This is a genomic window from Hymenobacter jeongseonensis, assembly GCF_015694725.1.
GTDB classification, from domain to species: Bacteria; Bacteroidota; Bacteroidia; order Cytophagales; family Hymenobacteraceae; genus Hymenobacter; species Hymenobacter jeongseonensis.
This window is the reverse complement of record NZ_JADQDQ010000011.1, coordinates 57,530-111,220: the sequence shown is the minus strand read 5'-3', so window position 1 is coordinate 111,220 and position 53,691 is coordinate 57,530. Positions and strand designations below refer to the sequence as shown.

General features: G+C 61.6%; 48 protein-coding genes. 28 read left to right on the top strand and 20 right to left on the bottom strand.

Annotation, left to right across the window (positions count from 1 at the left end; all coding sequences use genetic code 11):
• Nucleotides 1-137: 137 nt before the first annotated feature.
• Nucleotides 138-1,490, bottom strand: coding sequence for a sigma-54-dependent transcriptional regulator (locus I2I05_RS18370; RefSeq protein ID WP_196283711.1), 1,353 nt, complete (start codon nucleotides 1,488-1,490; stop codon nucleotides 138-140).
• A 186-nt stretch (nucleotides 1,491-1,676) separates the two neighbouring features.
• On the opposite strand from I2I05_RS18370, the gene I2I05_RS18365 reads away from it, so the two are divergent.
• The 7 genes from I2I05_RS18365 to I2I05_RS18335 all read left to right on the top strand — a co-directional run bounded on the left by I2I05_RS18365 (nucleotide 1,677) and on the right by I2I05_RS18335 (nucleotide 12,069).
• Entirely contained in the window at nucleotides 1,677-3,017 is a 1,341-nt protein-coding gene (locus tag I2I05_RS18365; RefSeq protein ID WP_196283710.1) for a hypothetical protein, read from the top strand.
• A 15-nt stretch (nucleotides 3,018-3,032) separates the two neighbouring features.
• Nucleotides 3,033-3,443 (top strand): hypothetical protein, encoded by a 411-nt coding sequence (locus I2I05_RS18360; RefSeq protein WP_196283709.1) that lies wholly within the window; start codon nucleotides 3,033-3,035, stop codon nucleotides 3,441-3,443.
• A gap of 85 nt (nucleotides 3,444-3,528) precedes the next feature.
• Complete coding sequence (locus I2I05_RS18355) at nucleotides 3,529-5,007, top strand: hypothetical protein (protein WP_196283708.1); 1,479 nt, start codon at nucleotides 3,529-3,531, stop codon at nucleotides 5,005-5,007.
• A 159-nt stretch (nucleotides 5,008-5,166) separates the two neighbouring features.
• On the top strand, nucleotides 5,167-8,574 hold the full coding sequence (locus I2I05_RS18350) for an acetate and sugar kinases/Hsc70/actin family protein (protein WP_196283707.1): 3,408 nt from the start codon (nucleotides 5,167-5,169) through the stop codon (nucleotides 8,572-8,574).
• Nucleotides 8,552-9,598: a hypothetical protein gene (locus I2I05_RS18345; protein ID WP_196283706.1), complete on the top strand. Its 1,047-nt coding sequence runs from the start codon at nucleotides 8,552-8,554 to the stop codon at nucleotides 9,596-9,598. The genes I2I05_RS18350 and I2I05_RS18345 overlap by 23 nt, the downstream gene beginning before the upstream one ends.
• Before the next feature lie 166 nt (nucleotides 9,599-9,764).
• The gene (locus I2I05_RS18340; protein ID WP_196283705.1) at nucleotides 9,765-11,258 is read left to right on the top strand and encodes a hypothetical protein; all 1,494 of its coding nucleotides are present in this window, start codon (nucleotides 9,765-9,767) and stop codon (nucleotides 11,256-11,258) included.
• A gap of 151 nt (nucleotides 11,259-11,409) precedes the next feature.
• Nucleotides 11,410-12,069, top strand: a complete 660-nt coding sequence (locus I2I05_RS18335) for an OmpA family protein (protein ID WP_196283704.1) — start codon at nucleotides 11,410-11,412, stop codon at nucleotides 12,067-12,069.
• Nucleotides 12,070-12,222: 153 nt separating this feature from the next.
• Here I2I05_RS18335 and fbaA read toward each other — a convergent pair whose 3' ends face one another.
• Together fbaA and I2I05_RS18325 are read right to left on the bottom strand one after the other, a co-directional pair.
• The gene (gene fbaA / locus I2I05_RS18330) at nucleotides 12,223-13,305 is read right to left on the bottom strand and encodes a class II fructose-bisphosphate aldolase (protein ID WP_196283703.1); all 1,083 of its coding nucleotides are present in this window, start codon (nucleotides 13,303-13,305) and stop codon (nucleotides 12,223-12,225) included.
• A 253-nt stretch (nucleotides 13,306-13,558) separates the two neighbouring features.
• On the bottom strand, nucleotides 13,559-14,038 hold the full coding sequence (locus I2I05_RS18325) for a T9SS type A sorting domain-containing protein (RefSeq protein WP_196283702.1): 480 nt from the start codon (nucleotides 14,036-14,038) through the stop codon (nucleotides 13,559-13,561).
• Between the two features lie 368 nt (nucleotides 14,039-14,406).
• On the opposite strand from I2I05_RS18325, the gene kaiC reads away from it, so the two are divergent.
• From kaiC to I2I05_RS18290, 7 genes are all read left to right on the top strand, one after another.
• A complete protein-coding gene (gene kaiC / locus I2I05_RS18320) occupies nucleotides 14,407-16,146 on the top strand; it encodes a circadian clock protein KaiC (RefSeq protein ID WP_196283701.1) in 1,740 nt (579 codons plus the stop codon).
• 46 nt (nucleotides 16,147-16,192) lie between these two features.
• Nucleotides 16,193-16,495, top strand: a complete 303-nt coding sequence (gene kaiB / locus I2I05_RS18315; protein ID WP_196283700.1) for a circadian clock protein KaiB — start codon at nucleotides 16,193-16,195, stop codon at nucleotides 16,493-16,495.
• A gap of 8 nt (nucleotides 16,496-16,503) precedes the next feature.
• Nucleotides 16,504-16,836: a circadian clock KaiB family protein gene (locus tag I2I05_RS18310; RefSeq protein ID WP_196283699.1), complete on the top strand. Its 333-nt coding sequence runs from the start codon at nucleotides 16,504-16,506 to the stop codon at nucleotides 16,834-16,836.
• Entirely contained in the window at nucleotides 16,833-18,551 is a 1,719-nt protein-coding gene (locus I2I05_RS18305; RefSeq protein ID WP_196283698.1) for a PAS domain-containing protein, read from the top strand. The genes I2I05_RS18310 and I2I05_RS18305 overlap by 4 nt, the downstream gene beginning before the upstream one ends.
• Before the next feature lie 52 nt (nucleotides 18,552-18,603).
• The gene (locus tag I2I05_RS18300; RefSeq protein WP_196283697.1) at nucleotides 18,604-19,026 is read left to right on the top strand and encodes a response regulator; all 423 of its coding nucleotides are present in this window, start codon (nucleotides 18,604-18,606) and stop codon (nucleotides 19,024-19,026) included.
• Nucleotides 19,027-19,094: 68 nt separating this feature from the next.
• The gene (locus I2I05_RS18295; RefSeq protein WP_196283696.1) at nucleotides 19,095-20,006 is read left to right on the top strand and encodes a LysR substrate-binding domain-containing protein; all 912 of its coding nucleotides are present in this window, start codon (nucleotides 19,095-19,097) and stop codon (nucleotides 20,004-20,006) included.
• Nucleotides 20,007-20,091: 85 nt separating this feature from the next.
• Nucleotides 20,092-21,177, top strand: coding sequence for a YeiH family protein (locus I2I05_RS18290; protein ID WP_230688415.1), 1,086 nt, complete (start codon nucleotides 20,092-20,094; stop codon nucleotides 21,175-21,177).
• A gap of 17 nt (nucleotides 21,178-21,194) precedes the next feature.
• Here I2I05_RS18290 and I2I05_RS18285 read toward each other — a convergent pair whose 3' ends face one another.
• From I2I05_RS18285 to I2I05_RS18270, 4 genes are all read right to left on the bottom strand, one after another.
• On the bottom strand, nucleotides 21,195-22,700 hold the full coding sequence (locus I2I05_RS18285; protein WP_196283695.1) for a T9SS type A sorting domain-containing protein: 1,506 nt from the start codon (nucleotides 22,698-22,700) through the stop codon (nucleotides 21,195-21,197).
• Between the two features lie 340 nt (nucleotides 22,701-23,040).
• Entirely contained in the window at nucleotides 23,041-23,655 is a 615-nt protein-coding gene (locus I2I05_RS18280; protein ID WP_196283694.1) for a hypothetical protein, read from the bottom strand.
• Nucleotides 23,655-24,500, bottom strand: coding sequence for a metallophosphoesterase family protein (locus tag I2I05_RS18275; protein ID WP_196283693.1), 846 nt, complete (start codon nucleotides 24,498-24,500; stop codon nucleotides 23,655-23,657). The genes I2I05_RS18280 and I2I05_RS18275 overlap by 1 nt, the downstream gene beginning before the upstream one ends.
• An 11-nt stretch (nucleotides 24,501-24,511) precedes the next feature.
• Entirely contained in the window at nucleotides 24,512-24,793 is a 282-nt protein-coding gene (locus I2I05_RS18270; protein WP_196283692.1) for an acyl carrier protein, read from the bottom strand.
• Nucleotides 24,794-25,215: 422 nt separating this feature from the next.
• On the opposite strand from I2I05_RS18270, the gene I2I05_RS18265 reads away from it, so the two are divergent.
• Nucleotides 25,216-25,662, top strand: coding sequence for a hypothetical protein (locus I2I05_RS18265; protein WP_196283691.1), 447 nt, complete (start codon nucleotides 25,216-25,218; stop codon nucleotides 25,660-25,662).
• A gap of 40 nt (nucleotides 25,663-25,702) precedes the next feature.
• Here the strand turns inward: I2I05_RS18265 and I2I05_RS18260 are convergent, their stop codons facing one another.
• The 3 genes from I2I05_RS18260 to I2I05_RS18250 all read right to left on the bottom strand — a co-directional run bounded on the left by I2I05_RS18260 (nucleotide 25,703) and on the right by I2I05_RS18250 (nucleotide 29,974).
• Nucleotides 25,703-26,125: a response regulator gene (locus tag I2I05_RS18260; RefSeq protein ID WP_196283690.1), complete on the bottom strand. Its 423-nt coding sequence runs from the start codon at nucleotides 26,123-26,125 to the stop codon at nucleotides 25,703-25,705.
• Nucleotides 26,126-26,182: 57 nt separating this feature from the next.
• Nucleotides 26,183-29,158 carry a PAS domain-containing protein gene (locus I2I05_RS18255; RefSeq protein ID WP_196283689.1) on the bottom strand — a complete coding sequence of 992 codons (2,976 nt, stop codon included), beginning with the start codon at nucleotides 29,156-29,158 and terminating at the stop codon, nucleotides 26,183-26,185.
• Between the two features lie 114 nt (nucleotides 29,159-29,272).
• Nucleotides 29,273-29,974 carry a GAF domain-containing protein gene (locus I2I05_RS18250; RefSeq protein WP_196283688.1) on the bottom strand — a complete coding sequence of 234 codons (702 nt, stop codon included), beginning with the start codon at nucleotides 29,972-29,974 and terminating at the stop codon, nucleotides 29,273-29,275.
• Nucleotides 29,975-30,297: 323 nt separating this feature from the next.
• Here I2I05_RS18250 and I2I05_RS18245 point away from each other — a divergent pair, with 323 nt between their 5' ends.
• A complete protein-coding gene (locus tag I2I05_RS18245) occupies nucleotides 30,298-30,861 on the top strand; it encodes an RNA polymerase sigma factor (RefSeq protein ID WP_196283687.1) in 564 nt (187 codons plus the stop codon).
• Nucleotides 30,862-31,039: 178 nt separating this feature from the next.
• Here I2I05_RS18245 and I2I05_RS18240 read toward each other — a convergent pair whose 3' ends face one another.
• Both I2I05_RS18240 and I2I05_RS18235 read right to left on the bottom strand, forming a co-directional pair.
• Nucleotides 31,040-33,130 carry a glycoside hydrolase family 97 protein gene (locus I2I05_RS18240; RefSeq protein ID WP_196283686.1) on the bottom strand — a complete coding sequence of 697 codons (2,091 nt, stop codon included), beginning with the start codon at nucleotides 33,128-33,130 and terminating at the stop codon, nucleotides 31,040-31,042.
• Nucleotides 33,131-33,652: 522 nt separating this feature from the next.
• The gene (locus I2I05_RS18235) at nucleotides 33,653-34,501 is read right to left on the bottom strand and encodes an AraC family transcriptional regulator (RefSeq protein ID WP_196283685.1); all 849 of its coding nucleotides are present in this window, start codon (nucleotides 34,499-34,501) and stop codon (nucleotides 33,653-33,655) included.
• 369 nt (nucleotides 34,502-34,870) lie between these two features.
• Between I2I05_RS18235 and I2I05_RS18230 the strand changes: the two genes are divergently transcribed.
• Nucleotides 34,871-35,404, top strand: a complete 534-nt coding sequence (locus tag I2I05_RS18230; protein ID WP_262895173.1) for a GNAT family N-acetyltransferase — start codon at nucleotides 34,871-34,873, stop codon at nucleotides 35,402-35,404.
• 11 nt (nucleotides 35,405-35,415) lie between these two features.
• Here I2I05_RS18230 and I2I05_RS18225 read toward each other — a convergent pair whose 3' ends face one another.
• Entirely contained in the window at nucleotides 35,416-37,290 is a 1,875-nt protein-coding gene (locus I2I05_RS18225) for a pyruvate kinase (protein ID WP_196283684.1), read from the bottom strand.
• Nucleotides 37,291-37,427: 137 nt separating this feature from the next.
• Between I2I05_RS18225 and I2I05_RS18220 the strand changes: the two genes are divergently transcribed.
• From I2I05_RS18220 to phoU, 5 genes are read left to right on the top strand one after another with little or no spacing between them, the layout of a single operon-like run.
• Nucleotides 37,428-38,387 (top strand): PstS family phosphate ABC transporter substrate-binding protein, encoded by a 960-nt coding sequence (locus I2I05_RS18220; RefSeq protein WP_196283683.1) that lies wholly within the window; start codon nucleotides 37,428-37,430, stop codon nucleotides 38,385-38,387.
• Between the two features lie 21 nt (nucleotides 38,388-38,408).
• Nucleotides 38,409-39,284 (top strand): phosphate ABC transporter permease subunit PstC, encoded by an 876-nt coding sequence (gene pstC / locus I2I05_RS18215; RefSeq protein ID WP_196283682.1) that lies wholly within the window; start codon nucleotides 38,409-38,411, stop codon nucleotides 39,282-39,284.
• Nucleotides 39,277-40,131, top strand: a complete 855-nt coding sequence (gene pstA / locus I2I05_RS18210; protein ID WP_196283681.1) for a phosphate ABC transporter permease PstA — start codon at nucleotides 39,277-39,279, stop codon at nucleotides 40,129-40,131. The genes pstC and pstA overlap by 8 nt, the downstream gene beginning before the upstream one ends.
• A 21-nt stretch (nucleotides 40,132-40,152) precedes the next feature.
• Nucleotides 40,153-40,905: a phosphate ABC transporter ATP-binding protein PstB gene (pstB, locus tag I2I05_RS18205; RefSeq protein ID WP_196283680.1), complete on the top strand. Its 753-nt coding sequence runs from the start codon at nucleotides 40,153-40,155 to the stop codon at nucleotides 40,903-40,905.
• Nucleotides 40,906-40,953: 48 nt separating this feature from the next.
• A complete protein-coding gene (phoU, locus tag I2I05_RS18200) occupies nucleotides 40,954-41,640 on the top strand; it encodes a phosphate signaling complex protein PhoU (protein WP_196283679.1) in 687 nt (228 codons plus the stop codon).
• 178 nt (nucleotides 41,641-41,818) lie between these two features.
• Here phoU and I2I05_RS18195 read toward each other — a convergent pair whose 3' ends face one another.
• From I2I05_RS18195 to I2I05_RS18165, 7 genes are all read right to left on the bottom strand, one after another.
• A complete protein-coding gene (locus I2I05_RS18195) occupies nucleotides 41,819-42,724 on the bottom strand; it encodes an MFS transporter (protein ID WP_230688414.1) in 906 nt (301 codons plus the stop codon).
• Nucleotides 42,725-42,785: 61 nt separating this feature from the next.
• A complete protein-coding gene (locus I2I05_RS18190; protein ID WP_196283677.1) occupies nucleotides 42,786-43,196 on the bottom strand; it encodes a DUF6691 family protein in 411 nt (136 codons plus the stop codon).
• 9 nt (nucleotides 43,197-43,205) lie between these two features.
• Nucleotides 43,206-43,766: a YeeE/YedE family protein gene (locus I2I05_RS18185; protein ID WP_196283676.1), complete on the bottom strand. Its 561-nt coding sequence runs from the start codon at nucleotides 43,764-43,766 to the stop codon at nucleotides 43,206-43,208.
• 31 nt (nucleotides 43,767-43,797) lie between these two features.
• On the bottom strand, nucleotides 43,798-44,139 hold the full coding sequence (locus I2I05_RS18180) for a rhodanese-like domain-containing protein (protein WP_196283675.1): 342 nt from the start codon (nucleotides 44,137-44,139) through the stop codon (nucleotides 43,798-43,800).
• A 153-nt stretch (nucleotides 44,140-44,292) separates the two neighbouring features.
• Nucleotides 44,293-45,648 (bottom strand): MBL fold metallo-hydrolase, encoded by a 1,356-nt coding sequence (locus tag I2I05_RS18175; protein ID WP_196283674.1) that lies wholly within the window; start codon nucleotides 45,646-45,648, stop codon nucleotides 44,293-44,295.
• 143 nt (nucleotides 45,649-45,791) lie between these two features.
• Entirely contained in the window at nucleotides 45,792-46,604 is an 813-nt protein-coding gene (locus tag I2I05_RS18170; RefSeq protein ID WP_196283673.1) for a sulfite exporter TauE/SafE family protein, read from the bottom strand.
• Between the two features lie 68 nt (nucleotides 46,605-46,672).
• On the bottom strand, nucleotides 46,673-46,993 hold the full coding sequence (locus tag I2I05_RS18165) for an ArsR/SmtB family transcription factor (RefSeq protein WP_230688413.1): 321 nt from the start codon (nucleotides 46,991-46,993) through the stop codon (nucleotides 46,673-46,675).
• Nucleotides 46,994-47,133: 140 nt separating this feature from the next.
• Between I2I05_RS18165 and I2I05_RS18160 the strand changes: the two genes are divergently transcribed.
• From I2I05_RS18160 to ccoN, 6 genes are all read left to right on the top strand, one after another.
• The gene (locus tag I2I05_RS18160) at nucleotides 47,134-47,733 is read left to right on the top strand and encodes a TlpA family protein disulfide reductase (RefSeq protein ID WP_196283672.1); all 600 of its coding nucleotides are present in this window, start codon (nucleotides 47,134-47,136) and stop codon (nucleotides 47,731-47,733) included.
• Between the two features lie 193 nt (nucleotides 47,734-47,926).
• Nucleotides 47,927-48,238, top strand: a complete 312-nt coding sequence (locus I2I05_RS18155; protein ID WP_196283671.1) for a hypothetical protein — start codon at nucleotides 47,927-47,929, stop codon at nucleotides 48,236-48,238.
• A 39-nt stretch (nucleotides 48,239-48,277) separates the two neighbouring features.
• Entirely contained in the window at nucleotides 48,278-48,595 is a 318-nt protein-coding gene (locus I2I05_RS18150) for a cupin domain-containing protein (RefSeq protein WP_196283670.1), read from the top strand.
• A gap of 96 nt (nucleotides 48,596-48,691) precedes the next feature.
• A complete protein-coding gene (locus tag I2I05_RS18145; RefSeq protein ID WP_196283669.1) occupies nucleotides 48,692-51,115 on the top strand; it encodes a heavy metal translocating P-type ATPase in 2,424 nt (807 codons plus the stop codon).
• An 11-nt stretch (nucleotides 51,116-51,126) separates the two neighbouring features.
• On the top strand, nucleotides 51,127-51,282 hold the full coding sequence (gene ccoS / locus I2I05_RS18140) for a cbb3-type cytochrome oxidase assembly protein CcoS (protein WP_196283668.1): 156 nt from the start codon (nucleotides 51,127-51,129) through the stop codon (nucleotides 51,280-51,282).
• A gap of 115 nt (nucleotides 51,283-51,397) precedes the next feature.
• Entirely contained in the window at nucleotides 51,398-53,620 is a 2,223-nt protein-coding gene (gene ccoN, locus I2I05_RS18135; RefSeq protein ID WP_196283667.1) for a cytochrome-c oxidase, cbb3-type subunit I, read from the top strand.
• Nucleotides 53,621-53,691: the final 71 nt, after the last annotated feature.

The window sequence follows — 53,691 nt, the reverse complement described above, 5'->3', positions numbered from 1 at the left end:
CCGCGAAGCATCTCGCGTGCCACCACTAATTACTTATTGCACGCGAGATGCTTCGCGGCGCTCTGCATGACGCTTTGTAGGTAAGTTCTCAGACCTGGGAGCGAAAACTTAACCGCTAAAAGGAGCTACCCAAAATCCTACAACCCATACTCCTCAATCTTGCGGTAGAGCGTTTTTACACCAATTCCAAGCTGCCGGGCGGCCTCGGTTTTGTTGCCGCCGGTTTCCTGCAGCACCAGCCGAATCTGCCGGGCTTCCAAGGCGCGCAGGCTACGGGTATTTGATTCAAGAGCCGTTTCTGAGGCCGCAACTTGGAACTCCGCCGGTAGGTCTTCGGCGGTCAGCCATTCGCCCGGAGCGGCGAGGATAGCGGCGCGCTCGAGGACGTTTTTCAGCTCGCGCACATTGCCGGGCCAGGGGTAGGCGGCCAGGCGGCGCAGGGCGTCGTCGTCGAGGCCGGGCAGGCGCTTGCGCAGCTTGGTGGCAAACACCTGCGTGAAGTGCCGGGCCAGCGGCGCAATGTCGGCCCGGCGCTCAGCCAGGGAAGGCACCGCAATGGTGAACACCGAGAGGCGGTAGTACAAATCGGGCCGAAACCGCCCTTCGCCGGCTTCCTGCTTGAGGTTGCGGTTGGTGGCCGCGATGATGCGCACGTTCACCGTCAGCGGCTTGGTGTCGCCGAGCTTGGTGAATTGCTGGGTTTCGAGCACCCGCAGGAATTTGGCCTGCACGTTGGCTTCCAACTCGCCGATTTCGTCTAAAAACAACGTGCCGCCGTTGGCTTCTTCCAGCAGGCCTTTCTTATCGGCCATGGCCCCGGTGAAGGCGCCTTTGCGGTAGCCAAACAGCTCGGATTCGAGCAAGTCTTTGGGGAAGGCGCTGCAGTTGACGGCCACGAAAGCCTTGCCCCGCCGTCCGCTGGCCTGGTGAATGGCTTGGGCAAACAGCTCCTTGCCGCTGCCGGTGGGCCCTTCGAGCAGCACGGTGGCTTCGGTGGGCGCCACTTGCCGGGCCAGGTGCTGGGCGTGCTGCAAGGCCGGGGAGGCTCCAATCATGGCGTCGAAATCGTACTGCTGGCCTACTTGCTTTTCCAGGTTGGCCACGCGGTGCTGCAGGCGGGCTTTTTCGGCGGCGCGCTCCACTACTACCAGCAACTGGTCGTCGGAATCGCCCTTGGTGAGGTAGTCGAAGGCGCCGCGCTTCATGGCGGCCACGCCGTCGGGAATGGTGCCGTAGGCGGTGAGCAGAATGATTTCGGCCAGTGGCGCGAGCTGCTGGAAGCGGGGAATGAGGTCGGGGCCGTGGCCGTCGGGCAGCTTCACATCGGAGAGCACCACGAGCACCTCGGCGGCATGTTGGGCCAGTAGCTCCAGGCCGCGGCGGGCGTCGGGCGCGGTGAGCACCGCGTAGCCTTCCAGTTCTAGCACGCGGGCCACCACGCGGCGCAGGCCGGGTTCATCGTCGATAAGGAGAAGGGTACCCGTGGGCATGGAGTGTTCAATAAAGGCCGCTGGCCGCGTAAATACCACCGGGGCAACCGGCCCGCCGGGCCCCGGCAAAGGTACATGTACCAATAACCGTCAACCCGACGTTATAAGACCAACGGATTTCGGCCAAGCGGCGATTGGCTGCGTAATGCCTATACTTCGGCCCAAAACCCTCGCTTTTTCCTGCTTATGCCATCATCCGTTTCCGTGGGGCCGCCCGCCTCGCGTCTTTTTCGTTGTTTCCGGTTAGCCGGAGTGCTTTTTGGGTCGATTTCACTGCTGAGCAGCTGCGGTGGCTCCGAACCCGCCGAAACCAAGTCGGGCAGCCCCAGCAAAAGTGCGAAACCGGCCGCTACTGCGCCGGCCACGCCCGAAGCCGCTCCGCTTCGGGTCAGTGTATTTCTGGAGTATTCGGGCGGCATGAAGGGCTTCGTGCCCCGCGGCGGCGCCGATAAACCGGCCACCGAGTTCCAGCAGCGCATCGGCGCGCTCATCACCGAGACCCAGGTGAGCGGAGCCGTGGCCGACCGCAAGTACTACCTCTGCGAAAACGCCGCGCCCCGCGCCGTACCGTTTCAGCAGTTGCGCGACGTGGTGCAGGGTGAGGTGAACCAAGCGGCCCTCGGCACCGAGCTGCCACAGATGCTGGAAGGCATTCTCAACATGCCGCAGGCCACGCAGCAGGTGAGCGTGGTGATTTCCGACTTCATCTATGGCCCAGCGCGCAAGTCCGACTTTTCGCAGCTGCCGAACCTGATTCGCACTTCCATTGCGCCCGTGAGCCAGAAGCAGCTGGCCGTGGCGGTGTTTGGGGAGGCCTCGCGCTTCTACGGCACCTACCACCCGGCCGTGAAAACGCCCGTGGCCAAGCGCACGCTCAACGGCGAAAAGGTGCCTTATTATGTGTGGGTGATTGGGCCGCCCGCGCTGGTGGCGCGCTACACGGCCGAGGTATTTAAGAATGCACCGGCCCAGCAGGCCTTCTTTGGGTTGAAAACCGATACGCCCGCCTTCGCGCCGCTGCTCACCAAGCTCACCGACCCGAAATTAAAGTCGAGCGGCGGCACCGTGTACGCTGAAAACAACGGCCTGACTCTGAACCCTTCCGACGACCCGGTGGACTTTTCGGTCGGTGTAAATTTACGGGAATTGCCGGCGGCGTGGCAGAAACCGGCATTTTTGGCCCAACATATGCGGGTGCGCCTTCCCAACGGCCAAGCTTCGCTGCTGCCCAACTCGGTGCGCCTGCTCACCGAAGAGGAGCAAAGCGGCCAGCCGGTGCTGGCGCCCTACACCCACGTCATGCGCCTGCGGGTGAGCAAATTGGCCGCTCCCACGGCCACGCTCAGCCTGACGCTGCCCGCCCCGGAAACGCCGGAATGGGTAGCCGCCTGGTCGACCACCAACGACAATACGCCCGCGCCTCGCACGTTTGGCCTCGACCAAATCCTGGCCGGTGTCCGGCAATCGTATCCTAGCCCGCTGCCCGCCGTATTTACGGTTCAGCTTCCCCTCAAAAACGACAAATAATCCGCCTTCTTTTTCATGCAAACATTCTTCACCAGCCTGTATTCGGCCCTGATTTCCATCTTCCAAAGCCAGCGGCCCGCCGACTACGGCTTGTACAAAACCGACTTATTTTCGCTCGTAGGCTGGAGCACTTTGGGAGTAGCGTTGTTGTTGGTAGTCGCGTTCTATTATGTCTTCAATTCGGCGCTGCGCACGGGAATGTTTCGCACCACGCACTGGGTTTTGACCCTGGCGCTGGCCGCCGGCCTCGGCACGTTGCTGGCCAATACCCTGAGCAAAAGCCACGGCGCGGAAGTCAGCAGCTACCTCGGCTATTTCATGGTGGTGAACATGCTGGTGGCCGCGCTGTGGTTCCTGCTGTTTTCGGTCCTGCTGAAGCGTTGGAGCACGTATGCGCGCACCACGCCGTTTGTGGGGCCGTTTTAATTACTTTTTGTTCCACCTGTCATCCTGAGCGGAGCGAAGGATGACAGACGATAGAAACATCCGTTTCTCTATTAGCTAGAAAACAATGCCTAAACTCTTCATCTTCGCCGTGGGCGGCACTGGGGCCCGCGTGCTGCGCTCCCTCACCATGCTGCTGGCTGCTGGCGTGCGCATCCCGAACTGCGACCAGGTGGTGCCCGTCCTCATCGACCCGGACACCCAGAACGGCGACGTGACGCGCACCGTGGCCCTGCTTAAGCGCTACGCCCGCATTCACGAAGCGCTGTATGGCGACGGCCAAAAGGAAAAAGAGGGCTTTTTCAGCCAGCCCATGAACACGCTGGCCCACCTCAACACCGGGGGCTCGGAGGAACTGCGCGACTCGTTCGTGTACGATTTCGGCGGCATCAGCCAGCCCTTCCGGGATTACCTGAAATACAACGACCTCTCCGTGGAAAGCCAGGGATTGGTCGATTTGCTGTTTACGCAGGACAGCCTCGCGGCCAACCTCGACGTGGGCTTCCGCGGCTCGCCCAACGTGGGCTCGGTGGTGCTGAACGCGGTGGTGCAATCCAAGGAGATGCGCTACCTCGCCCAGAGCCTGCAGGACGGCGACCGCGCCTTTTTCATCAGCTCGATTTTTGGCGGTACCGGCGCGGCCGGCTTCCCGCTACTGGTGAAGAACCTGCGCGACTCCAACTCCGCCCTGGCCCACCCCGAAGTGCGCCGCCGTATGAAAGCTGGCGCGCTGGTGATGCTGCCCTACTTTAAACTACAGGAGCCTTCGCAGGATGAAAAGGCTGCGGGGCAGGACTTCATCGACTCCAATACCTTCATCACGAAGACCAAAACGGCCCTTTCGTACTACGCCGACAACCTGCAGGGTCTGGAGGCGCTGTATTACCTCGGCGACCAGCCCGGCCAGCCGCTGGCCAACCACCCCGGCCGGGCCGAGCAGCGCAACCAAGCCCACTTGCTCGAAATGCTGGGCGCGCTGTCGGTGACGCACTTCATGGAGGTGCCCGATAACCAGCTTGATGCCGGCCAGCCGCTGCACCACGAGTACGGTTTGAAGTCGGATGCGGCCGAGGTGGATTTTGGCCAACTGCCCACCGACATGCGCCAGGAAGTAGCCCGCCCGCTGATTCAGTTGCACTACTTTGCCCGCTACTTCCTCAAGCACACACCCGACGACGCCAAAGCGCCTTATTTCGAAGCCGGTGACTTGGCCGCGCAGCTGCGGAACAACCGCTCGTTGCGCGAATTGACCGACTTTTTTGGCGAGTACAACGAATGGATTCGCGAGTTGGGCGTGAACCAGCGCCGCTACACGGCCATCCGCGCCGAGGAGATGGACTTCAACAAAATGGTAGCCGACAAAACGGTGGAAACCGGCATCTTCAGTAAAGGCATCACGCCGGGCTATTTCCGCGACGAGCTGACGAAAGCCGTGGGCAAAGACACCTTGAAGAACCCGACGGAAAACGAGGCCCTTCGCTGGGTCGTGAAGGCCTTTGAAGAGGCCACGGGCGAGATTCTGGACAAGAAGCTGCAGTACTCGTAACGCCGGAATCAACTTTAATTAAACAACAATAACAGCGTCATGCTGAGCGCAGCCGAAGCATCTCTACCGCTTCGTTACATTCCGCATTGATTACTAATGCGGGAGAGATGCTTCGGCTGCGCTCAGCATGACGTTCTAGTTCGTTTGCAATTACAAAAAATGGCTAAAATCCTGCGTTTGCACGATACCGGCTCCAGCACCCACGAGGGGTGGGGCCCGACTGGTAAAATCGGCCCCCACGAAGTGGAGCGGCTGATGGACCCACAAGGCGGCCGCGCCGCCAAGGTGGCGGTGTCTATTCCGTCGCCTTTTGCCCGAATGCACTTGGTAGAAACCGCCCTGCGCTTTGTGGGGCAGGGTGGAGGCCACCAAGACTCGGTGTACCACCAGCTGGTGAGCCACTTCTGGGACGTGTGGGAAATGGTGTTCAACTACCACCAGCGCAAGCTGGCCAGCCAGCGCCTCCAAATCCGGGCCTGGCGCAAAGACGAAGAGTTGGCCAAACTGCGGGCCAACCCCGGCACCCGGCCCCTGGCCGATGTGCTGAGCCTGTACCTCGACGGCCGCTTTGCGAAGCTGACCGAGATGCACCTCATCTACTTCCCCGGCGCCAACGGCGTGCCGCAGCTCATCGGCGGCACTTCGCCGCTCACGCTGTTTTTCCCGGCGCCGAATGTGAAGCCACTGCCAGTGCAGCGGCCCCAGGGCGGCGGGTATTACTTCGATAGCCACTACGTGTCGCTGGCCAACCGCGAGGCGGCGTTCCGCGACTTCGTGTACCAGCAGTTTGTGGGCGACCCCGCCCTGATGGCGCTGGCCCCGCTGGTGCGCGACACCCTCGACCGCGGCATTCTGCAGAAGTGGGCCATGGATGGTAGCGCCAACCTGAGCAACTTCCCGGTGCTTACCGATGGCTCGAACAACCAGATTGACGTGGCTGGCGTGCTGCTGCGCGTGCGCCCCGACGAGGGCACGGTGCGCAATTCCGACCTGTTCATCCGGCCCAGCAAGCCGGGCGTGGCGGGCCCGTTGCCCATCGTGCTGCGCCCCGGCCTGAAAGCGGTGGGCAAGCGCTATTTCAACGAAACGATGTTTGCCGACAGCGGCGCCATCATTCCCGCGGCTGACCCGCGACCCCTGAAGGAGCGCACGCTGCCCGGCCCGGAGCTGTCGTACCCGTACCTGACGGTGAACGACTTGCTGGAAGAAACCCTGCTCACCGTGCCCTACGAGGTGGATGAAGCCCGTTTCTACTGCGGCAATTTGAAAGTTGCGCCGGGCTTCAAGCCCAGCACCTGGCCGCTGCTGCCCATCAAGCCGGCCTACTTCGATTACTTCACTTCCCACGACCTAGCCGAGCATCTGAGCCTGGAGCTGGACCCCGCCTGCGTGCGAGTAAAGCTGCGCGTGCCGGTGAGCGGCGGCGATTACGTGGATTTTGAGCGCGCCTATTACTCCAACCCGCAGGGCGACAACGTGGGCCGCCTGCTGGTGACCAACATTGCGCTGTCGGTGTTTCCCTTCGTGAAGGTGATTGACGCGCAGCAGTACAACGACTTCTACAAAGTCATGCTGGTGGATGCCAACAACATCGACCCGAGCATGGTGACCAAGAAGGTGGACCTCAAATTTTGGGTCGATGGCCGCCCGCTGGGCGAAACCGGCACCGGCCAATCGGCCACGCGCTACGAGCGCACCCACAAAACCGGCCAGGACGAAGGCAGCACTTACTTTGAGGTGCGCGGCACCCATTTCGATTACCTCGAAGTGCTGAACCCCGCTCCGGCCGCCGGCGCCGCGTTGGTTATTCCGCGCTGGCCCGAGGTGCGCCAGGGCACCAAGGAGTACCGTTTTGCCATCGACTTTGGCACCACGAACACCCACGTGGCCATGCAGGACAGCCCCGGCCAGGAGCCCAAGCCGTTCAGCTTCGGCCTGACCGATACGCCCGTGGTTCTGCTCAAAAAGAGCACTGCTGAGCCCGACCGCACCGCTTACGAGCGCCTGTACCGCGGCATCGACGACGACCCGGCCAACTTCGTGCAAATCAAGCGTTGGCAGCAGTACCAGGAGCGCGAGTTTGTGCCGCCCATCATCGGGCAGGACGCCTCGCCGTATGCTTTCCCGGCCCGCACCGCGACCTATGAAGCCGCCAACTACGCCACTCAGGAACTGAGCGTGCTGGGCAACATCAACGTGGCTTTCGGTATCATCACCGAAGAGCAGCGCCGGCCCAACTACCACACTAACCTGAAGTGGGACAACAGCCTGAACCAGGCCAGCACCAACCGCGTGCGGGCCTTCTTCCAGGAAATTCTGCTGCTGTGCCGCGCCAAAGTGGCCCAGAATGGCGGCAACCTGGCGGCCACGCAAATCACCTGGTTTGCCCCGCTCAGCTTCTCGACCTACCAGCGCAACCTGTACCAGCGCGAGTGGGATACGCTGTTCCATAGCATCTTCCACACCACCAACTCCATGCCCTGCATGGTGGAATCGACGGCCCCTTACTACTACCTCACCCGGCGCAACATCGTGACGCTGGGCCCGGGCGAAAACGCGGCCTTCATCGACATCGGCGGTGGCACCACTGACGTGCTGCTCTACGCCGACCGCAAGCCGGTGCTCAGCACCTCGTTCCGCTTTGCCGGCAACGACCTGTGGGGCGACGGCGGCGCCGAGGTGCGCGGCTCGAAAGACAACGGCCTTGTGCGTTTCGGCGTGGCCGGGGTGCAAAGCGCGGTGCTCTCGCCGGCCGCTCGCCGGGCCCGCGAATACGTGCTGGTGGCCGAAGGAACCGACAATTTTGGCTCCGAGGACGTGGCCAGCTTCCTCTTCAACTACGACCAATTGTTGGGCTTCAGCGAGCGTCTGCTGCGGGCCGAGCACCTGCGCGTGCTGTTTTACCTGCACTTTGGGGCGCTGATTTACCACGTGGCCCAGGTGACAGTGGCCAACGGCCAACAGCTGCCGCGCTACCTGTGCTTCACAGGCCGCGGCAGCCTCTACGTGCGCCTGCTGGCCGCCGGCTCCAATCTACAGCCAGTGGAGCGGCTGGCCCGCCTCATCATGGAAAAAGCCACCGGCCAGACCGTACCGACGGACTTCCGCATCAAGCTGGCCGACGACCCCAAGCAGACCACAGCCAACGGCGGCGTACTCGCCACCGGCCAGATGCCGCAGGACCCGCCGCTGGTGCGTCCGGTGGGCGTGCTGCCCGATGCGGAGGTGCCGCAAGCCGACAAAGGCGAGCACCACTTGGAAGCCTCGGCCGTGACCGACGAAATCAAGCAAGCCGTGCTGGCCAACGTGCGGGCCTGCTTGCAGCTGCTGCTCGAAGACCCCGAAGTAAAGCGTCTGCAAGCCGATTTGGGCGTGAAAAACGACCCCGGTTTGGTGATGAGCACGCTGGACCGTCACCTCGGCGATTCGTTCAACCTGTATCGCCAGCAGTACGCCGACGTGCTGCGCGACGGCGACACCATTCCCGAAACGCTGTTCTTCCTGCCGTTCAAAAACGCCCTGTATGAGCTATCCAAGGTGCTTCATGACGCGCAGCCGCTTAATTAACCGAATGGGCCAGGGCGCCTTGCTCGTGCTGCTGACTTTCGGCAGCGAACAGGGCGCCCTGGCCCAGCCCCGGGCCGATTCGGTGCGGGAAGCACCCATTGCGTCGGTTCCGGCCGACTCGACAACGGCGCCGGTAGCGAGCAGCCCGGCACCTGCGCCGTCCTCCAATTGGCCCCTGATATTGGGGGTGCTGGGTGGCATTGCGTTGGGGGTGCTGGGCGCGCGCATGTGGTCGCACAAGTCGCAGCCTACGCGCCAAGATGACCGGGACATGAGGCCAGCGCCCAGTGCCGAAGCGGAGCCCGAGCGAAAAAAGCCGGCCGAAAACGTGCCGCGCGGCCCGGTAGTGCAGTCGCTGCGCGGCGTGCAGGGCGCGCCGAATGCGTCAGCACCCATGCCGAAGCCTGCAGCAAAGCCGCCGGTGCCAAGCGGCAAACCCAAGAATAAACCCAAGCAAAATCAGCCATCGGGCCGTGCTCCGGCCTGGCCGGCTGTTCCTCCCCGTCCTGCTATCATGAATCCAACCCAGCCCCCGGTGCCTCCCTCCTCCGGCGACCAGCCCCTGGAAACCGGGCAGACCATCGAATGGTCGGCCCCCACCTCGACGCCGCCCGCTATTCAGGAGTTGATTGATGCCTCGGCCTCTGACGGTCAAGCAAGTGCTCCGGTGCAGGAGGCCGCGCCCGTGCCAGCTGCCTCAAATGGCCCGACGCACTACTACGCGCCGGCCCCCGACGTGCCCAGCATTGAGCACCGTAAGCTCAGCCCCAATCCATTGCCCCAAATGCCGCTGCTCATTACCTTGGCGCATACCGAGGCGACTACGGCGCAGTATTCCTTCAGTCCGCAGGCAGACCAGTCGCGCATCATCGGCAACGGCGTGCGGGAATTGAAAGAGTTTTTTGCGTTTGAATTGCCCCCCACGGAGCAGTTCACGACCATTCAAAACCTGTCGGCCGGCAAGCTGGAGAAGCGCGAAGATACCTGGCACGTGGTTGAAAAAGCCAGTATTGCCCTGAGCTAAATAAATGGTGTAGAGACGCAATATTTTGCGTCTGGGCACCCAGGCTTCTCCGTTTTTACTGGACGACTAGAACTGGCCCACTCTCTTCAAAAACGCGGCGTAATTCTCCGTCTCAACATCGCAAAAGACGCCGCAGTACCTTCGGCAATTATTTGACGAAGCAGCTATGCTCTTAATTGAAATTGTATTAGTTCTGGCGCTGGTGGCCTGGCAGGGCTTCGTGTTCTGGCGCAACCGCCAGCTCACCGACCGGGTGCAGGCCATGTACCCAGCGGCAGGCGCGGTGGCGGTGCAGCCCATCACCTACACGGCCGCGAACCCGGAGAAGAACTTCGCGGTGCATTACGATGCCCTCATCACCCGCGATGCTTCGCCGGAGTTCGCCCAAATCATTGCCGATACCAACGAGTATCTGCAAAACAACCGCGGTGCGGCAGCTGATTTTGGCATTCTAAAAGACATTTCCGAGCGCCACGCCGAAGCGCTGGACGAGGAAATTCAGGCCCAGATTGCCACGCCACTCTACTTGGGTTTGCTAGGCACCTTCACCGGGGCCATTCTGGGACTGGTCTCTTTGGTAGGCAATCCGTTTGCTGATGCGGTAGCCGACCCGGCGTTGGATACGTCTTTTAGCAACAATGACGTGCAGCATTTCCTCGGGGGCGTGCTCATTGCCATGATTGGTAGCTTGTTCGGCCTGGCCTTCACGCTGGCCGGCAACCAGTTGCTGAAACAGGCCCGCGCCCTGCGCGACCGCAACAAAAACGCCTACTACACCTACCTGCAAAAGGCCCTGTTACCCAAGCTGAATTCCGACATGCAGGCGGGCATGAGCAACCTGAAATCGGTGCTCGATACCTTCAACGCCGAGTTCTTTAGCCAGATTCAGAACGACTTTTTCAGCAAAATCCACGAGTTTACGCCACTCATTGCCAGCATCACGGAGAACGTAAGCGTGCAGAAGCGCTTCCTGGAACAGTTGGAGAAAATTGGCTATTCGGAGCTGGCCAACGCCACCATTAAGGTGTTCGATAGGGTGGATGAAAGCGCCCATACATTTGAGAAATTCCTGGGCTACCAGCAGGCGCTGAACACCACCGTCACGCACAGCAACGAAGCCGCCCAGACCATTGGCGCGCTGCTCAACCGCCTCACAGCCCTGGAGCAAGGCCTAGCCAGCGTGCCGCAATACCTGCAGCAGCACGACGATGCTTTGCGCCAACAAGTGGCTTTCTTCAGCCAGCACGGCAAACTCCTGGCCGATATCGGTTCGCAAATCCGCCAAGGCGTGAGCGAAGGTGTGCACCGCATGGACCAGGAACTCGACGGCCGCCTGCAGGAATTGCAGCAGGAAGCCACCCAGGCCCACGAGCAATGGCAGCGCCACTTCCGCGAGCTAAACAGCAACAACGTCTACCAGAAAATCACGGAGTACCTCAATCCTTTCACGCAGCTCCCGGCCCAACAGCAGCAGCTCAACGTGCTGCAGGAGCGCCAGGCCGCTTTGGCTGCGCAAGCCATGCAGCGCATGGAAGCCCGTCTGCTGGCCGACGCGCAGCTGCAGCAGCAACTGTTGCAGCAAGTGGACCGCACCAACAAAGTGCTGGAGGAAATTACCCGGCCCAACTGGTTCCAGCGCACGGTGCTGGGCAAGAAGTAAAATCACCTGAGCAAAAAAACGGTCATGCTGAGCGCAGTCGAAGCATCTCGCGTGCCACCACTAACCCAATCGTGCAACGATGCGAGCGAGATGCTTCGGCTGCGCTCAGCATGACGCTCTTTATAAATCCTAGCAATACCAGCCCACCTCCATGAAAGAGAGCAAAGACTTCTTCTGGCCCAGCTACGTGGACCTCATGACGGCTTTGTTCCTGACCATGCTCGTCATGTTCGTGCTCAGCTACAAGCTTTTCAAGGACAAGCAGCGCGACAACGACAAGCTCATTTACGACCTCAAGGTGCAGGTGCAAGAAAAGCGCAAGCTCGACGAGATAAAGGCCGCACTCAAGCGGCTGGAAAGCGACTATTTTACTTACAACCAGCGCTACAAGCGCTACGAGCTGAACTTCCCGGTCACGTTTGCCCCGCAGAGCGCTGCACTGCCGGCCAATGCCCAAGCGCCCCTAATTAAAGCCGGCCGGTTCCTGCTCAATCAAATGAAAGCACTGGAAACCGACGACAACGTGCAGTACCTCATTGTGGTGGAAGGCCGCGCCGCCAAAGACCTGCGCTACCCCGCCTCCGACCCGCGCAACCTCGACGGCCCCGCCGTGCGCCAGCTCAGCTACAGCCGCGCCCTGGCCGTGATTCGGCTTTGGGAGCAGGCGGGCCTGCGCTTCCCTAGCAACCTGGAAGTGGTGGCGGCCGGCAGCGGCTTCCGCGGCGCGGGCCGCTACACCGGCTCCCAGGAAGGGCTGAATAAGCGCTTCATCATTCAGGTCCAGCCCAAAATTGGCTCGATAGGGAAGTAGGGTGGAATTAAGAAACAGGAGGGGATAAAAAGAACGTCATGCTGGGCTGGCCGAAGCGTCTCTCCCGCAGCACTAAATCAAATTAGTTGTGCGGGAGTGATGCTTCGGCCAGCCCAGCATGACGTTCCTCAAGCAGTGCCTAAATCTTCCGGTTTAGTACCGGCGGTTGATGCAGTTCAAATCCTCAAACGCCTGCTTCAAGCGCGCTACGAAGGTTTCTTCGCCCTTGCGCAGCCACACGCGCGGGTCGTAGTACTTCTTGTTGGGCGAGTCGGCGCCGTTGGGATTGCCGATTTGGCCCTGCAGGAAAGCCTCGTTCTTCACGTAGTAGTCCTTGATACCTTCCCACAGCGCCCACTGCATGTCGGTGTCGATGTTCATCTTGATGGCACCGTAGCTCAGGGCCTCGCGGATTTCCTCTTGGCTGGAGCCCGAACCGCCGTGAAACACGAAGTCGATGGGCTGGGGGCCGGTGCCGAAATGCTCCTGCACGTACTGCTGCGAGTTCAGCAGGATTTTGGGCTCCAGCTTCACGTTGCCGGGCTTGTATACGCCGTGTACGTTGCCGAACGCGGCCGCGATGGTGAAGCGCGGGCTCACCTCGCTCAGCTCCTTGTAGGCATAAGCCACTTCCGAAGGCTGAGTGTAGAGCTTGCTCGAATCCACGTCGGAGTTGTCCACGCCGTCTTCTTCGCCGCCGGTCACGCCGAGCTCAATTTCGAGCGTCATGCCGATTTTGGCCATGCGCTCCAGGTAGCGCTTGCAGATTTCGATGTTCTCCTCAATCGGCTCTTCTGACAAGTCGAGCATGTGCGAGCTGTAGAGCGGCTGGCCGTGCTGGGCGTAGTATTTCTCGCCGGCGGCAAGCAAGCCGTCAATCCAAGGCAGGAGCTTCTTGGCAGCGTGGTCGGTGTGCAGCACCACGGGCACGTCGTAAAGCTCAGCCATGAGGTGCACATGGTGGGCGCCCGAAATGGCCCCGGCAATGCTGGCGCGCTGGCCGTCGTTGCTCGCCGACTTGCCGGCGTAGAACTGGGCCCCACCGTTCGAAAATTGAATCATTACCGGTGAGTTTACCGCCTTGGCGGTCTCCAGTACGGCGTTCACGGTGTTGGTGCCCGTCACGTTCACGGCCGGCAGGGCGAAGGCGTTGGCCTTGGCAAATTGGAACAAGCTCTGGACTTCGTCGCCGTGCAGGACGCCCGCCCGCAGGCCGGTAAGGGTTTGGTCAGCCATAAAAACTAGTTGTGCGGCAGCGCCGCGGTGGGAGGTAAAATCAATGAGCAAGAGGCCACCCAAGCCGGGCGCCCGAACAGCAAAGTACGGTCGGCGGTGCCTAACCTGAAAATTCTGGGGCCAGGCGCAAGAAAATCAGCGCCCTACTGGGCCTTTCGTTCTCGTGCTGTACGGAAATAACGGGCAAAAAGAAGAGGCTGACCGTTGCAGCGGTCAGCCTCACACTTCACTCACCTTCACACTCCCATTATCTTTAGCCGGCGGTCATCATCTTTGACTGCCGGTACACGCCGTGGCTGTTGGTTACTTGCAATTGGTATAGGTAGTCGCCGGAGGGAAGGCCCAGGCCACTCAAATTTAAGCTAATGGTTTGGGCGCCCGCCGTCATGCCTTTGCGGCTAATGCCCGCCATCTTACGGCCCGCTACGTCGAACAGGTCCAACCGGACGTCGCCGCCGTGGGTCAGGGTAAACGGCACGGTGGTTTCCCCAATGTAGGGATTGGGGTAGTTTTGGCCCAGGGTGAACTGCCCGCCGGTTTCCCGGTCCAGCCCGCGCGGAAACTTTCCGGTGTGGGAAACAACGACATCGGGCGTTACGAAACAACCCGTTGCGGCCTCCGTCATGAACTGAGCATGGTGGTGCGCCATTAAGCCCGCGTCGGCAACTGCCAATTGCTGACTGGTTCCGGCCGTTGCACTCCGAATATCACTTAAAACAGTGGGGGTGGTCACAAGCAAATTGAGTTGGGAAAGTCTGCCTCTTCTGAATTGCAACGGCTTGTGCAGCAGCGGCAGTAAATAAGAAGGCAGGAAGTGCAAAACAGAATGAACCCGGCCCGGGAGCCGATTATATTTCAAATATCAATATTCTAGTGTTGGAAACCTACTCATATTCGGTGATTTGCTTGAAAAACTCGGCAAGCGGTAACGCAGCCACCACCAAGGCTCAATTGAGCCGCTGAAGTTGGTTTAGTTTGTGTACACGGCGGAACCCAACGGTGCCAAAAGCCATTATCACGCCACGTTGCCGGCCGGCCGGATTGCCATCAAGCAATGTGCCGGTTGTGCGTTTAACTTTGCCCAATTACAATTTCCGCTACATGCAAGAGTATCGCTCGTCTGTTGACTCTGAATTACCCCGGCTGCCCAAATCGCCTACGGGCATTGAAGGCCTCGATGAAATCACCGAAGGAGGCCTGCCAGAGGGGCGCCCTACGCTGATTTGCGGCAGCGCCGGCTGTGGCAAAACCCTGATGGGCATCGAGTTTCTGGTGCGCGGCATCCAGAATTACAACGAGCCGGGCGTACTCATGGCCTTTGAGGAAACAGCGCCGGAGCTGGCCGCCAACGTGGCTTCGCTGGGCTTTGACCTCGTGGACCTGCAAGCCCGCAAGATGCTGCGCGTCGACCACGTGCACGTCGACCGGTCGGAGATTGAAGAAACCGGCGAGTACGACCTGGAAGGCTTGTTCATTCGTCTGGGCCACGCCATCGATTCCATTGGCGCCAAGCGGGTGGTGCTCGATACCATTGAGGCACTGTTCTCGGGGTTTCCCAACCAGGGCGTGCTGCGCTCCGAAATCCGCCGCTTGTTTCGCTGGTTGAAGGACAAGGGCGTGACCACCATCATCACGGCCGAGCGCGGCGACGGCACGCTGACCCGCCAAGGCTTGGAGGAGTACGTGTCGGACTGCGTGATTTTGCTCGATAACCGGGTTATTGACCAGATTACCACCCGGCGCCTGCGCATTGTGAAGTACCGCGGCAGCACCCACGGCACCAACGAATACCCTTACCTCATCACGCAGGACGGTATTTCGGTGCTGCCCGTGACGTCGCTGAAGCTTGACCATCCCATTTCGAATAACATCATGTCTTCCGGCATCCCGGCGCTGGACGAGATGTTTGGCATGCGCGGCTTCTACCAGGGCAGCAGCGTGCTGATAACCGGCACGGCCGGCACGGCCAAAACCACGCTGGCCGCTGCCTTTGCCGAAGAAGTCTGCCAGCAAGGTCAGCGGTGCCTGCTGTTTGCTTTCGAAGAATCGCCGCAGCAACTGCTGCGCAACATGAAATCGGTCGAAATCGACCTGGCCTCCCACGTCGCCTCGGGCTTGCTGCGCATCGAAGCCTCCCGGCCCACCATCAACGGCTTGGAGCAGCACCTCGTCACGCTGCACCGGCTGGTGAAGGAATTCAAGCCGGATGCCGTCGTTATTGACCCCATCACCAACCTCATCACCGTTGGCAATATTGCCGAGGTGCGCAGCATGCTCACCCGCCTCATCGATTTCCTAAAGGTGAGCGGCATCACGGGGCTGTTTACGGCGCTGGTGAGCGGCCGGGGCCAGCAGCAGGAAATGACCGACGAAGGCGTGTCTTCGTTGGTAGATACCTGGATTAGCGTGCGCGACCTGGAAGGCATTGGCGAGCGTAATCGTGGCCTGAGCATCCTGAAATCGCGCGGCATGGCGCATTCCAACCAGGTGCGCGAATTTGTGGTGACCGAACACGGCATCGAGCTGCTCGACGTGGTGGTGGGTCCCACCGGGATTGTGACCGGGGCCAGCCGCCTCACCCAGCAGCTGCAGGAGCATGCCCAGACCCTAGCGGCTCAGCAGGAAACCGACCGCCGCGACCGCGAGTTGGAGCGCCGCCGCCGCGTACTCGAAGCCAACATTGCCAACCTGCGCACCGAGTTCGAATCGGTGGAGGAGGAGCTGCGGCAAATCAATACCGACGCCCAAAACCGCCAAGAAACCCTAACGAGCGGCCACCAGCGCATTGCAGCTGCCAATCCGCCCCGGCGTGATGCGCCCGCGTCCGGCGAAAAGAATTAGATGCCCGTATACCAGAGTTGCCTCTGGCATTTGCCCCACCCTTTCCATGGCTGAAGAAAACGACGAAGAAACCTGGGAATTGCGCCTGTACGTAGCCGGCCAAACGCCCAAATCTGTTACGGCCCTGGCCAACCTAAGAAAACACTGCGAGCAGCACCTCAAAGGCCGCTACAAGATTGAAGTCATCGACCTGTTGGTGAACCCCCAACTGGCCGAAGGCGACCAGATTTTGGCCATTCCGACGCTGGTTCGCAAGGTACCCGAGCCCATCCGTAAAATCATCGGCGACCTCTCGAATGAGGAGCGGGTGTTGGTGGGCTTGGATGTGCGCCCCCTTACCAGCAAATAACCCGGCCCATGGACCCATTATTGGACCCGGCGGAATTTCCGGAGGAGCCCACGGGCCCCGAATACTTGCTGCACCTGTACATCACGGGTGCTACGCCCAACTCGACGCGCGCCGTGCGCAACATCAAAGACATTTGCGAGGAGCACCTGAAAGGGCGCTACGAATTATTGATTGTGGACGTGTACCAGCAGCCCGAGCTGGCCCAGGAAAAAGACCTCATTGGAGTGCCCACGCTCATCAAGATGCGTCCGGGGTTGGTGCGCCGCATGGTGGGCGACTTCTCGGACCGCGAGCGGGTACTCAAAGCCTTGGGCGTAACCCCGCCCACTAGCTTACTATGAGTACCACGCCGCCTGTTGCAGTCGACCTAGCTCGCGAAAACGAGGAGCTGCGCTCCCAGCTGGAGGAGGCGCAAGACCTGATTCACGCCATTCGAACCGGGGCCGTGGATGCGCTAGCTGTGCAAAGCTCCGAGGGGCCGCGCATCTACACGCTGCAGGGCGCCGACCAAGGCTACCGCACCTTGATTGAGCAAATGAACGAAGGCGCCCTGCTGCTCACCGAGGACGCCACCGTGATGTACTGCAACGCCTGCATGGCCGACCTGCTGGGCCGGCCCCTGGCCGAGGTAATGGGCAGCGCCTTCAACGATTTCGTGCCCCCCACAAGCAGAGATTATTGGGCGAGCATTCTGCTGCGGGGTTGGGGTGGCAAAAGCAAAGGCGAGTTGCCCTTGCAAACCAAAGCCGGGGCCTTGGTGCCGTTTTTGGTGTCGATGAATGTGCTGTTGTTCAACGATACTCCGGCCCTGGCCGTGATTGTAACCGACTTGTCGGCGCAGCGCGAAATCACGGCCATTCGTGCGCAGGTGGCCGAGCAGAACACCTTGCTCGACCGCAAGACCGAAGAGCTAAAACGCGAGGAAGCTGCTCGCTTGGTAGGCGAGCGCGCCGCCGCCGAGGCCAGCCGCATGCTGGAGGGCATCTCGCAAATTGCCTGGACCACCAACGCCCTGGGCGAGCACACCTACCGCAACCGGCGCTGGTACGACTACATCGGGCAGCAGCAACACCAGGGCAACGCCTCGGGCCGCTCCTGGCGCGAGCGGCTGCACCCCGATGATGCCGTGGCCACGCTGGCGCGCTGGCAGCAGAGCTTGAATACCGGCCAGCCCTACGAGGTGGAATGCCGCATTCGCAACGGCGGCGGGGATTACCGCTGGATGCTGGGCCGCGCGCAGGCTTCGTGCAACGAGCAAGGCGAGGTTATCCAGTGGATTGGCACCTACACCGACATCCACGAGCACAAACTGGCCCTCGAACGCATCGACCACGGCCAGCGCCAGCTGCGCGACAACAACGAGCAGCTTACCCGCGTGAACGTGGACTTGGACAACTTCATCTACACCGCCTCGCACGACCTCAAGGCCCCCATCAGCAACATTGAGGGCCTGCTGCACGCCCTGTTGGTGGAGCTGCCCGTCGCCACCGTGCAGACCGAACCCGTGCAGCCCATTCTGCACTTGATGCAAGACTCCGTAAACCGCTTTAAGCGAACCATTGAGCAGCTTACCGACGTGAGCAAGCTGCAGAAGGAGCACGGCATTCCGGCGCAGTACGTCGATTTGACGGCTGTTATTCGGGACGTTCGCCTCGATTTGGAGCCGCTTATTCAGCTGTCGGGGGCCTCGGTCGACGTGGCGGTAGATACAGGGACTACCGTTTTATTTTCTGAGAAGAACCTGCGCTCGGTGGTCTTCAACCTGCTTAGCAATGCCCTCAAGTACCGCGACCCGGCTCGCCTTCCGCGCGTGCAGGTGCGGGCCCGGACGGAGCAGGAGTTCGTGGTGTTTGAGGTGGAAGACAACGGCTTGGGCCTTGGCGATGCCAGTGAGCAAAAGCTGTTTGGGATGTTTCAGCGTTTTCACGACCACGTAGAAGGCTCAGGGATTGGCCTTTACATGGTGAAAAAGATGATTGAAAATGCCGGAGGGCACATCGCCGTCCAATCTAAGCTCGGCGTTGGCTCGACATTCTGCGTATATTTTGCTCAATAACCCGTGCGCAGCCGTTCTCCATTCCGGGGCATGGCCGGCGGCTTGATGTTCCATGCAAAAACTCACCTGTGCCCTGTTGGTCGACGACGACCAGACCACCAACTACCTCAACCAGTTGCTTCTGAAGCGGCTGGCAGTGACGAATAAGTTGTTAGTGGCCCTCAACGGCCAGGAGGCACTCGAGCTGTTGCAGATTCATTGCCGGGAAGCCACGCAGGACTGTCCGGCCCTTATCCTGCTGGATGTGAAAATGCCCGTGATGGACGGTTTCGCTTTCCTCGAAGCCTACTATAAATTGCCTTTTCTTCAAAAAGAAGCCATTATTATTGTGATGCTCACCACTTCCCTGCATCCGCAGGATGTGGACCGGGTGCAAAAACTCAACATCGCCGGGTTTTTGAACAAGCCGCTCACCGAGGATAAGATAAACGCGGTGCTGGAAAACCATTTCAACCGCCACCTGCCAAACCACTAGTCTTGACCAGCAGCTGGAACTGTGCCGGCAAGTCGGGACGCTAACCAGCCAGCCCTTTTTTTGGCGCCATGTCCGACTTTCGCCTTCGTGTGTTTCAGGCCGTGGCGCAGCACCTGAGCTTTACCAAAGCCGCCCAAGCGCTGTTCATCACGCAGCCGGCCGTAACCAAGCACATTCACGAACTGGAACGGCAATACGAGCAGCGGTTGCTGGAGCGCCGCGGCAACCGCGTGGCCCTCACCGAAGCTGGCCGGTTGCTCCTGGCCCACGCCGAAGCCGTGGCCGCCTCGCACCAGCAGCTGGAAGACCAGTTGCACGCCCTGCGTGACCCCGAGGAAGCCGCCGGCCGTCTGCGCCTGGGGGCCAGCACCACACTGGCGCAATACGTGCTGCCCGGCATATTGCCTGCCTTCCAGGCGCGTTACCCCAAGGTGCAGCTCACCTTGCTCAACGCCAATTCTGAACACATTGCCGAAGCTCTGCTGCGCGGCGAGTTGGATTTAGGCTTTGTGGAAGGCCGCTCGAAAAGCCGCGACTTGCACTACGAACTGCTGCTGGACGACGAACTGGTGGCCGTGCGCGGGGCCACGGCCGCCGGCCCGCCCCCGCATCCCATGCCGCTGGCCGAGGCACTGGCTCGGCCTTTGGTGCTGCGCGAGCGGGGGTCGGGCACGCTGGAGGTATTGGAATTTGCCTTGCGCACCCTCAAAATCAAGCTCAGCAGCCTGCCAGTAGGGTTTTATTTCGATAATACCGAAGCCATTAAGGCGTATCTCGAAGCCGCGCCGGAAGCGTTGGGAGTGGTGTCGCGCCGGGCGTTGGCTCGGGAACTGACTGGGGGGCTGTTGGAAATCGTGCCCATCGAAGGTCTGTATCTGCCCCGGCAATTTGAATCGGTTTGGGTGCAGGGGCAGCCGTTGCCCCGGCCCGCCCAACGGTTTCTGGCCTTCGCCCAGGACCAGTTTAAATCGTTATCATAACCAAAGGTTATTTCGAATAACATTTTGGTATTACCCAAAGGGAGACAGGCAGCGTAATTTTGGAACAGCAATAAAGTTCTGTTCCATGGCGCTACTCGTTTCCGCATCGCCCAAGCCCTTGGCTGCCGGCAGCCAGCCGCCTGCAACTCGTCAACTGTCACAAGCAGAAGCAGCCCCCGGCCCGGCAGGCGGCGAACCCCGCGGCTTCATGCGGCACTTTCACGCGCCTCGGGTGGTGTTCGGCCGGGTCGTAACGCTGCGTCAGGTCGTTTTCGCCTTGTTGCTGATTTATTGCCTTACGCCGTGGGCGTCGCCGCCCATTGCGCTGGCGCTCGGGCTGGTGTTGGCCCAAACGCTCGGCAACCCCTTTGCGGCCCAAACCAAGCGGCTTACGGCCACGCTGCTTCAGTTTTCGGTGGTGGGACTGGGCTTTGGCATGAATGCCCACGCGGCGGCGCAAGCCGGCCGACAAGGCGTGGCCTTCACGGTCGTTTCCATTTTTGGCATATTGATTTTGGGGTACTTCGCGGGGCGCTGGCTAGGCATCACCCGTTCGGTAGCCCACCTGATTTCGTGCGGCACGGCCATCTGCGGCGGCAGCGCCATTGCGGCCGTGGGGCCGGTGCTGCGCGCCAAAGACGAGGAAATGTCGGTAGCGCTGGGCACGGTGTTCGTGCTCAATGCCGTGGCCCTGTTTGCCTTTCCGGCCATCGGCCACGCGCTGGCCCTCACCCAGAACCAGTTTGGCCTGTGGTGCGCCATTGCCATTCACGATACGTCGTCGGTGGTGGGCGCGGCCACCGCGTATGGCGACCACGCCCTGCAGGTCGCCACCACCGTGAAGCTGGCCCGGGCCCTGTGGATTATTCCGGTTTCCATCGCCACGGCCATGGTTTTCAAGCAGAAAGGCGTGAAAATCAAAATTCCGTACTTCATTCTTGGCTTCATTGCCGCCATGCTGCTCAATACGTTTGTGCCCGCTGCCAAGCCGCTGGGGCCGGTGCTGGTGGCCTTGGCCAAAACGGGCCTGACGCTCACGCTCTTTTTCATTGGGGCCGGCTTGTCGGGCCAGGTACTGAAGGCGGTGGGGGCCCGGCCGTTTTTATTGGGCGTGTTGTTGTGGGGCGTTATCGCCTCGGCCTCGCTCTACGTCATCATTCGCACGGTGTAAGGTCCCGTGCGTGTTTGCTATCTGGCCATGCGCTGGCTGTACGTACCGGCTGGCGTGAGGAGCCGCACAATGTAGATGCCGGCGGGCAACTGCTGCACATTCAGGTACCAGCGGCCCGTCTGGGCCGCATCGGAGGTGGCTGCCACTGGCTGTGCGCGCCCGAGGGCATCGAGTAGTTGAATGGAGGTGGCCGCGTGGCCCACTGCCTCGGGTGGCAGGTTGCTGCTCACGGCCCACTCCTGGGTGGTGCGGCCGGGGTACACTTCCAGCATGCCCGGGGCGTTGCCGCGCTTCACGGCCCGCACCGGCGAGTAGCTGCGGGTGCCATCGAAGTCGGTTTGGCGCAGGCGGTAGTAGCTGGTGCCGGGCAGCGGCAGCTCATCAACGGCGGAGTAGGTGCTCAGACTTTGCTTGTTGCCCGCGCCCGCCAGCGTCTGAAGGTCCTGGAACTGCTGGCCATTGGCCGAGCGCTCGATGGTGAAATCTTTGTTGTTTTTCTCGGAAGCCGTGGCCCAGCGCAGGGCCACCTGCTGCCGGGAAACGAGCTCGGCCGTAAACTCAATGAGCTCGACGGGCAATGGCAAACAGGCCGTTGGGTCAGCGGCTGGCAAAGCGCTGGCAGGAACACAAATAGCGTTGGCTATCGGCGCAATGGGGCCTGGGCACAAGTTGTTGTTACGTCTCACGCACATGCTAGGTTTGCCGGCGCCGCACGGATTGGGTTGCGGGTTCAGCAACTGGCTCAATTGGCCCGGGTTGGCAAATACACAGCCCCTGACGGCCATTTTGCCCGTGCCGCAGGCAGTAATGTCGCCCCCCGACAAGTCCAGATTGCCGTTGATAACCATCAATCCTTCTATGTTGGTTAATCCATTAATGACCACCATGTTGCACGCCGTGATGAGAGTGGCGCCACTGGCAATGGTCAGGGTCCCTTTATTAGCCGTGATTTGGTCTAATTCGACAGCTGCCAGCCCGGAGACCCTCAAATTGGTATTTCGCTGCGCCGCGCGGTTATCGCCCAGCATTAGATTGCCGCCCCGGATTGCGCCCCCGTCAGTCACCGCGATGGAGCCGTTGGCTTGCACGCGTACCGCGTTTACGCTGGGGGCAGTACTGGGCAGGATAAGAACACCCCCGTCATTGACAAATAGGTCGGCGTCGTCGCCTATTACCAAGGCCCGGTTTGTAGCCGTCAGCTTCAATATGCCATCCCGTGTGGGATTAGTCGATTTTAACGTAATGGACCCTCCGCGACCTACCGTGTAATCAGCAGCCATCTCGATGCTAACGCCGTCAATAACGATGGTGGCGCCGCTGCCGCTGACCGGGACAGGAGAACAAGAGCCTCCTGATGAAGTTGCCACCCAAGTAGAGGCCGTGAAGAAATTCCGGGGGATTATGTTGCCACTTCCATCAGTCGCATTGGCGACTGCCGTATACGTGCATTGGGCCGCTGCCTGCAATGGAAAAATCATATTGATTTCAACCAGAATCAATACTGTATATAGTAATTTTTTCATGACTCATAAAGGTTAAACAAGATTGATTGTTTGAAAAAAACCATTACTAATATAATTAATAAACGAATAAATTACAAATAATATTAACTTAATTCAAAAATTAAAAGCTGTTTTCAACCGTATGCTATGCCTTATTGAGGATGATAATTTGGCCTGAGGACTCAGTCGGACAAAAAATCAGGTGAAAGTGCTGTCGCTATTGGGGCAGAATGGCGGACGCGCGCAAGGGGCGGAAGCCAGAGTTACCGGCTACCGGACCAGTTGGCTGGACAATAAATCCCGGAATGCTTCAATTAAACGCCTGGGCGTTAATGCCCCGGTAATTCGAGTGTCGGCTTGCTTACCACGCCTGCACGCGCACTCCAAACCCGAGGGTCAAAATGGAGCTTATCGGAAGCTTCCCGCGGCCGTTTACCCAGCTCACCAGGTACAAATCGTTGGTGCCTAATTCGTAGTAGGCCATGGCCGTACGGGCAGTGCCGCGCTTGGTGGGGCGGAACGCGCGGCCGGCGCTCCCGCCAAGAAAGGCGCCCACCCGTGTGCGCGACGACCACCAGTAGTACCCGGCGTCGTACTTGCTGCCCCGGGTCTGGTTGATGCCCCGGCTGGCCGAGTAGCTGACGAAGCCTCCCAGGGCCAAGGGCTGCACGCGCCACGGCGTGCTGCGCACCGCCAGCTGCCAGGGCGTGTAGGTGGCTTTGGCCGTGAAGATGCCGATGGGCGTGATGCTGAATTTCTTGGGCAGGTAGCCCGCCACTGCTTCCAGAGCCAAGTGGTTGTGGTTGGCCGTCCAGCCGGTGCCCACGGCGGCCAGGCCCTGCCCGCCGGCGGTGTGCACCAGCAGGTGCGAGGGCACGTACCACCGCTCCCGGGCAGGGCGCGCCGTATCGGCGGGCGCCAGACTACCGGCGTCCGCAGTGGCCAAATGCAGGAGCAGCAAGGTTGAGAAGGTCATTAGAAATCGACGGTGTCAAGCCGGAATTCGTGGTCGCCCCAGAGCGTGAGCACCACGTAGCGCCGCCGCTCAAAGCTGTAGGAATTGATGAACGTGATGCCGTTGCGGTAAGGCTCGCCGATGCTGAAGCTGTGCCGGTGCCCGTTGAGGGCCAGGACCACGCGGGGGGCGTGCTCCAGCGCCCGCACGTAGGGCTGCTCTAGCTGCGGGTCGAAGTCGCCGTCCATCGGCGGCACGTGGTTGATGATGATTTGCCGGCGCACGCCCGCGGTGTCGGCCAGTTGCCGCTCGAGCCAGCTGATGTTGGGCACCGTGCCATCGAAGCGGTATTCGCGGCTGTTGGTGTTCAGCATGATGAAGCGCGTGCGGGCGTGGGTGAAGCTGTAGTCCAAGGCCCCGAAAACTTCTTGGTAGGCCTTGCGGCCGTTGGCCGCGTGGTCGTGGTTGCCCACTACGGTCAGGTAGGGCACGCGCAGGTGCTTGAGCTTGTCGTGCACCCAGCGCATTTCCCGGCCCAGACCAAAGTCCGAAATGTCGCCGGCCACCAGCAGCAGCGCAATGCCGCGCTGCCGGTTCACGCTGCGCACCAGGTCCTCGGCCTCTTCGTAAAACCGTTGCGAGTCGCCGGTGAATACGAAGCGCAGGGTGTCGCCCGCCGTGGGCACCGGGCGCTGGGCCAGGGCCGCCAGGTTTTTGGCCGTGAGGTCGCTGTAGGCGTCCGGGCTGTGCGTTTGGTTGGGACTGAACTCAATCAGGTCGCACCCCGCCAGCACGGCCAGCCCCGCCCCGAGCAGCAGGCCCCGCCCGCGCACCTTGCTCCAATTGCGTAGAAAGTGCTGTTTCATACGGCCAGCCGTTAGTTTGCCGACGGCGCCGCTCCGCTCGGCAGGTGCGCGGTTACGTACTGCACCAAGTCGCCCACCACGTGCAGCGGCACCTCGTCGGGAATGGTGAGATGGAAGCGCTGCTCAAGCGCCAGAATGACATCGACCACATCCACCGGGTCAAAATGCAGGTCCTGTGTTAAGCTGCTGGTCAGGCGCAGCCGGCCCGCCAGCGCTTTGCGCTGGCGGATTACGCGCAGAATCTGGCTCTGCACCGCAAGCCGGGATGGAGGGAAAGGAGAGGAGGAGACCATGGGAAGAGCCCCGTGAAGGGGTAGTAATAATTTAATGAAATAAACCTGCTTCTACAAGCTGGAGGCCGTTTGCGAATTGATAGCTAATGATTTAAGTCCCGGATATGGGGCTAGTAAAATTCGTTAGGTCACCAGTACAGTCCGTTTATTGCAGGTGTCGCGGTGGCTTCGTGGCGGGCGCACGAGCGGTATCTCAAGGGGAATATCGGAGCCGCTCATGGCCGGTTCGGCGGGTTTTATGGGTTTAATAACTTTGGTTAAACAAAAAGGTTTTTCAAAATTTGATTTGACACAATTAATTTTAGGGCATGCCTTCCGTGCATTTGGGAAACATCATTGTTGCTCTGCTAAGGCTCTTTTTAGAAATGCAATGCCGCCGGCACGCGACTGGCGCACCGCACCGCTTTACTTTTGCGGCCTATATGTCAATTGCCGCTGCCCGCCGTACTGTTCGCCGTAAGTTTGTTCGACGCCGGCTCCTGTTGCGGTTGCGCATGTTCGCGCTGGTTTTTTGCGGCATGAGCGTGGCAGTGGGGTATCAGCTGGTGGCCTTTCACGCTTCGCCGGTTCCGGTGCTGGGGGCGGCTGTGGTGGGTGGCCTGTTGGGGCTGGTGGTGGGGCGCATGTCCAAGGTGGTGTGGCACGAAGAAGCCGCGCAGGTCATTGCCAAAATGGACAAGCTAGGCGGCCTGATGCTGGCGGGCTACTTGCTGCTGGCCGTTTCGCGCTGGTGGATATTGGGCCATTGGTTTGCGGGGCACGAACTGACGGCCGTGGCCCTGGCATTCACGGGCGGCATCATGCTGGGCCGGCTGCTCTCCACCCGGCGCGCAGTCATTCGCATCCTCAAAAGCCAGCAGCGGTACTAGGCGGCCTCAGCACCCCAGAATGGTCGCGCCCCGGCCCGGTTTAATTACCGCCGGGCAGGGCAGTGAAATGCCCGCCGATTATTTCGCTCACCTTCTCCCTGGTCAGGGGTTTGGTTAAAAAACCGGAAACGGGAAGTTGCTGGGCGCGCTCCACATCGCGCGGGTGCAGCGAAGTAGTGAGCATGACCACTACCGTAGCGCCCTGCTGCTCGGCCGGGAGCTGGCGGTAGGCATCCAAAAATTCGAACCCGTTCATCAGGGGCATGTTCACGTCCAGGAAAATGAGGTCCGGACACGTGGCATCGACCTGCTGAAACTTAGCGTTGAGGATGGCCAACGCCTCCTGCCCGTTGAGGGCCGTCAGGACCTCGCCGCTGGCCCCCATGGAGACCAGCAGTTTGCGGTTTAAATAATTGGTGGTGGGGTCGTCATCGACCAATAGAATACAACGCAGCGGGGACATGCAGGGCGAATAGAAACGAAAAATAGGCCTGCACAGGGCCGACAAGCGGTACGGGTGTTAGCGTGGGATGTAAACGGAAAAAGTGGAGCCGTAACCGAGTTTGCTGGCTACTTCAATTTTGCCGCCCACGTTTTCCAGCATCTTTTTCACCATAAATAGGCCCACCCCCGAGCCCTCCACGTGGGTGTGGTAGCGCCGGAACATGGTGAACAGGTATTGGTCGCGCGCGAGGTCCAGGCCGAGGCCGTTGTCCTGCACGTCGATTACGTGGTAGTCGCCGTCCGTCCGGCTGCGGATGCGCACCCGCGCCGGGCGCTCGGGGGCTTGGTACTTGAAGGCGTTGCTGAGCAGGTTGTACACCACCGAGCGCAGGTTTTTCTCCGAAAAGGTGACCAGGGGCGTGGCGCGCACATCCACGTCGAGGAGCCCGCCGGTTTGTTTTAAGAGCGGCGCCAGGTCGAGGCGCACGTCTTCGATAACGGCCGCCAGCGGCACGGTGGCGCTGGGCTGGCCGTGCTCTTTCTGGAGCTTGCTCACGTCGGTCAGGTGTTCGATGGTGCGCGTGAAGCGGTTCACCGAATCCTGCATCAGTTCCATGATGTAGCTCACTTCACCGCCCGGGGGCTGGGGCGGCAGTTCGGTGCGCAGGGCGTGCAGCAGGCCCTCAATGTTGCTGATAGGCGCTTTGAGGTCGTGCGAGGCCGTGTAAATGAAGTTATCCAGGTCCACGTTGGTGCGGGTGAGCTGCGTGTTCGTCTCGCGCAGTTCCTCGGCCAGCATCCGAGCCTGCTCGCCGCTGGCTTCCACCACACGCCGGGCCTGCACCTGGTCCGTGACTTCGTGGGCGAAGGCCAAGATGCCATCGATTGTCCCGTAAGCGTTGCGCCGGGCCTGGTAGATGAAGGTCCAGTAGATTTCTTCCAGCGGCGCGCCTTCGTGGCGGGCTAGCATGAGCGGCAGCTCCTGAGCGGTGTAGGTGGCGCCCGTTTCAAACACCTGCCGGAGCAAATCCGGAATGGGCGTGCCCTGCAGCTCGGGCAAGGCCTCCAGCAGCGGCTTGTTGAGCAGTTCCCGGCCCGGAAAGATGAGCTGATACGCCGGATTGACCAATTGGAATACCAGCTCGGACCCGTCGAGGATAACAATGGGGGCGGGCGCCTGCATGAACAACGTGTGCAGCTGGTTCTGCTGGGCCTCGCGCTCCTGGCGGGCCCGCACCTGGGCCGTCACGTCGTGTGCAAAGATGGAAATGCCCGCGATGGCCCCGTTTTCCCGGTAAGCCTGGTACGTGAACGTGAAGTACACGTCCTGCGTCGACCCATCCGGTTGTTCCAGTCGCAGGGGCAAATCCTGGCCAAAATAGGTTTCGCCGGTGCGGTACACATTATCGAGCAGCGCCACAAAGCCTTGCTTCACGGTTTCGGGCAAGGCCTCGGCCAACGACCGGCCCACCAAGCGGCGGGTCGGAAAAAGCTGCTGATAAGCGGCGTTGACGTACTCAAACCGGTGTTCCGGCTCGCGCAGTAGTGCAATGCAGGCCGGCGTTTGCTCGAATACTTGGTAAAAAGTCTCGCGCTCCGACACGCGGCGCTGGGCTTCTTCCAGCACCGCCTGCTGGCTGTGAGCCAGTTCGTCGTTATTGGCCCGCAGCTCCTCGTTCGAGCATTGCAGCTCTTCGTTCGTATCGGCCAGCTCTTGGTTGAGCCGCTCCACCTGGCGGCGGGCCCGCACTTGTTCGGTCACGTCCGTCGCGATGCACGTAATGGCGCCGATGTTGCCGTTGGCGTCGCGCAGGGGCTGGTACACGAAATCGTAAAAGCCGGTCTCGTCCGGTAGGTGCTGGGCCAGCTGTATGGGCTGCGCCTGGGCCACGAAGGCCTTGCCGCTCGCCCGCACGCCATCGAGTAGGGTGCGCAGGCCCTGGTCCACGAGTTCGGGCAAGGCGGCGAAGAAGGGCTTGCCCTTCAGCCACGCGGGCGGGTAGCCCAGCATCTCGCCCATGGACGCATTCACCACATCCAGCACGTAGTCGGGGCCCCGAAACACGCAAATGGCCACCGGGGCCTGCTCGAAGGCATCGCCCAGCTGCTGTTGCTGCACGGCGCGCTCCTGGCGGGCCTCCACTTGCTCGCTCACGTCGTTGGCAAAAAGCAGAATGCCGTCGATGCGGCCCTGCGCGTCCCGGGTAGCTTGGTAGGTGTAGTCGAAGTAAGCGGTGGTTAACTCGCCGGAGTTATGTCGGTCGAGGTCCGCGGGGATTTCCGTGCCGTAATACGTTTCGCCGGTGCGATACACCGCATCCAACTGGTCAAAAAACGCTTGGTTGGTCAGCTCCGGCAGGGCATCGCGGTAGGGCCGGCCGGTCATCTCCCGGCCGCCGAGCAGCTGCCGAAACCGCTCGTTGGCCAGCTCCACAAAGTGGTTGGGGCCGCGCAGGCGGGCAATGAGGGCCGGGGCTTCGGCAATGAGGGCCTGCAGGCTGTGGCGTTGCGCGTCGGTTTCGGCGCGGGCCGTTTCCAGGGCTTGGGTGCGCACCTGCACCAGTGCCTCGGCATCCGTTAGGGCTTGCCGCTCCCGGCTCTGGCTGTCGCGCAGGGCCAGTTCCACCGCGGTGCGGGGGTGGGCGGCGGTATCGGTGAAGCTCACCACCAGCAGGTCGCCGCTGCGTCGGGCCGCCACGTGGAAGTAGTTGCCGGAGCCGTCGGCCTGGTCGCTTAATTCGTGTTGCCCCGGCTCGCCGGTTTCAAACACGCGCTGGTACAAGTCGAAAACCCCGTTGGTGCGAACGTTCGGAAAATGGCTGCCTATTGTGCCTCCAGGACGCTCCGGCAGCCCCGTCATACGCTGGGCGGCCGGATTGAGGTACTCGAGCGTGAAATCTTGGATGTCACCGCCCGAGCCGTAAATGGGACGCAACAGCTTGATGGCAGTGAGGGAAACGGCCAGCAGGTCTGGCAACAGCGTATCGGCGGAAGCAAACAAACTGGCTGACGCCACCAGGTGGGCTGGGAGCGGGGCCGCAGAGGAAGGCATAGCGTCGAAATTATTTCCTGAACAGGAACTAGCTAAAGGTACAGCAATTCAAATTGTTCGTTGCCAACGCAGGAAGCGGGGCGTGCCGGTGGCAATGCTCGGCCTCTCCACGGCCTACTCAGCCAGCACCACGCGCAGGGCTTGCAGGCGCCGTTGCAACTGGTGCAGCACGGCCGGAGCCACGGGAACTTGGGGGGCGTTTTGTCCAAAGGCATCGCGCAGGAAGGTGCGCAGGGCGTGGACGTCGTGGCGCAGGTGGCGGCAGACGGTTTGCCACTGTTCGGTACCAAGCTCGGGGGTTGCCAGGCAAAGGTGGCGCACGGCAATGCTGAGGCTGGCCACATCGGCGATGGCCACGAGGACTTCCTGCTCCGGGGGGCTGAAGGGCCGGGCGTGGGGACCAATCACGCAGAGCACCCCAATGGTTCGGCCGTCGGGCATGCCCAGCGGGGCGGCCGCGTAGAACCCCAGCCCGAGGGCCAGCGCCGCGCGAATGGCCGGGGCATCGGCACCGGTTTGGGCGGCGGCGGCGAGGTTTTCATAAGCCACGGCGTTCGGGTGCAGAATGGCCGACGAGCATAGCGCCTCAACCCGGGGAATGGGCGGCATGGGCGGCCCGCCGTGCAACACCGGAAAGCGGACCTCGTGCTCATCGACGAGGGCGAGAAAGGCCAGGGGCTGGCTGAAAAGCTGGGCGGTCAGTGCCAGTAGGTCCTGAAAAATATCGTCGGCGGGAACGGGGCGAAAATCGTAGTGGCGGAGTGAGGCCAACCGTTTGGCCTCGTCGGGGGGCAGCAGGGCAGCGGGCGTCAGCATAGAAAGCGGGATAAAGGATACTTGCTGCGCAAAAAAGTGCAAAGCAGGCCGTAACGGTGGCTACTAGTTACAAAAGAAGCAAATGCTGCGCAAGAAATGCGGAATCGGGGGCGGCGGGGCGAAAGAAACCACTGACCTGGCCAGCCTTGTGTGGCCGCACCGAAGGAAGAGTGCCGGTGGGAGTATTGGATACTTCTGTTTTGGATAATTACTTTATTTTCGTGTAGGGCTTCAACTCGCTTTCGGGTTGTTCGTATAGCCGATTCCGTCCAATTAAGCTCTGTGCCGCTTTGCTAGTGGCTTGCTCCTAACCTTTCGCCACTATGAGTTCCATACCGGCATTGCCCACGGCAATGGACGAGACTGAGCTGGTCCAGCGGTTGCTTGCTCGCGACGAGCAAGCCCTGCGGCGGCTGCAGGAACGATACGGGCGCAATTTGCAAGCGGTGATTATGCGGCTGGTGCACAAAGAGGCATTGGCACAAGACCTGCTGCAGGAAGGGCTCCTCAAAATCTGGTTGGGCATTGGCGGTTATGACCCCGCCCGCGGCCGCCTGTTTACTTGGATGGTGCGGGTGTGCTGCAACCACGCCATCGACGTGATGCGCAGCCCCCGGCACCGGTTTCACAACGACAACCAGTCGCTGGAGAGCAGCAGCGTGCAACGGGCGCCTGCCCCCACCACCTTCCACCCGGAACACATCGGCATTCGGGAACTGACGCAGGGCCTGAAGCCCCGGCAGCGCGAAGTCATCGACCTGCTGTATTTCGGCGGCTGCACCCAGGTGGAAACGGCCGAGGAACTGGGAATTCCGCTGGCCACCGTGAAAACCCGGGCGCGGGCCGCCCTGGTGGCGTTGGCGGCACTGGCCCGGTCGGCCAGATAACCCCCGCTGGCTAATGCCTGCTTTGTGAGTTAAACAACGCGGTTGAGTACCGACTTAATACCGTTCATTCGAAAACAAAGAACCCCAGGTAGGCACACCTGGGGTTCTTTGTTTTAACCGTTGTTCAGCCGGCACCTGATAAGTAGCGGGCAGCCCGTATGGGCCGCGCGCGCCGCCTTTAGCGCGCGGCCTCCGTCACGCTGATGGCGTAGCCGCCGCCGGGCGCGCAGTATTGTGCCAGCTTGGACTTGCGGGTCACGTTGACTTTGCGGATGGCGTAGGCCTGCGGGTTTTTCTCGTAGTGCGCGTCCTTGGCATCGGCGTAGATGGTGGCCACGTACTTTTTGCCGGGGTCGAGGAAGTCGAGCTTGATGTTGGACGTGCGGCCGTTTTCATCACACGTGCTGCCGATGAACCAGCTGCTCTTGCCCTTGGCCTTGCGGGCAATGGTGATGTAGTCGCCGGGTTCGGCTTCCAGCACGCGGGTGGCGTCCCAGTCCACGGCCACGTCCTTGATGAACTGGAAGGCGTCGAGGTGCTGGTTGTAGTGTTCGGGCAGGTCGGCGGCCATTTGCAGCGGCGAATACATGGTTACGTACAGCGCCAGCTGGCGGGCCAGCGTGCTGTGCACGAAAGACGTATTGCTGGGGTTGAGGGCACTGACCTTGGTCTGGAAAATGCCGGGCGTGTAGTCCATCGGCCCGCCAATGAGGCGGGTGAAGGGCAGAATGGTGGTGTGGTCGGCGTTGTTGCCGCCGAAAGATTCGTACTCCGTGCCGCGGGCAGCCTCGTTGCCGATGAGGTTGGGATAGGTGCGGGCCAGGCCGGTGGGGCGCACGGCCTCGTGGCCGTTCACCATGATTTTGTGCTCAGCCGCTTTTTCCAGCACGTACTGGTAGTGGTTGTTCACCCACTGGTCGTAGTGATGGTGGCCGAGCGGCACGATGTCGCCCACGTAGCCGGTTTTCACGGCGTTGTAGCCGTACTTGTTCATGAACTGGAAAGCCGAATCCAGGTGCCGCTCGTAGTTGCGCACCGAGCCACTGGTCTCGTGGTGCATCATCATCTTCACGTTCTTGCTGGCGGCGTACTGCTGCAATTCCGGCACGTTGAAATCGGGGTAGGGCGTCACGAAATCGAACACGTAGTCCTTGTGCTTGCCAAACCAGTCTTCCCAGCCGGTGTTCCAGCCTTCCACCAGCACGGCGTCGAAGCCGTGCAGGGCGGCGAAGTCGATGTACTCCTTCACGTGGGCCGTGTTGGCGCCGTGCGTGCCGTTGGGCTTCACCGTCTTGTAGTCAACGGAATCGAGCTTGATGTTGTCCATGTTGGTGTACGACCACGTGCTTTTGCCCGTAATCATCTCCCACCACACGCCCACGTACTTCACTGGCTTAATCCAGCTGGTGTCCTTGAATTTAGTGGGCTCGTTGAGGTTCAGCACCAGCTTCGATTCCAGAATGTCGCCGGCCCGGTCGCTCACAATTACTGTGCGCCAGGGCGACTGGGCCGGCGTCTGAATCAGGCCCTTGTCGCCCACGGCGTCGGGCGTGAGGTGCGATTCCAGCACGAAGTTCTTGTCGTCGAGCTCCAGGTGCATGCAAGAGTAGTCAATCAGCGCCGCTTCGTGGATGTTGATGTAGAGCCCGTCCTGGCTTTTGAGCATGAGCGGCGTTTGCACGCCGGTGGGCGAGAAGGTGGTTTGCGAGGCGTTGCCCGTCACGGCGGCTTTCATCTGGCCGCGCACTTCCGAGAGCTTCGACGTGACGGTGCTGTACTCCTGGGTGTCGTAGTCGCCGGGCAGCCAGAAGGCCTTGTGGTCGCCGGCCAGGGCAAACTGCGTGCGCTCCTCCTTAATGGTGAAGTAGTCGAGCTTGGGCTGGCGCGGAAACTCGTAGCGGAAGCCCAGCCCGTCGTCGAACACCCGGAATCGCACCCGGATGGTCCGGCTGGTGCTGGCCTGGGTGAGCGTCACGGCCAGCTCGTTGTAGTGGTTGCGGATGGTTTTCACCTCGCCCCACACCGGCGTCCAGCTTTCGTCAAACGTGCGCTGCTTGCTCTCGGCCACGGCAAAGCCGCTGGTGAGGGCGGCGGCGTTTTTCAGCTCCAGGCCCAGCTTGCTGGTTTTGATGACCTCGCGGCCTTTGTAGGTGAGGCGGTACGTGGGCACGCCGTCGTTTTGCAGCACGAAGGCCAGCGTCAGCTTGCCGTTGGGCGACTTGATTTCTTCGGCCGCTGCCACCTGCCATAGGAAGCAACAGCAGAGCATGACCAGCGCTTGGCTGGCAGCCTTTAAGGAAAAACAGCTGGTTAAAAAGGGGTGGCAACGCATGTATGGGAGTGAGTGTGTGAGTGAAGTGTATTGCCTGCAAAGAACTGCATTGTTGCATAAAGCCCGTTCCGTGCCGGTAGTAGCAGGCCAATGCAGTGCCAGTAGTGGTCAATGGAGTGGTAGTAGGCCCTTTAGGGCGGCACTACCTTTGTTGTTCATTAGCAGGCGTCTGTTGTGCCCTGCCCGCTGCGCCCCTCGCCCTCCCACCCGCGCCGCAGCCACTTTCTTATTTCCGGGTAGCGCAGTGGAAGGCCCAAGTGGGCTGCCCGAATTCACGTTAACCACTATTTGATATGCATATTCCCTATGTCTGGCAGCTTACTGCCGAAAACGCCGAACGCAGTTTTCGGTACCTGAAAGTGTACCTGCTGCGCCGAATCCCTCACATTCATTTTCATACAAAAGCCTGGTCCTGACACCAGGCTTTTTTGTAGTCCTGGGCCAGTCGCTCCGGGTGGCCTAAGCGGCCGCCTGCCGCCGGTACTCCGACGGCCGCTGGCCGGTGAACTTGCGAAACGTGCGATTGAAATGGGAGAGGTTGTTAAAGCCCGTGGCGAAGCTGGCTTCGGCCACGGGCCGGCCCTGCAGCAGCAGCAGGCTGGCTTGGCTGATGCGGTATTCCTGCAACAGCGCGGTGAGCGTTTGGCCGGTCATTTTTTTGATGTAGCGGCAAAAGGCTGGCACGGTCAGGAAGGTGAGGTCGGCCATTTCCTGCACCGTCACGGGTTCGGCGTAGTGCTGCTCAATGTGCTCGTACACCTGCTTGAGGCGCTGCTGCTCCCGCACTTGCAGCGCCGAAAGGCCCATGTCGGCGTGCAGCTCGGTGGCGTCGGGCGCCTCGGCCAGCTGGTAGAGCAACTGGAGCAGCGTGAGCAGGCGCGTGGGCGCGGGCTGGGCCAGCATGGCCCGCAGCGCGGGGCCCACGGCGGCGCGGGTGCCCGGCCCAAACGCCAGCCCCTGCCGCGAGCGCTGGAACAGGTGCTGCACCGCCGCCAGCTCCGGCTTTTGCAGGAAATGCTCGCCCATAAAATCCTCCCGCAGTTGCAGCACAACCTGCTCAAACGAGCCGTCTTTTTCGTAGCTGAAACTCAGGTGGGGCAGGTTGGGTCCCATAAAAACCAACTCACCGCCCACGTAGCGCGACACGTGCTGCCCGATGTGCCGCCGCCCGCTGCCCGTGGGAATGTACACCAGCTCGTACTCCGGGTGGTAGTGCCAGCTAATGTCCCGGTCCCGCGCCTGGGTGTAGTAGCGCAGGGTGAAGGAGCTGCCCGGTGTGGGCTGAATAGGTTCAAATTCCAGTTTCATGTTGGCGGCACGGAGTGGTTGCCCTCATACGCGAGGCCAGGGCCGGGCGAATGTAAAAGACGCATGCTTGCCGGGCCGCGCAGGGGCAATAGTAAGCAGTGGCGCGAAGATTTGCCCTCGCCACGCCGCTACCGGGTTGCGGGAGCAGCGGTCCGTTTCGAGCGGGACAAAGCTATTACCGAACCATTACCATTGCCGAAATCGAAAGCGCATAAATTAATAATTAAGCAACATCGAGCGGGTAAGACAACCGCTGCATAATCAGAATTTTGCAGGTGAAACAATCTTCTGGCAGTATATCCATTCGGTATTGATTTCCCTTGGGGTTTTCAGGTTCGGAAGCGGCCAATAAACCCTTTCCTCACCCCCTTGGATATCCCCTCAATAAAGCTGCTGGCACTCACGCCCGCCCACTGGCCGCAGATGCGGGCCATCTACGGCGAACGATTTGACAGTGGTAACTCCACCTTCCAAACCGAAGCGCCCGCGTGGGAAGAGTGGGACTGGGGCCACCTGGCCCACAGCCGGCTGGTGGCGGTGGCCGCCGACCACCCCGGTCCGGGGCCGGTATTGGGTTGGGCCGCCCTCACGCCCCGCTCTGCCCGCGGGGTGTACGCCGGTGTGGCCGAAGTGAGCTTGTACGTGGCCGGGGCCGCCCGGGGGCGCGGCGTGGCCCGGCAGCTGCTGGATGCCCTGGTCGCCGAATCCGAAGCGTATGGGGTCTGGACCCTGCTGGCGAGCATCTTTCCCGAAAACACCACCAGCCTGAGCATTTACGCCGGCGCGGGGTTTCGCGAAGTGGGGCGCTGCGAACGAATTGGCCAGTTGCACGGCGTCTGGCGCGACATCGTGCTGCTGGAGCGCCGCAGCGCCAAAGTGGGCCTGCCGGCCACCACCGCCTGATTGCCGGTAGGTCACGGCTCGCCGTTGAGCTCGGGCAGGGCGTGCGCCACATGCAGGCTGCGCAGCAGGGCACTTTTCTTGTGCTGATGGTCGGCCATGCGCTGCAGAATATCATCAAGGATTCGGACGGCTTCCACCACTCGCGGCCCCTTGTTCAGCATCACGCACTCGGCGCGGTCGCCCATGGCGGCGTCCGTGATTTCGGCGCGGGAAGGCATGCCGCCGCGGGCCAGGCTTTCCAGCACCTGCGTGGCCCAGATAACTGGCACGTGGGCCGCCTCGCACAGCCACAGAATTTCCTCCTGCACCTCGGCCAGCCGCTCAAAGCCGCACTCCACAGCCAGGTCGCCGCGGGCAATCATCACGCCGCAGCTGCTGGCTTGCATGGCGCGCAGCAGCAGGGCGGGCAATTGGTCGAACCCCCGGCGGGTTTCAATCTTGAGCAGAATGGGCAGCACGCGGCCCCCCAGCTGAACCATGTGGTCTTGCAGCTGGCTCACATCGTCGGGGCTGCTCACAAAGGAGAGGGCTACCATATCGGCGTGCTGCACCACAAAAGCCAGGTGCTCCCGGTCTTCTGCAGTCAGGGCCCCCAGGGGCAGCTGGCTGTCGGGCAGGTTGATGCCTTTGTCGTTGCGTAGCTTTTCGCCCAGCTCGCGGGCCTGGGTGATGCGCACGTGCACCGCGCCCGGTTCCACCCGCTCCACTATTCCGCCAATTTTCCCGTCATCAAACCAAATCCGTTCGCCCGGCTTCACGTGGTCGAAAACCTCCGGCAAGGTGCAGCCAATCAGAGCCGGCGCAGTGCTGCCCGCCGTTCCGCCGCTGGCGCTGGCGGGTGGCACCGGCGGCGTGGTCAGCCAAAGCGCATCGCCGGGGCGCAGCAGCAGGTAGGATTCCGGACACGGTACCTGGTGAACCGTTGCCGTTGAGGTGGGCCCTTTGAACCGGGTGTGCGGGGTGATATAGGCCGTTTTGAACAGATAAGCCCAGCCGCCTCGCTCACTAGCACCCTGCATAAGCAGCACCCGCCGCGCCCCGCGCGCATCAACGAAGGAAACCACGTCGCCGGGGTGCAGCTTCCGCAGCCACGCCGCGGGGAATTCCAGCGTAGCCGTGGCGGCAGTTGGGGCGTCTTGGGGTTGCTCCCGTGCCGTGAGCCAGAGCCGAGCCGGAGCCAGGACCCGGCCGTAGGCGTCGCGTTCGGGCTGCAATTGCAGCACAGCCGGGCCGGGGGGCAGGCCCGTGGTGCGCAGCTTGGGGCCGGCCAAATCCATGCTCACCCGGCAGGAGAGGCCCAACTCCTGCTCGGCGCGGCGTAGGTGCTGAATCATGCGCCGCCAGGCGGTGGGCTCGTCGTGAGCGCAGTTGATGCGCATGCAGTCCATGCCTTGCCGCAGCAGTTCCCGCACCAGCGGGTAGTCGGTGGCTGCCTGGGAGGGCATTGTCACCATGATGCGTACATCGCGCGCCGGCCGCGGCGGGCCCAGCAACGCATCGCTGTGCTCCGCCAGCAGCCGGGGGCCGCTGCGAAAGTCCGGGGCGGGGTAGGGCGGGAGCAGGCCCACGGGGTCGGTGGGAGGCGCCAGTTCGAGCAAGGCTGCCAGGACGGCATCGACCGTGGCCAGCGCGTGGCCCTCGGCGCGCCCCAGCGAAGACAGGCCCACCGTGGCCAATTGCTGCTGCAGCGGGCGCAGGTCGTGCTGGCGCAGGGCCAGGTAGTGCACCAGGTTGTGGGCGCTAAGCCAAAAATTGGGATGTACCGCTTCCAGCCGGTTCATCGCCTGGGCGGCGGCCCGCACCATATCATGGCGCAAGGCCGCAAGCTGAACCAAAAGCGCGGCGTATTCCGTGTCAACCGAAGGAAGCGAGATAAGCTCAGGCATGGCGCGAAGCAGATGCGGCAGCCTTCGTCCTGACCGAAGACTCCATTGGTAATATAAACTTAATGTATCATGACAATAATAAGTTGTAAATTAACAATAATTATTTGAGCCAATTATTTCCTTGGCTCCCTAGCATTATGTCGGTGCACACGCTTCCAGCCCGGGGCCTTCCACTGCTGCTCCTGCTGGCGCTGGCACTGACCGGCTGTGTGGATGCGGCACCGGAAACGAAGATTCACATCGACGGCTCCAGCACGGTGTTTCCCATCACCGAAGCTGTGGTGGAAGAGTACGCGCGGGCTCATCCCGAAGCGCGCATTACGGTGGGCGTGTCTGGCACGGGCGGGGGCTTTCGCAAGTTTTGCCGGCAGGAGATTGACGTGGCCGATGCCTCCCGGCCCATTAAGGAAAGCGAGCAGCGGGACTGCGCGCAGCGGGGCGTGCGCTACACCGACATCCGGGTGGGCTACGACGGGCTGGCGGTGGTGGTGCACCCGGCCAATACTTGGGTGCAGAGCCTGACGGTGCAGGAGCTGAAGCGTTTGTGGGAGCCAGCCGCGCAGCACCGCGTCACGCGCTGGAAACACCTGCGGCCGGAGTGGCCCGACGCCGAAATCCACCTTTTTGGGGCGGGTACGGCGTCGGGTACCTACGACTATTTCACTCAGGCCATTGTGGGCACCGCCCACGCCAGCCGGGGCGACTACACGGCCAGCGAGGACGACAATGTGCTGGTGCAAGGCATTTCGACGGACCGCCTCGCGCTGGGCTTCTTTGGGTACGCCTACTACGAAGCCAACCGGGCCAAGCTCAAACTCGTGCCCATCGACGACGAAAAACCCGAAAACGGCGCCGGGCCGGTGGCGCCGTCCATCGAGACGGTGAAAAACAACAGCTACGCGCCCCTATCGCGCCCGTTGCTGGTGTACGTGAGCCGCCCGGCCGGCCGCCGCCCGGCGGTGCAGGCCTTCGTCCACTTCTACCTGGAGCAGGCCCCGCGGCTGGCCCGCGAAGTGGGCTACATCCCCATGCCCGCCGAAGAATACCGCCGCGAGCAGGCCAAGTTTGCCGCCTTCGTCAGCCAATCTCACCCCTAAGCTGGTGCTGCCGTCCGTGCCATGAAAACCAACGAACGCCTGATTGAAGCCCTGCTGGCCATGAGCGCGGGCGTCGGCGTGCTGACCACGGCGGGCATCCTGTGGATTTTGGTAGTGGAGGCGGTGCATTTTTTCCAGCAAGTGCCTCTGAGCGCCTTCCTGACCGACACGCAGTGGACGCCGCTCTTTGCCGACAAGCACTTTGGCATTTTGCCGCTGGTGGCGGGCACGCTGCTCACCACCGCGGTGGCCGTGGCCGTGGCGCTGCCCCTAGGCCTCACCATTGCGGTGTACCTGAACGAGTACGTGGCGCCGGCCCTGCGCAATACCCTAAAGCCCTTGCTGGAGGTGCTGGCGGCGGTGCCCACGGTGGTGTACGGCTTCTTTGCCCTGACCCAGGTGACGCCGTTTTTGCAGCGGCTGGTGCCAGGCCTGGCCGGGTTCAACGCCTTGTCGGCGGGCTTGGTGATGGGCATCATGATACTGCCGCTGGTGTCCTCGCTCAGCGAAGATGCGCTGGGGGCCGTGCCCCGCAGCCTGCGGGAAGCCTCTTATGCCATGGGCGCCACGCGCTTGCAAACGGCCTTTCGGGTGGTGGTGCCGGCGGCTTCGTCGGGCGTTACGGTGTCGGTGGTGCTGGCCATTTCGCGGGCCGTGGGCGAAACCATGATTGTGGCCATTGCCGCCGGCCAGGAACCCCGGCTCACGGCCAACCCGCTGGTGCCCATCGAAACCATTACCACCTACATCGTGCAAGTGAGTTCCGGCGACGTGGCCTACGGTACGCTGGAATACAACACCATTTTCGCGGCCGGTATCACGCTGTTCGTGCTCACCCTCGGGCTCAACAACGTGGGGTACTGGTTCCGCAAAAAATACCAGGAGCGGTATGAATAGCATGGCCCGCAACCGCCTGGCGGACCGCATTTTTCGAGTCGTGGGCCTGCTGGCCACGCTGCTGGGGCTGCTGTTGCTGGCTATTTTTCTGTGGGGGCTGCTGCGCACCGGCCTGGGCCGGCTCAGCGGGCAGTTTCTGAGCAGCCTGCCCTCGCGCTTTCCCGAGCGGGCGGGCATCTACACGGCGCTGCTGGGCACGGTGTGGATTATGGTGCTCACGGCCCTGTTGGCCGTGCCGCTGGGCGTGGCCGCGGGCGTGTACCTGGAAGAATACGGCCGCAAACGCCGCTGGGCCGCGCTGCTCGAAATCAACATTACCAACCTAGCCGGGGTGCCGTCCGTGATTTACGGCCTGTTGGGCCTGGAGGTGTTCGTGCGGTTTCTGCGGCTGGGCAGCAGCGTGCTGGCCGCCGCCAGTACCCTGGCTCTGCTGATACTGCCCATCCTCATTGTCGCTACTCGTGAGGCCATCCGGGCGGTGCCGCGCTCCTTGCGCGAGGCCTCGTTGGCCCTGGGCGCCACCCGCTGGCAAACCATTTGGTACCAGGTGCTGCCGGCCTCGGCGGGGGGCATTCTCACGGGCATCATTTTGGCGCTGTCGCGGGCCGTAGGCGAAACGGCGCCGCTGCTCGTGATTGGCGTGCTGGCTTATGTGCCGTTTGCGCCGTCCCAGCCGCTTGACGAGTTTTCGGCGCTGCCGGTGCAGATTTTCAACTGGATTTCGCGGCCGCAACATGAGTTTGGAGTCAATGCCGCGGCGGCCATCATCGTGCTGCTCGTCATCACCTTCGGGCTGAACGGCGTGGCCATTTACCTGCGCAACCGCTGGCGCCAGCAGTTGCCCTGAAGGTGCCTTTTTCACTTGATTATGTCCGAATTGCAGGTGGAGCATGTGAATGTGTACTACGGCACGAACCACGTGCTGAAGGACATTTCCATGGCCATTGCGCCCAACACGGTCACGGCGCTCATTGGCCCGTCGGGCTGCGGCAAGTCCACGTTTCTGCGGCTCTTCAACCGCATGAACGACCTCATCGACGACTTCCGCTACGACGGCCGAATCCTGCTGCAAGGCCAGAATATATACGCCTCCGACGTGGCCGTGGAAGAGCTGCGCAAGCGCGTGGGCATGGTGTTTCAGCGCCCCAATCCATTCCCAAAAAGCATCTACGACAACGTGACGTACGGGCTGCTGCTGCAGGGCGTGCGCGACCGGGCCGTGCTCGACCACGCCGTGGAGCATTCCCTGCGCCAAGCCGCGCTCTGGGATGAAGTGAAGGGCGACTTGCGCAAGTCGGCGCTGGCCTTATCGGGTGGGCAGCAGCAGCGCCTGTGCATTGCGCGGGTGCTGGCCGTGGCCCCGCACATCCTGCTGATGGATGAGCCGGCTTCTGCCCTGGACCCCATTTCCACGGCCAAAATCGAGGAGCTGATTCACGAGCTCAAGCAGCAGTACACCATTCTCATTGTGACGCACAACATGCAGCAGGCCGGGCGGGTGAGCGACAAAACGGGCTTTTTCAACTACGGCCAACTCATTGAGTACGACGACACGCGCACCATTTTCACCCAGCCCCACCACGAGCAAACCCAGAACTACATCACCGGGCGTTTCGGTTGAAGCAACGCCTGCGCCAGCCTGATTTTGCCGCTCTAAATCACCACGGCCATGACCCAATTGGAAACCGAAACCCAGAAACTCAAGAAAGAGGTGCATGCCATGTGGGGGCTGGTGCTGGGGCAGCTCGAACGCAGCCTGCAAGCGCTGCACACCCTCGACAAGCCCCTGGCCAAGGAGGTGATAAAGTTCGATAAGCGCATCAACATCAAGGACCTTAGCATTGAGCGTCATTGCGAAAGCATTATTGCGCTGTACACGCCGGTGGCCATCGATTTGCGCTTCGTGCTGGCCGTGCTCAAAATCAACACTAGCCTGGAGCGCGTGGGCGACGCGGCCAAGGCCATGGCGCAATTCGTGCGCCGGGCCATGGTGGATGAATACGAGGTGTTCGACCAGCACCTCTTGGCAATCAGTGGCCTGCAGGAAATGGGGCAGCACGCCACCAGCCTGCTGGCGCTCGTGCAGGAAGCCTTTGAGCAGGAAGACAGTTCGGTGGCCCGGCGCCTCTTCTTAGAAGTCAAGCTGCTAAGTGACAAGAACGTGAAGGCGCACGCGGCCATTGCCGACTACATCCGCGACCATCCCGCCCGGGTGCAACAAGGGTTGCAAATGCTGCTGCTGGTGCGCAAGCTGGACCGCATCGGCGACGAGGCAAAGAACATTGCCGAGGAAATCATTTTTTACGTCGAGGCTCAGGTCCTGCGCCACCAGTCGGGCAAGCAGCGCCGGGGGTAGGGCCTGGGCAATACTGGAAGGAGTGGGCTAGGGCGTCTGGTAGGACGTCGAATATTTCAATGCCATTTACCATTATGGCGTGCAAAAAGCACCCGTTCCACATGGTTTCAGTTAAGATACAAAATGGCATTAGCCCGCTTTGCCGGCAACGCAAGCCGGCATAGGATACGGCCACTGACTAACCGGCCAAGCCGAGACGGCGGCGGAAAAGAGTGATTGCGCTCCAGTTCGGCGTATAATGCACTGCGGGCATTTTACGAGGGCAGCTTTGCGCGGGACTGGCCTCGGTGGCTGTCACCGGCAGGCAATACATCCGCCGCCGGACAACCAGCGCCGAGAGCAGCGTGAGCCCGCCAATGGCCGCCAGCGCCGCCGCCAGCCCAAAGGCATCGGCCAGGATGCCCGTGAGCAGCGCGCCGATGGCGTAGCCGGCGTCGCGCCAGAACCGGAAAATGCCCACGCTGTGTGCCCGTTGCGCCAGCGGGGCGTACTCGGCCACGGCCGCCAGAAACGTGGGGTACACCAGCGCCGTGCCCGCCCCCAGCAGCGCCGCCAGCAGCAGAAATACCGGGTAGGCATCGGTGAACAGCATGGCCAGCAGCACCGCTCCCTGCAGTAGCATGCCCCAGAAAAGCAGGTCTTTTTTGCAAAGCTGGTCGGCCAGCGGGCCGGTGAGCAACTGGCCCAGGCCCCACACGGCCGGGTACACAGCCGCCACGGTGCCAATTTGGGTGAGCGTGAAGTCCTTGCTGGCCAGCAGCAGGGGCAGCAGGCCCCACACCATGCCGTCGTTGAGGTTATTCACCAGTCCGGCCTGTGTAACCGAGCCCAGGTTTGGGTGCCGCCACGTCACGTCCCAGAAGGAGAGGGCTGGGCCCGTGGGCGTGGCCGGGGCCTGTGCGGCTTCGAGTGCGACGTGGTGGCGCGTATCGCGCACCAGCAACGAGCCCAGCAGTCCGGCCACCGCCAAGCCAATGCCGAGGTAAAAGGGGTAGGGCCGCAAGCCGTATTCCGTAGCCAGCCACCCCGAGGCAAAGGCCGTAGCGGCCACGGCCAAGTAGCCGGCCGACTCGTTTAGGCCCAAGAAGAGGTAACGGAGGTTTAATGGAGCAGCAACGCTTGCCAATTAGCGCATCAACGGGCAATTAGTGGGGCAGCTTTTCGCGCAGGGCGCTGTAGGTCCAAGTGCCGGCCAGGGCGGCCAGAATCAGCACGGCGGCCGAACCGATGCCGCTGCCCAGCTGCGCAAACAGCGGGCCGGGGCAGGCCCCGGTCAGGGCCCAGCCGAGGCCGAAAATAAAGCCGCCAATCCAGACGCCGTGGTTGAATTGTTTGTCGGCGATGACGATGGGCTCGCCCGCAATGGTCTTGAGGCGGTTGCGTTTGATAAGCTGAATGGAAATCATGCCCACCAGAATGGCCGAGCCGATGACGCCGTACATGTGGAAGCTCTGAAACCGGAACATTTCCTGAATCCGAAACCAACTGATGACTTCGCTTTTGGTGAGAATGATGCCAAACAACGTGCCCAGCACCAAGTATTTGAGGTATTTCATAAGAGGAGGTTAAAACATCAGCGGGTAGATAACCCAGGTCATCAGCAGGCCGCCGGCAAAGAAGCCGACGACGGCTACCAGCGACACCCATTGCAGATTCGAAAGCCCCGAAATGGCATGCCCCGAGGTGCAGCCGCCGGCGTAGCGCGTGCCAAAGCCCACCAAAAAGCCGCCCAGCACCAAAAACACCCAGCCTTTCCAGTTGGCTAGGTTTGCCAGGGCGAACAGTTCGCGCGGGAGCAGGCCGGTGAAGTCCGTCAGGTGCATTTCGGCTTTTAGGTCGCGCACCGTGGCGGCCGAAATGGCCACCACGTCGGGGTGGCCCATGAGCCGGTAGCCAATAAAGCCGCCCAGGGCAATGCCGAGCACGAACACCAAATTCCAGGTTTCGGCCCGCCAGTTATAGGTCAGAAACGGGATGCCGGCCGGCACGCAGGCCGCGCACAGGTGGCGTAGCGAGCTGCTGATGCCCAGCGCCTTGTTCCCCACAAGCAGCAGCGCGGGCACGGTGAGGCCAATCAGAGGCCCGGCCACGTACCAGGGCCAGGGTTGTTGCAGGAGTTCAAGCATGAAAACAGAATATCAGAATGATGGCAGCTATTTATTTAGTGGTCAGTGCCTCGCTCCAGTCGAGCACCCCGCCCAGCAGGTTCGAAACCTGCGCGAAGCCGGCGGTGGTGAGCTGGCCGGCGGCGCTGGCCGAGCGGGCCCCGCTGCGGCAATACACGTAAGTTGGCTTGCTTTTATCCAGCGCCGCTACGCGCTGCCCGAAGTCGGGCGCGGTGACTTCGATGTTGACCGCGCCGGGCAGGTGGCCGGCGGCAAATTCGTCGGGCCGGCGCACGTCCAGCAGCACCGCGCCGGGCTGGTGCAGGCCCTCGGCAAATTGCGCGGGCGTCAGGTTTTGGAAAGCGGGAGCAGAAGATTTAGTGAAACCGAACATGGCGGATGAATTTGAATTGGGAGGGAAATTGAAGGATAAACTAAACCGTCATGCTGAGCGCAGCCGAAGCATCTCTACCTCGGAAGTAATTCCATCAGTTCAACGAAGCGGTAGAGATGCTTCGGCTGCGCTCAGCATGACGGGCGTTGAAGCTTAGTGCGCCGCCGTGGCTGGCTGGAAGGACTTCACGGCCTCGCTCAGGTCCAGCACTTCGGTGCCGGGCAGGGCGTCGGCCACGATGCTGCTGCCCGCCGCCGAGCGGTAGCCGCCGGCGCAATGCACCACCACGGGCTTATCGGTGGGGATTTCCCGGGCCCGCTCGCGCAGCTCAGGCAGCGGAATGTGGAGAGAACCGTCGAAAATGGGCTCGTCGCGGTGTTCGGTGGCGTTGCGAATGTCCACGATGGTGTATTGCTCCGGGTGCTGGCGGAAGGCGGCTAGGTCCAGCTGCGGCAGTGTTGCCTCGGTGGCCGGCGTGCCCACCAGCGCGCCTTCAATCAGCGGCTCGTAACCGATTTTGGCCGCTTTCTGAATCAGGTCTTCCCGCGTGGCCTCGTCGGCCGCGATGAGGTAGAACGGCTCCTCCGGCCCCACAATAGTGCCCAGCCAGGTTTCGAACTTGCCGCCCTGCTGAATGTTGATGGCGCCCCGCACGTGGCCCTTTTTGAACTCGGCTTCGGGGCGCGTGTCCACCACCAGCGCGCCGGCTGCCAGCGCCGCGCCGGCAGCCAGGCGCTTCACCTGCTGCACGCTCGGCGCGTAGTTGGGGGCGCCGGCTTTGTTCAGGGCCACGTCGTAGCCGAAGTATTTGGGAATGAACGGCTGGTCGGCCAGTAGCTCCTGCACAAAGGCCTCCTCGCTGAGCGGGCGCAGCATGGGGTTGCCAATTTTCTCGGCCCCGATGGTGCTGCTGTTGGCTCCGCTCAGGGCCTTGCCGCAGAGGCTGCCCGCGCCGTGGGCCGGGTACACCAGCACGTCGGCGGCCAGGGGCATGAGCTTTTCGCGGAGGCTGTGGTACAGTTGGCGGGCCAGTTCCTCGCGTTTGGCGGTTAGGTTGCCGGCTTTTTCGCGCAGGTCGGGGCGGCCCACGTCGCCGATAAACAGGGTGTCGCCGGTGAACACGGCCACGTCTTTGCCCTCGCGCTCCAGCACAATGCTGATGGAATCGGGCGAGTGGCCGGGCGTGTTCAGGGCCCGGAAGGTGAGCTTGCCGACGGTGAAGGCGTCGCCCTCGTCAAAGGCTTCAAAGGCGTAATCGGCCCCCAATAGCCGGCTCACGCGGATAACAGCTCCGATGGTTTGGGCAATTTCCAGGTGCGACGACACGAAGTCGGCGTGGGGGTGGGTTTCGATAACGGCCACGATGTTGGCGTCGTGGGCTTTCGCGTAGTCGTAGTAGGGCTGCGGGTTGCGGGCCGGGTCGATGAGAACAATTTCGCGGGTGCCCTCGCTCAGGATGGCGTAGGAGAAATGGGCCAGGCCCTTGTCTTCAAACTGTTCGATTTTCATGGGAGGCAATGGGGGATTTAGGAGTGAAGTAGAACGGTCGTGCAGAGCGCAGCGAAGCATCTCGCGTGCAATAACTAATTAGTAGCGGCACGCGAGATGCTTCGTTGCGTTCTGCATGACGGGCTGATAAGAGCTTCACCAACTCAATGAAACAGCAGCTCTTTGGTTAGAATAAACGTGCCCATGGCCAGCGTGAACCAGCCAAAGGCCGGCTTCAGCCTAGCCCCCGGAATGAAACGGGACAGGTAGGTGCCCAGCACAATGCCGCCGAGGGCAAAGGCCAAGAAACCCAGCAGAAACGACCAGGCAATGGGCGTGCCCGCGCTGAGGTCGCCGGTGAAGCCGATAAGCGAGTTCAGGGCAATAATGGCCAGCGAAGTGCCCACCGCCAGCTTCATGGGCAGGCGCGCGCCCAGCACCAGCGCCGGAATAATCAGAAAGCCGCCGCCCGCTCCCACAAAGCCGGTGAGCGTGCCCACCACTAGGCCAATGGCGAGAATGAGGGGATAGTTGAAGGCGTGGCGGTGGTGCAGCTCTTCATCGAGCACTTCCTCGGCCTGCTTGCGGCGAATCATCGACGTGGCCGCCACTACCATGAGCGCGGCAAAGGCCACCAGCACCAGCAGGTCTTTGGTGAAGGCGATGCCGCCCATCGTGAACAGCTCGTGCGGAATGGCCGGCATGAGCACCTTGCGCACCCCAAACACCGCCAGCAGCGAAGGAAGCAGGAACACCACGGCCGTTTTCAACGAAACCAGCCCCTTGCGGAAGTAGCCCGAAGCCCCCACCACCGACGTGCTGCCCACCACAAACAGCGAGTAAGCCGTGCTCAGCACCGGGCTCACGCCCATCAGGTACACCAGCACGGGCACCGTGAGGATGGAGCCGCCCCCGCCCATGATGCCGAGCGAAAGGCCAATGAAAATGGCCGCGAAGTAGCCGAAGTAATCGAGCATGATAACCGAATAATGTATGAAATTATGATAATTTGTTCATGTGTTACGGCATAAAAAACGCGCGCCGTTTACAGGAACGTGCACGCGGCCAGGCACTGAATCACGTCGATGACTTCGCGCATTTTCAGGGAGTAGAAGATGTTCTTGCCATCGCGGTGGCTGCTTAGGATGCCCTTGAGCTTCATGCCCGTGAGGTGGTGGGAGAGGAGGCTCTGCTCCACGTTCAGCCGTTCGCTGATGTCCGTCACCGAGAGGCCGTCGTGGGCGGCCAGCAGCTGCACAATGGCAATGCGCGTGGGGTGGGCCGTCGTCTTCAGAATGAAGGCCACCTTCTCCATCTTCTCAATGGAGAGGCCCATGTCAACGGAGGGAGCGGTGGTTGCGGTCATAACTCGTACAAACTTATGAACATTTGTTCATTTATACAAATGTGCTTCCTACATTTGTTCCCTCAAGTCTGTTTTTTTCTGGTTTATACCAGTAGCAGCGCCCCGGCTGCTGCCCCAGGCCGTTCCCCCATTTTCCAACCATGAACCGTAAGAATCTAGTGCAGTGGCTGCCGCTGGCCCTGTTTGCTCTCGTTCTGCTCACGCCGTTGCGCCCCATTGTGCTGGGTGGGGTGCAACGCGGGTTGCTGGCCACGGGGCTGTGGAAGGCCACAGTGCCCGTGCGCTCCGCCACCGCGCCCGCGCGGCCCACCGGAAACCCTTCCTACCCGCACAACTTGCCCCTGGTTACGCTCGAAGGCCGGCCCGTGAACCTGAGCCACCTGAAGGGCAAGGTAGTATTTGTGAACCTGTGGGCCAGCTGGTGCCCGCCCTGCCGCGCCGAGATGCCGGGCATCGAAGCCTTGTATAAGAAGGTCGACCGCTCAAAAGTGGCCTTCGTGATGCTCTCGCTCGACGATGACGTGGCCAAGGCCCGGAAGTTCGTGCAGGGCCAGGGCTACACCTTTCCCGTGTACCTGCGCACCGGCACTTTGCCCGCGCCGTTCGATTCCAATTCCATTCCGTCCACGGTCATCCTCGGCCCCTACGGGCAGGTGGCGGCCCGCCACGACGGCATGGCCGACTACGACACGCCGGAGTTCAAGGCCTCGCTGGAGCAGTTGGCAAAATCGGCCCGCTAGCGTGGCGGATTTTTCTGGTGGCTGCCGGGCAGGAGGGAAGGTGATAATTGTCATCCAATAGGCTGTGCATCGTCAAGTTCCGGGCCTGCGCCGGTCCCCACCTTTGTGCTATGCTCTCCACCTGCGCTCCAACCGGGCCGCATTTCGGGCGGGACCAGTGCCATTTCTCTCCGCTTTTTTATTCCGCCGGACCATGAACCCTGACCTTCAACTCAGCTTGGACGAAAATGCCAGGCAGTGGCAGGCGCTATCGCTGTCGATTTCAACGTCGGAAAAAGCCACATTTGATGCCCTGCACAACGGTTTTTTTGCTGCTTACGGCCCCAATTTCATGGCCCATGTCTACCGGGAATCCATCGAGCAGGTGCTGCAAAACATGCCCACGGTGGAGCGGGACAAGCTCCTGGTGGCCTTCCGGCACGCCCTGGACAGCGCCATTGAAAAGCACGCTTACATGCTGCCCACTGCCGCCGACTGCGCGGCCTGCCACGCCCGGAAGTTTTAAGGCGATTTTGATAACCTGCTTAGTAATAATTTGATTCGCATGAAATTAACGCATCCTCCGCTTAAAAGCGGCAGCCTGCTGGCCGGCCGTCATCCCGCCGCGGGCGAACAAAAGGCCCTCGTGCTACTGGATAAAAGCGGGCAGAAGGTGATTTACAAAACCTTCGCCGCTGGCGAAATCATGCCCACCCACCACGCCAGCGTCGATGTGTTCGTGACGGTACTGGCGGGCCGGCTCATCATCAGGCAGGAAGACGTGCCGACGGAAGCAACGGCGGGCGACTACGTCATCATCCCCAGTGGCGCGCCGCATTCGCTGGAATGCCTGGAGGCGGCCCGCATTCTGATTTTCCGGTAGGGCCAGCTGAAAAGAATCAGCTTCCCGCCTGACTTTTATCAGCGTTTGCCGCTGGGGGAGGCCGGAGCTTTGAGGCTGTCACCAGCCCGTCCGTTCGTGCCCATCACCGCTGCTCCCGAAATCCTCACCCACGTCGCCTGCACCCACTGCGGCGACGCGTGCCCCGACGAACCCATCCTGCTGGCCGACCAGCCGACGCTGCACTTCTGCTGCGCCGGCTGCCGCGCCGTGTACGAGCTGCTGGATGCCAGCAACCTGTGCACCTACTACCGCCTCGATGACCGCGCTGGCCAGAAGGTAAAGGAGGTGGAGTTGCCCTGCCGCTTCGACTACCTGGACCTGGAATCGGTGCAAAGCCAGTTGCTGGCGTTTCGCTCGCCCACCTTGGCTCGGCTCACGCTCAGCATCCCGCAGATGCACTGCGCTTCGTGCATTTGGCTGCTCGAAAACCTGTTCAAGCTGAACGCGGGCATCCGGGAGTCAAGGGTGAATTTCCTGCGCAAGGAGCTAACGGTTAGCTACGAGCCGGCCACCACCAGCCTGAAAGACGTGGTGACTTTGCTGGCCGCCATCAACTACGAGCCGCAGATTACGCTGGCCGAGCTGGGCGCGCAGCCCCACGCCGCCAACCGCACGTTGTACTACCAGCTGGGCGTGGCAGCCTTTGGCTTTGGCAACGTGATGCTGCTGGCCTTTCCCGACTACTTTTCCTTCACCGAAGGGCTACAGGCCACGTTTGGCCGGTTCTTCGGCTGGCTGAGTTTGCTGCTGGCCCTGCCGGTGCTGCTGGTGAGTGCGCGGGGGTTCTATCAGTCGGCTTGGCAGGGGCTGCGGCAGCGCTACATCAACCTCGATTTCCCCATCAGCCTGGGCCTCACGGCGCTGTTTACGACCAGCGTATTCGACGTGCTCACGCAGCGCGGGCCGGGCTACTTCGACTCGTTTACGGGGCTGGTGTTCTTCATGCTCATCGGCAAATGGGTGCAGCAGCACAGCTACGACGCGCTGCGATTCGACCGCGACTTCACCTCCTACTTCCCGGTGGCCGTGACGCGGCTCACTAAAACCGGCGAGCAGTCAGTATCGGTGAAGGAGCTGCAGGCCGGGCAGCGCATCCGGGTGCGGCACCAGGAAATCATTCCGGCCGATGCCGTGCTGCTGCGCGGGGTTGGCCTGATTGATTACAGCTTCGTGTCGGGCGAGAGCGTACCCGTGGCAAAGGCCGTGGGCGAGGTGGTGTATGCCGGCGGGCGGCAGGTGGGCGAAGCCGTGGAGCTGGAGGTGGTGCGCGAGGTATCGCAGGGCTACCTCACGCAACTCTGGAACAACCCCGCGTTTGAGAAAGCCGGCCGGCCCACGCTGGAAACCTACGCTAACCACGTTGGCCGCTACTTCGTGGCCCTGACGCTGACGCTGGCCCTGGGCTCGGTGCTGTATTGGTACCCCAAGGACCCGCAAATGGCCCTGCGCGCCTTCACCTCGGTGCTGATTATTGCCTGTCCCTGCGCGCTGTCGCTGGCCACGCCTTTCGCCATGGGGGCCGCGTTGCGGGTGCTGGGCCGCCGCCAGCTATACCTGAAAAACGCCGCCGTCATCGAAACCCTGAGCCGCGCTGACACGCTGGTGTTCGACAAAACCGGCACGCTCACCGACGCCCAACGCGCCACCGTGCGCTTCGCCGGCCCGACCCTCTCGGCCGACGATGCGCAGCGCGTGGCGGCCCTCGTCCGGCAGTCCACCCACCCGCTCAGCCAGCGCATCGCGGAGCAACTGGGGGCCAGTCCATTCTCAGTAACGAATTGCCAGGAAACGCCTGGGCAGGGCATCCGTGGCTTGGTGGCTGGCGTGAAGGTGTGTGTGGGCGCAGCCAGTTTTATTGGCGCCTCAGCGACTGAGCTGGCGGGGCCGGACCAAGCCACGCGGGTGTACGTGGCGCTGGAGGGCCAACTCGCGGGCTGGTACGAAGTGCAGAGCGAATACCGCGAACACCTCGCCGACCTGCTGGGCGAACTGGGCCAGCGCTACCAGCTGGTACTGCTCACCGGCGACAACAACGCCGATGTAATCCGGCTACGCCAGCTCTTCGGAGCCGGGGCCGAACTGCGGTTTCAGCAGTCGCCGCTCGATAAGCTGGCTTTCGTGGAAAACCTACAGCAGCAGGGCCGCCGCGTGGTGATGGTGGGCGACGGTCTGAACGACGCCGGCGCCCTGCAACGGGCCGACGTCGGCATCGCCCTCACCGAAACGCTCACCAACTTCTCCCCGGCCAGCGACGCCATTCTCGAAGCAGGCAGCTTCGGCCGGCTGGCCACCATCCTGCGTTTCGCCCGAAACTGCCGGCACATCGTGCTGGCCACTTTCGGGCTGTCCTTCTGCTACAACGGCATCGGCCTGGGCCTGGCGGTGCAGGGCCTGCTCACGCCCATTGCCTCGGCCATTCTCATGCCCATCAGCTCGCTCAGCGTGATGGTATTTGCCACGCTGCTGGTGCGCTATGCCGCTCACCGCCGCGGGCTTTAACCTGCTCCGTCATGACCATTATTTTCCTGCTCATCGGCATTAGCCTGATAGTCGCGTTGCTTTTTTTGGGGGCTTTTCTGTGGGCCGTGCGCTCGGGCCAATACGAGGACACCTACACGCCCGCCGTGCGGATGCTGTTTGAAGAACCCGCGGAGGACGAAGAATAGGCCCTGCGCTATATGGCTGCCTGATAGGAATCAAGTCCTTGGCTGACTTTTATCATATTTCCCAAATACCGTCTGCGGGACCTTTGAAGCAGTAAAAACTACTCTTCTCAGGCCCATGCAAGCTGAATTACACGTACCCACGGCGGCCACCCTGCCCCTCTTGGTGCCCCCGCCGCCCGCCCGCGGAATCGAGACCTTCTTCTACGACAACAAGATTGTCCGCGACTTTGGCATTGCCACCGTGGTCTGGGGCATCATCGGGATGCTGGTGGGGGTGCTGGCCGCCTTTCAGCTGGCCCGGCCCGAGGTGAACCTGGGCAACGCCTACACCACCTTCGGCCGCATCCGGCCGCTGCACACCAACGCCGTGATTTTCGCCTTCGTGGGCAACGGCATTTTCACGGGTGTGTACTATTCCTTGCAGCGCCTGTGCAAGACGCGGATGTTCTCCGACGTGCTTAGCAAAATCCATTTCTGGGGCTGGCAGCTCATCATCGTTTCGGCGGTGATTTCGCTGCCGTTGGGCCTCACCACCAGCAAGGAATACGCCGAGCTGGAATGGCCCATCGACATTGCCATTACGCTGGTGTGGGTGGTGTTTGGCTGGAACATGTTCGGCACCATTGCCAAGCGGCGCGAGCGGCACCTGTATGTGGGCATCTGGTTCTACATCGCCACCTTCCTCACGGTGGCCGTGCTGCACATCGTCAACTCGATGGCGCTGCCGGTGAGCTTCATGAAAAGCTACTCGATGTATGCTGGCGTGCAGGACGCGCTGGTGCAGTGGTGGTACGGCCACAACGCGGTGGCCTTCTTCCTCACCACGCCCTACCTGGGTTTGATGTACTACTTCCTGCCCAAGGCAGCGGAGCGTCCGGTGTACTCCTACCGCCTGAGCATCATTCACTTCTGGTCGCTTATTTTCATTTACATCTGGGCCGGGCCGCACCACTTGCTGTACACAGCACTGCCCGACTGGGCGCAGAGCCTGGGCGTGGCCTTCAGCATCATGCTCATTGCGCCAAGCTGGGGCGGCATGATAAACGGCCTGCTGACCCTGCGCGGTGCCTGGGACAAAGTCCGCACCGAGCCCGTGCTTAAGTTCTTCGTGGTGGCCATCACGGCCTACGGCATGGCCACGTTCGAGGGCCCCATGCTGGCGCTAAAAAACGTGAATGCCCTGGCCCACTTCACCGACTGGATTGTGGCTCACGTGCACGTTGGTGCCCTAGGCTGGAATGGTTTCCTGACTTTCGGCATGCTGTACTGGCTGTGGCCGCGCCTCTACAAAACGCCGCTGTTCTCCACCAAGCTGGCCAACACTCACTTCTGGCTGGGCACCTTCGGCATCTTGTTTTATGCCATTCCCATGTATTGGTCGGGCTTCACGCAGGGGCTGATGTGGAAGCAATTCAACGCCGAGGGCATGCTGCAATACCCCAACTTCCTGGAAACGGTCATCCAGATTGTGCCCATGTACTACCTGCGCGGCATCGGCGGCGTGCTCTATTTGAGCGGCGTGTTCTTGATGATGTTAAACCTGTACAAAACGGCCAAAAGTGGCGCGCTGCTGGCCAATGAAATGGCGCAGGCCCCCGCGCTGCTCCCCGCCGCCGAAGACCCGCACGCCACCGGCGGCCACTGGCACCGCTGGCTGGAGCGCCGCCCCTTTCAGCTGGCCGTGGGCGCTACCATTGCCATTCTCATCGGCGGCGTGATTGAAATGGTGCCCATGTTCCTGGTGAAAAGCAACGTGCCCACCATTGCCTCGGTGAAGCCTTATACCTCGCTCGAATTGCAGGGCCGCGACCTTTACATCAAGGAAGGCTGCTCGAACTGCCACACCCAGATGGTGCGCCCCTTCCGCTCCGAAACCGAGCGCTACGGCGAATACTCCAAAGCCGGCGAGTTTGTGTATGACCGGCCCTTCCTGTGGGGCAGCAAGCGCACCGGGCCCGATTTGCACCGCCTGGGCGGCAAATACCCGCACTCCTGGCATTACAACCACATGATGGACCCCACCAGCATGTCGCCCGGCTCCATCATGCCGCCCTACCCGTGGCTGCTCGATAACGAAATTGACTACTCCGACCTGCCCGCTAAAATCCGGGTGCTCCAGCAGCTGGGCACGCCCTACCCCGCCGGCTACGACCAGCAAGCTGTAGCCGACGCCCAAAAACAAGCCCAGGGCATCGTGGCCGACCTGAAAAAGGAAGACATCGTAGTAAAATCCGACCGGGAAATCGTGGCCCTGATTGCCTACCTCCAGCGCCTGGGCACCGACATCAAGGTGAAGCCCGAGCAGGCCGCCGCCACGGCGGATGCCGCCGCGCAGTAGCCACGCAGCAAAAAGAACGTCATGCTGAGCTTGTCGAAGCATCTCTACCTCAATGGTAATTAATGCCTTTA

Coding starts and splice junctions, on each gene's coding strand:
- I2I05_RS18275 (WP_196283693.1), bottom strand. CDS start 24,500: ATGAAACAGCACTTTCTACGCAATTGGAGCAAGGTGCGCGGGCGGGGC.
- I2I05_RS18175 (WP_196283674.1), bottom strand. CDS start 45,648: ATGAAAATCGAACAGTTTGAAGACAAGGGCCTGGCCCATTTCTCCTAC.
- I2I05_RS18250 (WP_196283688.1), bottom strand. CDS start 29,974: ATGCTGACGCCCGCTGCCCTGCTGCCCCCCGACGAGGCCAAACGGTTG.
- ccoS (WP_196283668.1), top strand. CDS start 51,127: ATGACCATTATTTTCCTGCTCATCGGCATTAGCCTGATAGTCGCGTTG.
- I2I05_RS18300 (WP_196283697.1), top strand. CDS start 18,604: ATGCAAAAACTCACCTGTGCCCTGTTGGTCGACGACGACCAGACCACC.
- I2I05_RS18335 (WP_196283704.1), top strand. CDS start 11,410: ATGAAAGAGAGCAAAGACTTCTTCTGGCCCAGCTACGTGGACCTCATG.
- I2I05_RS18260 (WP_196283690.1), bottom strand. CDS start 26,125: ATGTCCCCGCTGCGTTGTATTCTATTGGTCGATGACGACCCCACCACC.
- phoU (WP_196283679.1), top strand. CDS start 40,954: ATGACCCAATTGGAAACCGAAACCCAGAAACTCAAGAAAGAGGTGCAT.
- I2I05_RS18360 (WP_196283709.1), top strand. CDS start 3,033: ATGCAAACATTCTTCACCAGCCTGTATTCGGCCCTGATTTCCATCTTC.
- I2I05_RS18280 (WP_196283694.1), bottom strand. CDS start 23,655: ATGACCTTCTCAACCTTGCTGCTCCTGCATTTGGCCACTGCGGACGCC.
- I2I05_RS18345 (WP_196283706.1), top strand. CDS start 8,552: ATGACGCGCAGCCGCTTAATTAACCGAATGGGCCAGGGCGCCTTGCTC.
- I2I05_RS18265 (WP_196283691.1), top strand. CDS start 25,216: ATGTCAATTGCCGCTGCCCGCCGTACTGTTCGCCGTAAGTTTGTTCGA.
- pstB (WP_196283680.1), top strand. CDS start 40,153: ATGTCCGAATTGCAGGTGGAGCATGTGAATGTGTACTACGGCACGAAC.
- I2I05_RS18245 (WP_196283687.1), top strand. CDS start 30,298: ATGAGTTCCATACCGGCATTGCCCACGGCAATGGACGAGACTGAGCTG.
- kaiC (WP_196283701.1), top strand. CDS start 14,407: ATGCAAGAGTATCGCTCGTCTGTTGACTCTGAATTACCCCGGCTGCCC.
- I2I05_RS18155 (WP_196283671.1), top strand. CDS start 47,927: ATGAACCCTGACCTTCAACTCAGCTTGGACGAAAATGCCAGGCAGTGG.
- I2I05_RS18190 (WP_196283677.1), bottom strand. CDS start 43,196: ATGAAATACCTCAAATACTTGGTGCTGGGCACGTTGTTTGGCATCATT.
- I2I05_RS18160 (WP_196283672.1), top strand. CDS start 47,134: ATGAACCGTAAGAATCTAGTGCAGTGGCTGCCGCTGGCCCTGTTTGCT.
- I2I05_RS18170 (WP_196283673.1), bottom strand. CDS start 46,604: ATGCTCGATTACTTCGGCTACTTCGCGGCCATTTTCATTGGCCTTTCG.
- I2I05_RS18220 (WP_196283683.1), top strand. CDS start 37,428: ATGTCGGTGCACACGCTTCCAGCCCGGGGCCTTCCACTGCTGCTCCTG.
- I2I05_RS18270 (WP_196283692.1), bottom strand. CDS start 24,793: ATGGTCTCCTCCTCTCCTTTCCCTCCATCCCGGCTTGCGGTGCAGAGC.
- I2I05_RS18235 (WP_196283685.1), bottom strand. CDS start 34,501: ATGAAACTGGAATTTGAACCTATTCAGCCCACACCGGGCAGCTCCTTC.
- pstA (WP_196283681.1), top strand. CDS start 39,277: ATGAATAGCATGGCCCGCAACCGCCTGGCGGACCGCATTTTTCGAGTC.
- I2I05_RS18305 (WP_196283698.1), top strand. CDS start 16,833: ATGAGTACCACGCCGCCTGTTGCAGTCGACCTAGCTCGCGAAAACGAG.
- I2I05_RS18165 (WP_230688413.1), bottom strand. CDS start 46,993: ATGACCGCAACCACCGCTCCCTCCGTTGACATGGGCCTCTCCATTGAG.
- kaiB (WP_196283700.1), top strand. CDS start 16,193: ATGGCTGAAGAAAACGACGAAGAAACCTGGGAATTGCGCCTGTACGTA.
- I2I05_RS18180 (WP_196283675.1), bottom strand. CDS start 44,139: ATGTTCGGTTTCACTAAATCTTCTGCTCCCGCTTTCCAAAACCTGACG.
- I2I05_RS18295 (WP_196283696.1), top strand. CDS start 19,095: ATGTCCGACTTTCGCCTTCGTGTGTTTCAGGCCGTGGCGCAGCACCTG.
- I2I05_RS18290 (WP_230688415.1), top strand. CDS start 20,092: ATGGCGCTACTCGTTTCCGCATCGCCCAAGCCCTTGGCTGCCGGCAGC.
- ccoN (WP_196283667.1), top strand. CDS start 51,398: ATGCAAGCTGAATTACACGTACCCACGGCGGCCACCCTGCCCCTCTTG.
- I2I05_RS18150 (WP_196283670.1), top strand. CDS start 48,278: ATGAAATTAACGCATCCTCCGCTTAAAAGCGGCAGCCTGCTGGCCGGC.
- I2I05_RS18240 (WP_196283686.1), bottom strand. CDS start 33,130: ATGCTCTGCTGTTGCTTCCTATGGCAGGTGGCAGCGGCCGAAGAAATC.
- I2I05_RS18255 (WP_196283689.1), bottom strand. CDS start 29,158: ATGCCTTCCTCTGCGGCCCCGCTCCCAGCCCACCTGGTGGCGTCAGCC.
- I2I05_RS18185 (WP_196283676.1), bottom strand. CDS start 43,766: ATGCTTGAACTCCTGCAACAACCCTGGCCCTGGTACGTGGCCGGGCCT.
- I2I05_RS18310 (WP_196283699.1), top strand. CDS start 16,504: ATGGACCCATTATTGGACCCGGCGGAATTTCCGGAGGAGCCCACGGGC.
- I2I05_RS18365 (WP_196283710.1), top strand. CDS start 1,677: ATGCCATCATCCGTTTCCGTGGGGCCGCCCGCCTCGCGTCTTTTTCGT.
- fbaA (WP_196283703.1), bottom strand. CDS start 13,305: ATGGCTGACCAAACCCTTACCGGCCTGCGGGCGGGCGTCCTGCACGGC.
- I2I05_RS18350 (WP_196283707.1), top strand. CDS start 5,167: ATGGCTAAAATCCTGCGTTTGCACGATACCGGCTCCAGCACCCACGAG.
- I2I05_RS18370 (WP_196283711.1), bottom strand. CDS start 1,490: ATGCCCACGGGTACCCTTCTCCTTATCGACGATGAACCCGGCCTGCGC.
- I2I05_RS18340 (WP_196283705.1), top strand. CDS start 9,765: ATGCTCTTAATTGAAATTGTATTAGTTCTGGCGCTGGTGGCCTGGCAG.
- I2I05_RS18355 (WP_196283708.1), top strand. CDS start 3,529: ATGCCTAAACTCTTCATCTTCGCCGTGGGCGGCACTGGGGCCCGCGTG.
- I2I05_RS18225 (WP_196283684.1), bottom strand. CDS start 37,290: ATGCCTGAGCTTATCTCGCTTCCTTCGGTTGACACGGAATACGCCGCG.
- pstC (WP_196283682.1), top strand. CDS start 38,409: ATGAAAACCAACGAACGCCTGATTGAAGCCCTGCTGGCCATGAGCGCG.
- I2I05_RS18285 (WP_196283695.1), bottom strand. CDS start 22,700: ATGAAAAAATTACTATATACAGTATTGATTCTGGTTGAAATCAATATG.